Source organism: Tenacibaculum sp. L6 (assembly GCF_028823685.1).
GTDB lineage: Bacteria > Bacteroidota > Bacteroidia > Flavobacteriales > Flavobacteriaceae > Polaribacter.
The window spans coordinates 1-57671 of record NZ_JAPEHZ010000008.1; the positions used below are offsets into that span (position 1 = coordinate 1).

The following is a 57671-nucleotide window of genomic DNA, read 5'->3' on the forward strand; positions in this document are numbered from 1 at the left end:
GTTTAATTAATATTTTATAAAAACTGTCAACCTATTTTAGGACGACTCATAATTTGGTTCTTTTTTCTAATTCTAGTGCTTTTTTATACAGTATATTGTGTTCTAAATGTATATGATGGTATAAATCTTGTTCAAATTCTCCAAGTTTAATGTAAAGATCTTTATACGTATTCGAGACACTTTCTGAAATAGAGTAGTTATCTGTTAGTTTCGCTATTTCTCTGAAAAGATTATTAATTTCTTCATGTTCATGCTCTAACATTTTTATAGGAGTATGTATCGTGATGAATGAAGGAATGCTTATTTTTTTGTGTTCTTTGTCAGCTGCTATTAGCTGTTTTATATAAGGGAAAAGTATTTGTTCTTCTTTTTGAAGGTGAGATATAACTTCAGAAGAGGCTTTTCTAAATAGTTTATTAATTTTTAATAGTTCAGGATGTGTATCACCATAGGTTTTTATAACTTCATTTATATATTGAGAAATTATAGGTAAACTTTCTTTTACATAAGAATGATGTACACTTTCAATATAAAGGATTAAAAAGTTTAAACTCCAAGTGTTATAATCTTGAAGTACATCACTAATACTTTCAACATTTTCCAATTCGCTTTTTAATGCACTTAAGTTTATTTTATTCTTTTGGCAAACTTTGTTTATTGTTATATTTCCTTTGCAGCAAAAATCAATTCCATATTTCTTAAAAATAGGAGCTGTTTTTATATTCTCTATTACATAATCAGCGACTGTTCTATTTTCTAAGACATTCATTGTTTTTTTTTTTTTTTTTTATTTTAATAAATACTGATATAAGTTTGTAATTTGTAATTTTTTTAACTAAAATTATGTTATAAGCACGGGGAATAATGGTTTTTATTACAAATTAATAGGTAAAAGATCATTTAAAACATGATATAAATCATCCTTGAAAAAATAATTAAGGTTTCTGTTAAATTTATTCGAAAGCTTTAGTGAGTATCATAGATTTGTAAGTAGTAATAAAAAGAAGCTACTAATAAGATAATAATAGAATTTTTAGGAATGAGCGATAAAATATTAACTTGGAAAGATATTATTTACTTTGCTGTAAACGGAAATCCAACACCTGATAGCAGAGTAGAAAAAACTCCTGAAGAATGGGCAGCAATACTAACTCCAGAACAGTTTAGAATAACTAGAGAAAAAGGAACAGAGCGACCAAATTCCGGAGCTTTATGTAGTGTGTACGATGCAGGTAAGTATAAATGTGTATGTTGTGGTACTCCTTTGTTCGATTCAACGATTAAATTTAGTTCAGGTACTGGTTGGCCTAGTTTTACACAACCCATTAAAGAAAATGCCATTCAATATGAAAAAGACACTACTTTTGGTATGGTGCGAGTAGAAGTGATGTGCAATACTTGCGATGCTCATTTAGGGCATGTTTTTCCTGATGGACCAGAACCAAGTGGCTTACGTTATTGTATCAACTCTGCATCAATGATCTTAGATACCGAATAAATATGGAAGTATTAACTGTTGGAGGTGGTTGTTTTTGGTGTGTTGAAGCAATTTTTAACCAAATAAAAGGTGTAGAGAAAGTAGTTTCTGGTTATATGGGAGGAACTGTTCCAGGAACTCCAACCTATAGAGAAGTATGTTCTGGATTAACAGGACATGCAGAAGTAATTCAAGTAACGTATAATCCTGATATTATAAGTTTTGAAGAGTTATTGGTGATTTTTATGACGAGTCACGATCCTACAACTTTAAATAGACAAGGAGCCGATGTAGGAATTCAATATCGTTCGGTTATTTTTTATCATTCTGATGAACAACGAGCAATAGCAGAACAAGTAATTGAAGAGTTAAAACCTTATTTTGAAAGTACTATTGTTACAGAAGTTAGTCCAGCTACCACATTTCATGCTGCGGAAGAATATCACCAAAATTATTACGAAAACAACAAAGAACAGATGTACTGTGCAGCAGTGATTTCGCCTAAATTGGCTAAACTGAGAAAACTGCATGCAAGTAAATTAAAAGAACAATAAAACGTGTTGAAATTCAATATACAAAATACCTTTACAAACGAATTACCTGCGGATCCAATTAAAGAAAATACCCGAAGACAGGTAACAGAAGCTTGTTTTTCGTATGTAACACCTAAAAAAACTTCCAACCCTAAAGTTATACATGTTTCTGATGAAATGGCAAAAGAATTAGGGCTTTCAGCAGAAGAAATAACTTCCGAAGAGTTTAAAAATGTATTTACAGGTAATAAAGTGTATCCGAATACAGAACCATATGCGATGTGTTATGGAGGACACCAGTTTGGGCATTGGGCAGGTCAGTTAGGAGATGGAAGGGCTATTAATTTGTTTGAAACAGTTCATAATAATAAAAATTGGGCGTTACAGCTGAAAGGAGCAGGGGAAACACCATACTCACGTACGGCAGATGGATTGGCGGTATTGCGATCTTCTATTCGTGAGTATTTGTGTAGCGAAGCCATGCATCATTTAGGTGTGCCTACAACAAGAGCATTGTCGTTGGCGTTGTCGGGAGATCAGGTGTTGAGAGATGTAATGTACAACGGAAATGCAGCCTATGAAAAAGGAGCTATTGTTTGTAGAACAGCCGAATCTTTTTTGCGCTTTGGAAATTATCAGATTTTAGCCGCAAGAGGAGATGTAAAAACCTTGAAAACACTGGTAGATTATACGATTACCCATCATTTTCCTCATTTAGGAAAACCTTCCAAAGAAACGTATATTTCCTTTTTTAAAGAAGTTGCGGATCGCAGTTTAGATATGGTAATTCACTGGCAGCGTGTTGGATTTGTACATGGAGTAATGAATACGGATAATATGTCTATTCTTGGGTTAACCATTGATTATGGTCCTTACGGATGGTTAGAAGGCTACGACCATGGATGGACGCCAAATACCACCGATAATACGCACAAACGTTATCGATACGGTTCGCAACCAGAAATCGTTTTATGGAATTTATACCAGCTAGCAAATGCCTTGTATCTTTTAATTGAAGAAGCAGAACCTTTAGAAGCTGTTTTGGAATATTATCAAGAGAAATTTCCTGAAAAGTATATGCAAATGATGCGAGATAAATTAGGACTTTTTTCTTCAAAAGAATCAGATGGAAAATTAGTTTCAGACCTTGAAGAAGTACTTCAAAAAACAGAAACGGATATGACTATTTTTTTCCGATTATTAGCAACTATTTCAAAAGAAGATACAGTTGAAAATGCCATCAAAAAAATAGAAAAAGCATTTTATATTCCTTCAGAAATTGTTGATGAAATTAAATTATTTTGGGAAACTTGGTTTCAAAATTATTTGGATAGATTGCAAAATGAATCTGTTTCAGATGAAGATAAAAAGACAAAAATGAATGCTGTAAATCCGAAATATGTACTTCGAAATTATATGGCTCAACTAGCAATTGATCATGCCGATAAAGGAAATTATTTGCTGTTAAATGAGTTATATTTGCTCCTTAAAAATCCCTACGATGAGCAAGCAGAAAACGAAAAATGGTTTGCAAAACGACCAGAATGGGCTCGAAATAAAGTAGGATGCTCTATGTTGTCTTGTAGTTCTTAAGATAAAATAGATGTTAAATTGATTGTTTAAGTTGTTTGTTTTAAATATTTGATTTTCAGATTGTTTGTTTTTTATTTTGAAAATAATTCAAAAAGATTTTTTCAATAAAATTCAAAATAAATTTGGAAAATCTATTTTTATAATTGAATATTTGTGCTCGTAAAAGTTCAAACACTTATTGACGATGTTATCAAGAAAGGTGGAGGGATTAGACCCTATGAAGCCTTAGCAACCCTTTGTGCAAACAAAGAAGGTGCTAAATTCTACCAGAGTGCAAAACTCAAGGATAGATAACCCAAAGAAGTTTCTTTAATAACTACAAGAAACTCCTTATAATTTCTTAATAACATTTTTCTAGTAAGCAACATCTAACAAAGATGTGTTTTGGCTTTTGGTTTAATTTTTTATTAACTCAAAAACAAGAAAAATGAGTACACAAAAATTCGCAACAAATGCGTTGCATGCAGGTCACAATGTAACACAAACAAGTGGAACCAGAGCAGTTCCAATTTATCAAACTACATCGTATGTTTTTAACGATGCAGAGCATGCAGCAAATTTATTTTCGTTAAAGGAACTCGGGTTTATTTACACCCGATTAAACAACCCAACCAATCAAATTTTACAAGATCGTTTAGCTGCTATTGAAGGAGGTATTGGCGCTGTAGTTTTTGCTTCGGGTACCGCAGCAATTTCAACAGGATTATTAACCTTGTTAAAAGCAGGAGATCATATCGTAGCTTCAAGCAGTTTGTATGGTGGAACCTACAATTTATTAAATGTTACTCTCCCAAGATTAGGAATTACCACAACCTTTGTAGATGCTTCAAACCCTGATAATTTTGAAGCAGCAGTGCAAGAAAACACCAGAGCCTTTTTTGTTGAATCTTTAGGTAATCCGAAGTTAGATGTTTTGGATTTAAAAGCGATTTCTGCTCACGCTAAAAAAGCAAAAGTTCCTTTTATTGTAGATAATACCGTAGCAACTCCAGCTTTGTTAAACCCGATTGAACACGGAGCGAATATTGTAATTCACTCGTTAACAAAATACATTGGCGGACAAGGAAATTCGTTAGGTGGAGCCATTATTGATGCAGGAACTTTTAACTGGGCAAATGGAAAGTTTCCTGAGTTTACAGAGCCTTCAGCAGGATATCACGGATTGGTATATCACGAAGCTTTAGGAGCAGCATCGTACACATTTAAACTGATTTTAGAAGGTTTACGTGATTTTGGAGGAGCGTTAAGTCCTACAAATGCTTTTAATATTATCCAAGGATTGGAAACCTTAGACGTGAGAATTAAAAAGCATAGTGAAAGTGCTTTGGAATTAGCGAAGTGGTTACAAGAGCAAGAAGAAGTTGCTTGGGTAAACTATCCAGGACTGGAAGGAAACCAATACAAAGCTTTAGTAGATGAATACTTACCAAAAGGTCAAAGTGGATTGGTAACTTTTGGTGTAAAAGGAGGTTACGAAGCCGCTAAAACGATTGCCGATAACACAAAATTGTTCTCATTACTAGCAAATATTGGAGATACTAAATCTTTAATTATTCATCCAGCGAGTACTACACACCAACAATTAAGTGATGAAGCACAAGGAAATGCAGGAGTAACAAAAGACTTAATCCGTTTGTCGGTTGGTTTGGAAAATATTGAAGATTTAAAAACCGATTTACAAAAAGCATTTGCTAAAATTTCTAAAGAAGTATTGGCTTAAAACACCCCGCGTTAGGGATTGAAGTGGAAATCCTTTTTGTGTTGTCATTCTGAGCTTGTCGAAGAAAGCAACATAAAAAGATTGAAACGGAAAGCCCGACCCTTTAGGGTAACGCCCAAAAAATATCGGTAATGAAAAGCGATTTACAACACATACATATTCTTAGTTATACCACCACAAGCGGTACACAATTCGATACAATTCCGTTGAGCTATCAAGTTTTCGGAAAAGCATTGGGTACCGCTCCTTTGGTGCTTATTAACCATGCGCTTACAGGAAATAGCAATGTTGCTGGAGCCGAAGGTTGGTGGCAAGATTTAATAGGAGAAAACAAGGTTATAGACACTAATGAGTATACCATTTTGTGCTTTAACATACCTGGAAATGGGTATGACGATTTTTTAATTGATGATTATAAAAGTTTTGAAGCACGTGATATTGCAAATATCTTTTTACAAGGACTACAACAGTTGCAAATTGAAAAGCTATTTGCATTGATAGGAGGTTCTTTAGGAGGAGGGATTGCGTGGGAAATGGCCGTGTTGAATCCGAAAATTACTGAACATTTTATTCCAGTAGCGACTGATTGGAAATCGACCGATTGGTTGATAGCGAATTGTCAAATTCAAGAACAATTTTTAACCAATTCTAGCAATCCGGTACATGATGCACGTATGCATGCAATGTTGTGTTACAGAACACCAGAGTCGTTTAAAAAACGTTTTCAGCGTTCAAAAAATGAAGAATCCACGCTTTTTAATGTAGAAAGTTGGTTGTTACACCATGGAAAAAAGTTACAAGAACGCTACCAATTAGCTTCTTACAAATTGATGAATCAGTTATTAAAAACCATCGATGTAACCAAAGGAAGAGAAGGATTGGATGTATTAGAAACCATTGAAGCAGACATCCATATTGTTGGCGTAGATTCTGATTTGTTTTTTACAGCGGAAGAAAACAGAGAAACACACAAACAACTGGCATCATCTCATGCGAATGTAACCTATAATGAAATTAATTCAGATAATGGGCATGATGCTTTTTTAATAGAATACAAGCAATTAGAAAAAATTATTGAACCGATATTCAATCAAAAATCAACAAATAAGAGAATGAAAATTTTAAAGTTTGGCGGAAAATCTTTGTCCAATGAAGGAATACAAAATGTAGTATCTATCATAGAACAGAAAATTAATGAAGGAGAAAAAATAGCTGTAGTAGTATCTGCAAGAGGAAATGCTACGGATGAGTTGGAAGAACTGTTAGAAAGAGCTGCTAACAATGAAGCTTTTAAAGAACAATTAGAAGCGTTTCGATATGAACAAACGAAATTAACGCCGTTGGTAGATTTTTCTACGGAATTTAATCGCTTAGAAAAGTTGTTTGAGGGAGTGAGTTTGTTAGGAGATTATAGCCAAAAAATAAAGGATGAAGTACTAGCACAAGGTGAGTTGTTATCAATAAAAACGGTAACAGATTTATTACAACAAAAAGGGATCAATGCCCTAGCTACAGATTCAAGAGAGCTGTTAAAAACAGATGAGATAGTTGGAAAAGGGCAATCGATTGTTGAAATTTCTAAAGAAAATGTGTTAAATCACTTTAAGCAACACAACGGAACAACAGTGAATGTAGTTGCTGGATTTATCGCATCGAATTTAAAAAATGAAACTACTACTTTAGGTAGAAACGGAAGTAATTACACAGCCTCGTTGTTAGCAAACTATTTGGATGCTGAAGAGTTGCAAAACTACACACATGTAGATGGAATCTTCACGGCAAATCCTGATTTGGTAGCTGATGCTAAGAAGATTGAAGTATTGTCATTTTCTGAAGCGAATGAATTGGCAAACTTCGGAGCGAACATTTTACATGCTAAAACCATTATTCCGTTATTGGAGAAGAACATTAACCTACGAATTTTAAATACCTTCAACCCTAATGATAATGGAACGTTGATTACAGCAAAATCAACTTTAAAAGGCATTAAATCCTTATCGGTTTTAGACAAGGTTGCTTTAATCAATTTTGAAGGAAGAGGTTTGTTAGGTAAAGTAGGAGTAGATGCACGTATTTTTAAAGCATTGAGCAATCACGGAATTAGCGTGAGTATCATTTCACAAGGTTCATCAGAAAGAGGTATTGGTTTGGTGGTAGATAAATCAAATGCAACTGCTGCTGTAAAAGCTTTAGAGCAAGAGTTTGAGAATGACATACAAACGAAAGATGTAAATCAGATTTCGATACAGGAAGAAGTATCGGTAATTTCAATAATTGGTCAAGATTTAAGCGAGTTCCACCACCCATACAACGCTTTAATTAAGAACCAAATAGTACCGTTATTGTTTAACAATACCATTACAGGTAAAAATGTAAGCTTGGTGGTAAAAAAAGAACAGTTACACAAGGCGTTGAACGTGATTCACGGTCAAGTATTTGGGGTTGCTAAAAAGATTAACATTGCTGTTTTTGGTAAAGGATTAGTTGGAGGAACTTTGATTGAACAAATTCTAGAGAACTCAAAATCAATTTTAGAAAGACGTAAAATACACCTGAATATTTTTGCCATTGCCAACTCTAAAAAAGTGTTGTTGACTAAAAACGGAGCTGATATAAATTGGTCAAACGAGCTTGATAAAGCAGTAGAAGATAAGTACATAGTTGATAGTGTAATTGACTATGCGAAAGAGCATCATTTAGAAAATTTAATCGCAATAGATAATACAGTGAGTTTAGATTTTATTGAGAATTACATTCCGTTAGTCAATGCTGGATTCGATTTAGTCTCTTCTAACAAAATAGCCAATACCGTTTCGTACGATTTTTATAAAGAATTGCGTAAAACCTTAGATAAAAATAAGAAGAGTTACCTGTATGAAACCAATGTTGGAGCAGGTTTACCATTGATAGATACAATTAAACTATTACACGATTCAGGAGAGAACATTACAAGAATTCGAGGAGTATTCTCAGGGTCTTTAAGTTATTTGTTTAATAAGTTTTCTGCGGAAGACCTACCGTTTTCAAGGGTGTTACAAGAAGCCATTGATAAAGGATTTACAGAACCAGATCCTCGTGAAGATTTATGTGGAAATGACGTCGCTAGAAAACTATTGATTTTAGCTCGAGAATTGGATTTAGAAAATGAATTTGAAGATATTCAGATAGAAAATTTGATTCCAGAGGAGTATAGAGAAATATCTTCTGATGAGTTTTTAGGAAACTTAGAAAAACTAGACACTACGTTTCAACAACAAAAAGAAACACAAGAAGAGAAGCATGTACTGAGATACATTGGTGATTTACACGGAGATCTACAACAATCGAAAGGAGAATTGGATGTAAAATTAGTATCGGTACCAGAGAGTTCGCCTTTAGGAAGTTTAAAAGGGTCTGATGCAATTTTTGAAATTTATACAGAGTCATACGGAGCACAACCTATTGTCATTCAAGGAGCAGGAGCAGGATCAAAAGTTACTGCAAGAGGCGTATTTGGAGATATTTTACGATTAGCAAAGAATAATAACTAGATAGACTAGAGAATAAAGAAGTGAGAATAGAGAGAAAAAATAAGAGAGTCTCACTTCTTTGTTCTAACAGCGAAGCGGTCTAACATCTAAAAAAACAACATGAGTCAACATTTCGAAACCCAAGCCATTTTTCAGAACATTCAACACCCTTATACTTAACCTCAAGTTTTGTGTTTGATGATGCTGAAGATATGCGAGCATCGTTTGCCGAAGAAAAGGAGAAGAATTTATACAGTCGATTTTCAAATCCGAATACCACAGAATTCGTTAATAAAATGGTAGCAATGGAAGGAGCAGAGGCAGGATATGCTTTTGCAACAGGTATGGCTGCGGTGTTTTCAACGTTTGGGGCTTTGTTAAATGCAGGGGATCATATAGTTTCATGTCGTTCTGTTTTTGGGTCAACCCATAGTTTGTTTACCAAATATTTACCAAAGTGGAATATTGAATCGAGTTACTTTAAAATTAATGAAGTAGATAAAATTGAAAGCCTAATTCAGTCGAATACCAAAATATTATATGCAGAAACGCCAACCAATCCAGCAGTAGATATTTTAGATTTAGAGTTGTTGGGAGGTATTGCAAAGAAGCACAATTTATTGTTGGTAATTGATAATTGCTTTGCAACGCCTTATTTACAGAATCCAATCAAGTTTGGAGCAGATTTGGTCATTCATTCAGCAACGAAGTTAATAGACGGTCAAGGGCGTGTTTTAGGAGGAGTAACAGTTGGAAAAGAGGAATTAATCAGAGAGATTTATTTGTTTTCAAGAAACACTGGACCAGCAATGTCACCATTCAATGCTTGGGTATTATCTAAGAGTTTAGAAACCTTATCGATACGAGTAGAAAAGCACTGCGAGAATGCGTTGAAGGTAGCACAGTTTTTAGAAGAACACCCAAAAGTGAATTTGGTTAAGTATCCATTTCTAAAATCACATCCACAGTATGAAATCGCAAAAAAACAAATGCGACTGGGAGGAAATATTGTCGCTTTTGAAGTAAAAGGAGGTATTGATGCTGGACGTAATTTTTTGAATAGCATAAAACTATGCTCATTATCAGCAAATTTAGGAGATACACGAACGATTGTAACACATCCAGCATCAACAACGCATAGTAAGTTAAGTGAAGCAGACCGATTAGAAGTAGGAATTACTGATGGTTTAGTACGATGTTCGGTAGGATTAGAAAATGTAGAAGATGTAATTAACGATTTAAATCAAGCATTAAATAATTAGGAAGTAAAGTATATATTTGTAATATGCTTTCTAAGAAAACAAAATACGGAATTAAGGCGCTTAGCGCTTACTTTTATTGCTAGGCAAGAAAAGGGCACTATGGTACAAATTGCGACCATTTCAGAAAATGAAAATATTTCGCACAAGTTTTTAGAAAGCATATTACTTACCTTACGAAAATCAGGAATTTTAGGAGCAAAAAAAGGGAAGGGTGGAGGCTATTATTTGCTTAAGCCATCCAACGAAATTAAAATGACTGAGGTTATTAGAACACTTGAAGGACCTATTGCTATGGTACCATGTGTTAGTTTGAATTATTATGAAAAGTGTGATGACTGCCCAGATGAAGAAGCATGCTCAGTACATAAACTAATGATTCAAGTAAGAGATAATACACTACAAGTACTTCGTAATAACACACTTGCAGATTTAGTGTAGTATTAACAAATTGTAAAATTCAAATTTTTTTTTGATTTCCCCCTGGAGAATTAAAAAGCATCTGTATATTTGTCGACTTAAAACCTAGTATTCCGATAGGGTAATAGTATTTTAAAAATGATTGTAGAACAAGTAGTAGAAAATAAAGCTAATTATAAAGAAGATAAGCTTTCTGAAAAACCACTAAGAAGCATTATAAAGTCAATAAGTTGGAGAGTTGTTGGTACCATAGATACCATATTAATCTCATGGATAATTACCGGACAAGTAAAAACAGCCTTTTCAATTGGAGCGATAGAATTAGTAACAAAAATGCTATTGTATTTTTTTCACGAAAGAGTTTGGAACAGTATTAAATGGGGTAAAAAATGAGCATAGAAACAATGAATTTAGAAGCAGTAAACGACGCGTTAAAAAACAAATCTCCAAAGGAGATTATTGTTTGGGCGTTACAACAGGCTAACAAGGCGGTAGTAACCACAAACTTTCGTCCCTATGAAGGAGCAATTTTACATGCAGTAGCATCAGTAAAAAACACTATAGATGTTATTTGGTGCGATACAGGGTATAATACTCCACAAACCTATAAACACGCTGAAGAGTTAATTGAAAAATTGCAGTTAAACGTTCAGTTGTATGTTCCTAAACAAACGGTAGCACATAGAAATATCACATTAGGTTTACCAACAATTGACGATCCAAAACATGCAGTTTTTACTGAGCAAGTGAAGTTGGAGCCTTTCAAAAGAGCAATGAATGAGCACAAACCAGATGTGTGGTTTACCAACTTAAGAAAAGGACAAACAGCTTTTAGAGATAGTATTGATATTGTTTCAAAAAGTAAAGATGGAGTATTAAAAGTAAGTCCATTTTACCATTGGTCAGATGAAGAGTTAGATGCTTATTTAGAAGAACACCAATTACCAAACGAGTTTAAATACTTCGATCCCACAAAAGTAGAAAGTAATAGAGAATGTGGTTTACATATTTAAAAATAGGATTATGAACACAGAAACGATACAAGTAGGAGCTTTAGAAAGTGAAGCCATATATATATTAAGAGAAGTAGTCGCGCAATTTGAAAAACCAGTACTGTTATTCTCTGGAGGAAAGGACAGTATTACGCTAGTTCGACTAGCTCAAAAAGCATTTTATCCAGCAAAAATTCCATTCCCTTTATTACATGTTGATACAGGGCATAATTTTCCTGAAACCATTGAATTTAGAGATCGATTGGTAGAAGAGTTAGGAGTAGAATTAATTGTAAGAGAAGTACAAGACAACATTGATGCTGGTAAAGTAAAAGAAGAAACAGGAAAGTACGCGAGCCGAAACATGCTACAAACCGAAACGTTATTAGATGCCATTGAAGAATTTGGTTTTGATGCGTGTATCGGTGGAGCGCGTAGAGATGAAGAAAAGGCGAGAGCTAAAGAACGTATTTTTTCAGTACGAGATGATTTTGGACAATGGGATGAAAAAAATCAACGTCCAGAGTTGTTCGATATGTTGAACGGAAGAATCGATTTAGGTCAAAACGTACGTGTTTTTCCAATTTCTAACTGGACAGAGTTAGATGTTTGGTCGTATATACAACAAGAACAAATTGAAATTCCATCCATCTATTTCGCTCATAAAAGAGCCACATTTATTAGAGACGGGTTAATCTGGTCTGCAAACGATGATGTTGTGTTTAGAGAAGAGGAAGAAGAAGTACAAGAGCGTATGGTGCGATTTAGAACGGTAGGAGATATGAGTTGTACGGCAGCAGTCTTGTCAGATGCGATAGATATTGATACCGTGGTAGATGAAATTAGAGAATCTTCCATATCAGAAAGAGGAGCAAGGATTGATGATAAACGATCTGAAGCAGCAATGGAAAAACGCAAACAACAAGGATATTTTTAAAAAGATAACCTAGTATTTAGTATAGAGTAAAGAGAGAAAAATACTCAAAGCTTAATACTAATCACTCAATACTAAAAGAACATGAACGTAGTAAAAATAGCAACAGCAGGAAGTGTAGATGACGGAAAGAGCACACTAATAGGGCGAATTTTATACGATACAAAATCATTAACCCAAGATAAATTAGAAGCGATAGAAGAAAAAAGTAAGCAACGCGGATTTGATTACTTAGATTTTTCTTTAGCAACAGATGGTTTGGTAGCAGAACGCGAACAAGGAATTACTATTGATGTAGCTCATATTTATTTTTCAACACCAAAAACGAGTTTTATCATAGCCGATACTCCTGGACATATAGAATATACCAGAAACATGGTTACGGGAGCATCCAATTCTCAAGCCTCTATCATTTTGGTAGATGCGAGAAATGGAGTAGTAGAACAAACCTACCGTCATTTCTTTATCAATAATTTACTAAGAGTAAAAGATGTAATAGTCGCTGTAAACAAAATGGATTTGGTAGATTTTTCAGAAGAAAAGTTCAATGAAATAAAAGGCGAAATAGAGTATTTATCAAAAAAGAGTGCCTATAAAAATCAAAATATCACATTTATACCACTTTCAGCTTTAAAAGGAGACAATGTTGTGAAGTCTTCAGAAAACACCCCTTGGTATAAAGGAGAAACATTATTGAATCACCTTGAAAACTTGGGGTCTGAAGATACGCAAGAAGTATCAAAAGCACGTTTCCCAGTGCAAACGGTTATTCGACCAAAAACAGACGAATATCACGATTTCAGAGGATATGCAGGAAAATTGTATGGAGGTGATTTAGCAGTAGGCGATGCAGTAACCGTATTACCATCAGCAACAAAATCTACGATAAAGAGCATTCAGTTTTTTGATAAAGAATATGCAAGAGCAAAACGAGGAAGTTCGATAAGCATCACTTTAGAAGATGATGTAAATGTGAGCAGAGGAGATATGTTGGTAAAAGAAGGAGAAGAACCATCCGTAGTGAAACAATTAGAAGCTACCATTTGTTGGATGGACAAAACTCCACTGCAAGCTTCAGAAAAGTATTACATTAAACATGGAGTAAACGATGTACAAGCGAAAATAACAGAGTTAAAAACAACCATTCGTACTGATTTTTCTGGAGTAGAAGAAGCGCCTGCTAAGTTAGCATTAAACGAAATAGGCGAAGTGAGTTTAAAAGTTAGCAAGCCTATATATAATCATCAATCCAAAAACCAATACCACGTCAGGAGTTGGTTTTATCAAGTAAACATGATGAGCCAAAATGTGCGGCAGTATGTCCAGTAGATTGTTGCGTACCAGATGAAGCACATGTAGAGTTCTTACATAACGAATAACAACGCTTTTATAAGCAAACAACTATTAAAAAACCACATGCAAAGTTTTAGATCAGAAATAGAAAACCCTTTAGTAGAAAAGGATATCCTAGAGTTAGAACGTAAAATACGTTTGTTTAACGAAGGAAAAATAGATGAAGAACGTTTTAGAAGCTTACGTTTAGCCAGAGGAATTTACGGTCAACGCCAATTTGGGGTACAAATGATTCGTATCAAATTACCGTATGGTAAAGTTACAAGCGAACAATTACACAGAATTGCAGATGTTTCTGATGAATATTCAAGAGGGCGTTTACATATTACCACACGTCAAGATATTCAAATTCACCACGTAAGTTTAGACAGAACCCCCGAGTTATGGGCACAGTTAGAAAAAGACGATATTACGTTGCGTGAAGCATGTGGTAATGCAGTACGTAATGTAACGGCCTCAGCAACTGCGGGAATCGATCCGAAAGAACCGTTTGATGTAACACCGTATGCACACGCAACCTTTCAATTTTTCTTGCGTAATCCAATCTGTCAAGAAATGGGAAGAAAATTCAAAATGTCTTTCTCTGCAACAGAAGAAGATACCGCGTTGAGTTTTATTCACGATTTAGGATTCATTGCAACAACGAAAACAGTTGACGGTAAAGAAGTAAAAGGATTCAAGGTATTATTGGCAGGAGGATTAGGGTCACAACCACGTCATGCCGATGTAATTTATGAGTTTTTAGAAGCAGATTTATTGATACCAACTATTGAAGGAGTGTTACGTGTGTTCGACCGTTACGGAGAACGTGCTAAAAGAGCCAAAGCTCGTTTAAAATTCTTGGTAAAAGATTTAGGTGTTGATACTTTCTTAGAATTAGTTGCAGCTGAAAGAAATGCATTAGCGTATAAAACGTATCCGATAAATACTACCAACTTTGAACAAGACATTGTTTTTGAAACCAATGAGGTTCCTTCAGTAGTGATAGAAGACGAAGAGGCATATCAAAACTGGAAAGAAACCAATGTAATTCAGCAAAAGCAAGAAGGATTGTATGCGATAGGGATTAAAGTTTTGTTAGGCGATTTTTATACTGATAAAGCACGTTTGTTAGCTGATTTAATTAAGAAATATGGAGCGAATGAGTTACGTTTTACCTTACGTCAAAACATCTTGATTCGTCACGTGAGAGAGGAGTTTTTACCATTTTTTTATACAGAATTAAAAAAGTTAGGTTTTGCAGACGCAGGATATAATAGTTTGAATGATATCACTGCATGTCCGGGAACTGATACGTGTAATTTAGGTATTGCTAGCAGTACAGGAATTGCAGCGGAGTTAGAGCGTGTGTTAAAAGCAGAATATCCGCAGTATGTAAATAACAAAGACATCACTATTAAAATTAGTGGCTGTATGAATGCTTGTGGACAACACAACATGGCACACATTGGTTTCCAAGGAATGTCTATAAAAGTAGGAAATCTATTAGCTCCAGCCTTACAAGTATTAGTTGGAGGAGGAGTTTTAGGACAAGGAAATGGTCGTTTTGCTGATAAATTGGTAAAAATACCAAGTAAAAGAGGACCAGAATCTTTACGAATCTTATTAAACGATTTCGAAAGTAACAAACAAGCAACCGAAGATTTCTTAAGCTATTACGATAGACAAGGAAAGAATTATTTCTATGAGTTATTGAAAGAATTATCAGACACCACCAATTTATCAGAATACGATTTTATTGATTGGGGACACGATAAAAATTATGTAAAAGCCATAGGAGTGGGTGAATGTGCTGGAGTTGTAATTGATTTAGTAGCCACTTTATTATTTGAAAGTGAAGAAAAATTAGAGAATGCAACACAAGCTTATAACAACCAACAATGGTCAGACAGTATTTATCACTCGTATGCCGCAATGATTAATACAGCCAAAGCCTTGTTAACAGCTGAAGGAGCAAAAACCAATACACAAGCAGAGATCATCACCAATTTTGATGAAACCTTTGTAGTAACAAATAAAATAGAATTATCAACTTCTTTCTCAGAATTGATTTATCAAATTAATAAGAATGAACCTACGGAAGCTTTTACAAAAGCATATTTAGAAACTGCAACAGCATTTTATAAAACAGTAGATGTTTATAGAAAAGTAGCCGTAGAAAGTTAAAAATAGGAGAGTCCAATGAAAAATCAACCGAAATTAACCGTAGTAGGTGCAGGACCAGGAGATGCTGATTTAATCACCTTAAAAGCCATTAAAGCATTAGAACAAGCCGATGTGGTATTGTACGATGCATTGGTGAATAACGAACTGTTAGGATATGTGAATCCGAATGCAGAATTAATTTTTGTAGGAAAACGAAGAGGATGCTATCGATATCAACAAGAACAAATCAATGAGTTGATTGTTGCTAGAGGATTTTCTCACGGACATGTAGTACGTTTAAAAGGAGGTGATCCTTTTATTTTTGGAAGAGGGGCAGAAGAAATGGAATATGCTGCAAAACACGGATTAGAGGTTGCTGTAGTTCCAGGAATTTCTTCATCGTTAGCGGTACCGGCTTATCAGAATATTCCGTTGACAAAAAGAGGAAGTTCAGAAAGCTTTTGGGTTATTACAGGAACGACTAAACAGCACCAATTATCAAACGATGTTGCCTTAGCCGCAAAATCGAGTGCAACGGTTGTTATTTTAATGGGAATGGGCAAACTTTCAGAAATTATTCAGCTTTTTAAAGCAGAAGGAAAGAATGAATTACCAGTAGCTATTATTCAAAATGGAACTACTCCTGAAGAAAAAATAGGAATTGGTACTGTGGATACTATAGAAGAAGTAGTGGCAAAAAACAATTTGAGCAACCCTGCTATTATTCTGTTAGGAGATGTAGTAAATCACAGACAACAATTGTTACAAGTGCAACAAGAAGTAGCTTTAAAAGAGGTGGTGTAATGGAAGAAAGAAATAATTTATACCCAATTTTTTTAAAGACTAAAGAACTGGAAGTGCTAATTGTTGGAGGAGGATTTGTAGCAGAGGAAAAACTACGATTTTTATTAAAATCGAGTCCAGATGCTAAAGTAACGATGGTCGCTCCTTTTTTTAGAGATGAAACTATTGAAGTAGCTCAAAAAGGAGAGGTGAGCACGATAGTAGATAGCTATAATGATACTTATTTAAAGGAAAAACATTTGGTGATTGCAACTACCAATATTCCTGAAGTTAATATGCAGGTGTATAAAGATTGTAGAAGTCAACATAAATTGGTAAATGTAGCTGATAATCCACCATATTGTGATTTTTATATGGGTGGAATTGTCACCAAAGGGAACGTAAAAGTAGCTATTTCAACCAATGGAAAATCACCCACAACCGCTAAGAGATTGCGTCAGTTTTTTGAAGAAGTAATTCCAGAAGACATCAATCAATTAGTGAAAAATTTGAATAGTTACAGAAAAACCATCAAAGGAAACTTTGAACAAAAAGTAGAAACATTAAATAAGCTAACCGAGAGTTTAGTGAAATAAGTAGAACATGATACAAACAGATATATTAATTATTGGAGCGGGTCCAACAGGACTATTTACAGTTTTTGAAGCAGGATTATTAAAACTACGTTGTCATTTAATTGATGCCTTACCGCAACCAGGTGGGCAGTGTTCAGAAATTTATCCGAAGAAACCTATTTACGATATTCCGGCATATCCAGAGATTTTAGCAGGAGATTTAATCAAGAACCTGATGGAGCAAATCAAACAATTTGAACCAGGATTTACCTTAGGAGAACGTGCAGATACTATTGAAAAGCAAGATGACGGAACGTTTATCGTAACGACAAATAAGGGAACAAAACATCAAGCACCTGTGGTAGCGATTGCAGGTGGGTTAGGAAGTTTTGAGCCACGTAAACCTATCATCCCAAATATTATCGATTTTGAAGATAAAGGAGTGGAGTACATGATTAAAGAACCAGAATTGTATCGTGATAAAGATGTGGTAATCGCTGGAGGAGGAGACTCTGCTTTAGATTGGTCTATTTTCTTAACAGATGTGGCTAAATCGGTAACCTTAATTCACAGAAGAAACGAATTTAGAGGAGCGTTAGACTCAGTAGAAAAAGTTCAAGAGTTAAAGAATTTAGGAAAAATCAATTTGATAACGCCTGCTGAGGTAAAAGCAGTGTTAGGGAAAGAGCACGTAACAGGAGTTGTAGTAGAAGAAACAGGTAAAGAACCATTTATCATTGATACAGATCATTTCATTCCATTATTTGGATTGGCACCAAAGTTAGGACCGATTGCCAATTGGGGATTAGAAATTGAGAAGAATGCCATTAAAGTAAACAATGCGTTAGATTATCAAACGAATGTTGAAGGTATTTATGCGATTGGTGATGTGAATACTTATCCAGGAAAATTAAAATTGATTTTATGTGGATTCCACGAAGCAACGTTAATGTGCCAAAGTGCTTATCAGCGTATCCATCCAGATAAAAAATATGTGATGAAATATACCACAGTAGGAGGGGTAGACGGTTTTGATGGAACTCGAAAAGAAGCACCAAAAGCAGTAGTAAAAGCGATTCAGTAATGGAGCAGGATGTTACAATAAAAATTACCGATCGAGATGGCGTATTGCACGAGGTAGTTGCTCCGACAGACATGGCAATGAACTTAATGGAGGTGGTTAGATCGTACGAATTAGCTACTGAAGGAACTATTGGTATTTGTGGTGGAATGGCAATATGTGCCTCTTGTCAGTGTTATGTAAAGTCGAATCATGAATTACCAGAAATGAATGATGATGAAGATGCAATGCTAGCAGAAGCGTTTCATGTGCAAGAAAATAGCCGATTAGGGTGTCAAATTCATATAACTCCTGAATTAGAAGGATTAGAAGTTGAGTTAGCTCCCGAAAGTTAATTATTTTTGTAAAAATTTATCACATGGGATTCAAGCAGTACGATTTATCATTAAAAGATGATGTAGAAGTTTTTACAAAACAATTATTTTATGCCTTGTTTAATGATGTATGCCAAGAAAAAGCAAATCATTTAAAAGAAAAGTTTGAAAAAATTTTAAAGGGTTTAGCTATTGAAAATACTTCGGAAGTATGGGCAGCATATCAACAAACGTTTTGTGAAATACGAGAAAAGTTAGATTTAGATGCCAAAGCATTTGAAAAGACAGATCCTGCCTGTAAAAGCTTAGGAGAAGTGTATTTAGCGTATCCAGGATTCCATGCGATTGCCGTATATCGATTGAGTCATGAATTGTACAAAATGGAAGTTCCGATTTTACCAAGAATGATGAGCGAATATGCACATGGATTAACAGGAACGGATATTCACCCAGGAGCAACTATTGGCGATTCGTTTTTTATAGATCACGCAACAGGAATTGTGATTGGAGAAACCACGATTATTAAAGAAAACGTAAAAATATATCAAGGAGTTACCTTAGGAGGGGTTCAAGTAAAAAAAGAATTAGCATCCACAAAAAGGCATCCAACGATTGAAAATAATGTAACCATTTACGCCAATGCAACTATCTTAGGAGGCGATGTAGTGATAGGAAGAGATAGTATAATAGGTGCAAATGTTTGCGTAACCACCTCTGTACCCGAAGGATCTATTGTAACCTATGAGTCAGAAAATAAAATAACCACTAGAAAATCCTATGTTAAATAATGTAGGTATAAAAATCAACATGAAAACTAAAACGATAATAGATAGCATAGGAAATACACCACTCATAGAAGTTTCTAACATTTTTCAAAAAGAAGGAGTGAAGTTATTGCTAAAATTAGAAGGAAACAATCCTGGTGGAAGTGTAAAAGACCGAGCAGCCTTTAATATGATTGCTGAAGCTATCAAAAGGAAAAATATCCGTCCAGGAGATTATTTAGTAGAAGCAACTAGTGGAAACACAGGAATAGCATTAGCGCTCATGGCTAAAATATTAGGCGTAAATATGGTATTGGTAATGCCTGAAAATTCTACCGAAGAACGTGTAAAGACTATGCGAGCATACGGAGCTGAGGTTATTTTAACGGATGCAGAAAAAGGTATTGAAGGTTCTAGAGATGTAGCTTTAGAACTACGTTATAAAAAAGGCTATTTTATGTTGAACCAGTTTGAAAATACCGATAACTGGAAAGCACACTATAAAACCACAGGTCCAGAAATTTGGAACGATACTCAAGGAGAAGTAACACATTTTGTATCTGCCATGGGAACTACAGGAACCATCATGGGAGTTTCTACTTATTTAAAAGAACAAAATCCTGAGGTACAAATTATTGGAGCGCAACCTAAAGACGGAGCAAGAATTCCAGGGATTCGTAAGTGGACACCAGCCTACCAACCAAAATTCTTTAACAAAAGTAAGGTGGATCAGGTGGTTGAACTAGACGAAAACGATGCTAAAAACATGACGAGAAGACTAGCACAAGAAGAAGGTGTTTTTGCAGGAATGAGTAGTGGAGGAGCGGTACATGCAGCGTTAGAAATAGCCCAAACTATTGATAAAGGAGTAATTGTAGCTGTTATTTGCGATAGAGGAGATCGTTATTTATCTTCAGACTTGTTTCAGTAGATAATCTTATTATAATACAGAAATTCCCGCTTAGGCGGGAATTTTTATTTAAAAAATAATTTTCTGATAAAGTTATGAATGAACAGTTTTTATAGTTTTTGGTTCAAATCTTGTTGCCCTACGATAGCCATTATTTCGACATTATTTTCTGTTATTTTAAAATAAATACTATCAACTCCACAAACACAACGTCTATATCCTTTTTTTATGTGGTCTACCGCTTCAAATGAGAAAGGGCTTTGTGCAATAATATCAAAATACTCAAAAAATGTTTCAAAGTATTTGTCTGCTTGAGTCATTCCAAATTTTTCTATTCCGTAATGATGAATCCGAATAAGATCAATTTTAGCTTCGTTACTTAATCGGTATTTAGCCATTTAACAAAGACTTAGATAGGGCTAAAATTTCTTCTTTACTATCATTTGTAAATCCACTTTGTTCAGCCTTTTCTAGTTTAGTTCGAATCCAGTCAACTTGTACTTGCTGTTTTCTAGCTTGTCTAATTAAGTCATTTATCAATTCGCTCTTACTCGAATATTCTTTACCGTCTATTTGGGTTTTTAACCATTCATCGTTAGGTTCGGTAAATGATATGCTTTGTCTTGCCATGATTTTATTGTTTGGTGTAAAAATACATCAAATATGCATCAATTCCAAATTTTGATAAATAGCTATTCTGCTCGTACACTATTTTTCTGAAATCTCTTTAAGTTTATTCAACGCTTTATCCCAAGTTTAGTTAAAATAATCAAGGTAGTCGTCTGCTACATCACATTCTATGGTTACTGTGGTGATACCGTTCTGTTCGTGAAATGAATAATTTTCTAGTGAACCTGCCCATTTTTCAATCTCAGGACCTTCGGTAATTTCATTTTCACCGTCTAACATCCCGTAATGGCGAATGGAAACAAACTGAAAAGGAATATTATCTGCAATTTCAGAGACCATTCCACCTTTTTTACCCTCTTTATCTGTTCCTACAAAATAGATTTTACTTCCTTTTTCCCAGCTTCCTTCATAGGTTGAGGTCGGATTAAACTCAGCTGTCCATTGCTGGTAAGTTTCAATAGTATTAATACCCAACATGGTGTTGTAAACTTTCTCAGCAGATGCATTGATGTCTTTCTTAAATTGTAGCTTTTTCATGATTCTGTGTACTTGGTTAAAGGTTTAGTTTTCGCAAGTAGGCTTGCACTAGCAATTAATTTTATACGGTGTTAGGGGCAGTTATTTCGCACTATACTTGGATTTCAATTCTTCTAAAGTACCTTCTTTTCTTAATCGTTCAACCATTTCTTTTGTTTTTATTAATTGAATATCCGCTAATAGTTTCATATCCTCAACGTTATCTGTTGTAATAGAGTCAATTGGTTTTATAAAGTCATTATTAATATAAGATAAGTAAATACTTCTGTTTTTCAGATTATTAAATTCATTCACTCTACCTTTAAGGTTGTCGTGCATTTGTGTCAATTTCTGCGTAAGTTCAGTATTATTATCAAGAACAGAGTTATAAGTGGATTCCGCAAACATTTTGAAAACAGATTCATCTAATTTTTTAATATGTTGCTCGAACCCAAGAGATTTTAAATATTTATAATTCAAATCTTTTTTTTCAATATCTTTCATTAGGTATTGAAAAAGGACTTTTACTAACATAAAAAATCGTCCACCTTCTTCAAATGAAAAATGATAAAATGTATACGACCTTTTAGTTTTTCCATTTTTATATAATATTTCCGCATCTTCATATAGTTCAGATGCATTTTCATAAGTTAGAAATATTGCGTTATAAATTTTTTCAAGCATAAAGTTTGTTTTAATTGCCCCTAACTCATTATAAAAAACTAAAACTTCTTTTATCCGTGTATTAAAATGTGATAAGTAGAGTTTTTAGCAATTTTATTTTTCTTGTTTCAAGTCTTCAATATAAAACAAAATAAAAATTCGCACAATAACAGATGATCATATTATTAAGTCTTAGATATAGTAATTAATTATTAAACAAACTAGTAGACAATGTTTTTGTATTCTAACACCACTTTCCATAGTTGTTAAAAGAATGGTAAATCATTTAAGAATAAATACAAAAGTCTTAGTTAGATGAATCATTGGCATACATGTTGAAAAGCTCTAGGAAAATTATTTTTATTATGAGAGCATTTTCAAGGCAAATCAACAAATTATTTTTAATAACATTCTTAACTATTACTTCTATGGCAGTAGGACAAACATCTTTAAAGAAAGTGGATTTATCAATATACCCTAAACCAGAGAAAGGATTTAAACAAATGGTTATAGAAGTTCCTCATTCAGCTAATGATAGTAACAAAAAAATAGAATTTGTTATTGGAAAGTGGATGGAAGTAGATACTTGTAATAAGCACGGACTTGTAGGAAGTATAGAGAAAAAGGATCTTAAAGGATGGGGATATTCGTACTATGATTTTACTACCGATGGCGGAGTTATATCTACTCGAATGGCTTGTTTTGAAAATAGTACAGTTAGAAAGTTTGTTACGAGTCAACCAAAAACAGTAAGGTATAACGGGAAATTACCAATTGTTATTTATGTACCAGAAGGTTACGAGGTTCAATTTAAGATCTTCAAGGCAGAAGATGATGTGTATCACGCTAGTGAGGTAAAACAGAAATAAATTTAAAGTGCTGTGGTTTATCACAGCTTTATATAAGAAAAGCAGCAAATACTATTTGCTGCTTTTCTTTTTTATAGAATTAATACACTACTTTTTTCTTTTATCTATTTTAATTTTGTTAACTAAAAAATAATACTATAACTTTGTTCCGTTCATTAACGTATTGATGTTATCAAGAAAGGTGGAGGGAATAGACCCTTTGAAACCTTAGCAACCCTTTGTGCAAACAAAGAAGGTGCTACATTCTACTGCATTTGCAGAGAGATAACGAAAAGAATTTTCTTTCCTCTTTTCCTGATAACAACACACTAAATATCAGGAATGTCAAACATTTATCAAGAAATACAAAAACGAATCCTTGTGCTCGATGGCGCTATGGGAACCATGCTTCAGGAATATAAATTTTCGGAAGAAGATTTTCGTGGAGAACGTTTTAAAGACTACCCAACACCATTACAAGGAAACAACGATTTGTTGTCCATCACGCAACCCGAAGCCGTAAAAGAAGTACACAGAAAGTACTTTGCGGCAGGGGCAGACATTGTAGAAACCAATACTTTTTCAGGAACTACTATTGCCATGGCAGATTACCAAATGGAAGAGTTGGTTTACGAGTTAAATTACGAATCTGCTAAGATAGCCAAAGAAGTAGCAGAGGAGTTCACTGCAAAAGAACCACACAAACCTCGTTTTGTAGCAGGTTCTATCGGACCTACAAACCGTACGGCAAGTATGTCTCCTGATGTAAACGACCCAGGGTACAGAGCGGTAACTTTCGACGAGTTACGCACTGCTTATAAACAACAAGTAGAAGCCTTAATAGATGGAGGCTCGGATATATTGTTAGTAGAAACTGTATTTGATACTCTAAACGCCAAAGCTGCTTTATTTGCCATTGAAGAGGTAAAAGCTGAGCGAAATATAGAAATTCCTATCATGGTTTCAGGTACAATTACCGATGCTTCAGGTAGAACGTTATCAGGACAAACAGCCGAGGCGTTTTTGATTTCGATTTCTCATATTCCGTTGTTATCCGTAGGATTTAATTGCGCTTTAGGAGCCAATTTATTACAACCACACTTAGAGGCGATTGCTTCTAAAACTGACTTTGCCATTTCTGCACATCCAAATGCTGGATTACCGAATGCCTTTGGAGAGTATGATGAAACACCAGAAGAAACTGCTAATCAGATAGAAGAATATTTAAAGAAAAACTTAATCAATATTATAGGAGGGTGCTGTGGTACCACACCTAAGCATATTTCGGCTATTGCAGCAGTAGCAGCGAAGTACAAACCACGAAATGCCCAACCCTCAGTCCCTTCCCAAAGGGAAGGGAAGTTAAGTTAGTGATGATTAAGAATGGTGTATTTCATAAAAAAACAGTAAAGATAGAGATGAGTGATAGAGATATAAAAAATACTACAACAAAAGCCTCTTCCCTTTTGGGAGAGGTTGGAGAGGGGCAGAGATACATGAAATTATCGGGGTTAGAACCACTGATTATTACTCCAGAAAGTAATTTTATCAATGTTGGGGAGCGCACAAACGTAGCAGGATCTCGTAAATTTCTTCGATTGATAAAAGAAGAAAAGTTTGATGAAGCCTTGGCAATTGCGCGTCATCAAGTAGATGGAGGAGCACAAATCATCGATATTAATATGGATGATGGTTTGATTGAAGGAAAAGAAGCGATGGTACGTTTCTTAAACTTAATAGCTTCTGAACCTGATATTGCCAGAGTTCCTATTATGATTGATAGTTCTAAATGGGAAATTATCGAAGCTGGTTTACAGGTAGTACAAGGTAAATCGGTAGTAAACTCTATTTCTTTAAAAGAAGGAGAAGAAAAGTTTATATGGGAAGCTACCCAGATAAAAAGATACGGAGCTGCTGTAATTATCATGGCTTTTGATGAAGTAGGACAAGCAGATACTTACGAGCGAAGAATTGAAATTGCAGAGCGTTCTTATAATATATTAACCGACATCGTCGGTTTTCCACCAGAAGATATCATTTTCGATTTAAATATCTTTCCTGTGGCAACAGGAATGGAAGAACACCGAAAAAATGCGTTAGATTTTATTGAAGCTACCCGATGGGTACGTGAAAATTTGCCACATGTAAGTGTGAGTGGTGGAGTAAGTAACGTGTCGTTTTCTTTTAGAGGAAACGATGTTGTTCGTGAAGCGATGCACTCGGTATTCTTATACTATGCCATTAAGGCAGGAATGAATATGGGAATTGTTAATCCGGCGATGTTAGAGGTGTATGATGATATTCCGAAGGATTTATTAAAACATATTGAAGATGTTGTTTTAGATAGAAGAGATGATGCTACTGAACGGTTATTAGAATTTGCCGAAACGGTAAAATGGACTAAAGCAGAAAACAAAGAGCAGGTTTTAGAATGGAGGAGTTTGCCACTTCAAGAACGTATTACACACTCTTTAGTAAAAGGAATAGACGCTTTTATTGAAGAAGATGCTGAAGAAGCTCGTTTGAGTGTTGCAAAACCTCTACATGTAATTGAAGGACATTTAATGACCGGGATGAATGTGGTAGGTGATTTGTTTGGTGAAGGAAAAATGTTTTTACCTCAGGTTGTAAAATCTGCCCGAGTAATGAAAAAAGCCGTAGCCTATTTGAATCCTTTTATTGAAGCAGAGAAAAGCGAGGAACAACAAGCTATTGGAAAGATATTGATGGCAACCGTAAAAGGAGATGTGCATGATATTGGTAAGAACATCGTATCTGTAGTATTAGGTTGTAACAATTATGAGATTGTAGATTTAGGAGTAATGGTTCCTCCAGAAAAAATCATAGAAACTGCCAAAAGAGAAAAGGTAGATGCTATTGGTTTAAGCGGATTGATAACACCTTCGTTAGATGAAATGGTGTATTTAGCCAAAGAAATGGAACGTCAAAATTTGGAGATTCCTTTATTAATAGGAGGAGCAACAACTTCTAAAGCACATACTGCTGTAAAGATTGATACACAGTATAAAAACGCAGTAGTACACGTAAACGATGCATCAAGAGCGGTAACTGTAGTAGGAGATTTACTAAATAAAGAAACCTCAAACGAATATGTTGCCAAGTTGAAGCAAGATTACGAAGAGTTTCGTGATAAGTTTTTGAAACGAGGAAAGCAGAAGCACTACATACCAATTGAGGAAGCTAGAAAGCGAAAATTCAAAATAGATTGGGATAAGACTAACATTTCCAAACCAAAAGAACTAGGAGTACAAAAATTAGAACAAGTAAGTTTAAAAGACTTAGTACCATATTTTGATTGGAGTCCGTTTTTTCGCTCGTGGGATTTACACGGAAAGTTTCCTGATATTTTAGAAGATGAAGTAGTAGGTACAGAAGCAACCAATTTGTTTGCAGATGCTCAGAAGATGTTACAACTCATCATAGAAAAACAAGCATTAAAACCTAAAGCAATCTTCGGTTTGTTTGAAGCAAACACAATTAACGACGACGATATTTCAGTTCAAAAGAAAGGAAAAGAAATCGCAGTGTTTAGAACCTTACGTCAGCAATTAAAAAAGCGTGAAGGAAAACCAAGTTTTGCTTTGGCAGATTTTATTGCTCCAAAGGAAACAGAAAGAACAGATTATATAGGAGCTTTTTGTACCGCCATTTTTGGAGCTGATGAATTAGCCTTACAGTACAAAGAAAATCACGATGATTACAATGCTATTATGGCACAAGCCATTGCCGATCGTTTTGCTGAAGCTTTTGCTGAATATTTACATCATCGAGTAAGAACGAAACACTGGGGCTATGCTTCCGAAGAAAATTTAACCAATGATGAATTGATAAAAGAAGAATATAAAGGTATTCGTCCTGCACCTGGGTATCCAGCTTGTCCTGATCATCTTGAGAAAGAGACGATATGGGAATTGTTAGGAGTTGAAGAGCATATAGGAGTAACCTTGACAGAAAGTTTAGCTATGTGGCCGGCAGCAGCTGTTTCAGGATATTATTTTGCCAATAATGAAGCTAAATATTTCGGTTTGGGTAAAATAACAGACGATCAGGTAAGAGATTTTGCAGAACGAAAAAACATTCCTTTAGAAAAAGCCAGAAAATGGTTGCATCCAAATATATCAGACAATTAATAATAAATTAAAAAACCAATAAAAAGAGCGTGTTTAATTAACAATAAGTTTTAAGTAAGCTAAGATAAAAGCTAAAAAGACATAGTAATATTGCAGTATAAAAATCAGATGTAATGAAGAAATATCAATTAGAAATCAGGTTTGCAATTCAGCTAGCAATTATGGCAGTTTTATCGTTGTTTGCAGCTTCGCTGATGTAAGTTAAATATGCCTTTATAAGCTATACTTATGAAGGTAACAGAACATTTAGAAAAAGCTAACGGAACATCATTGTTTTCGTTTGAAATTCTTCCACCGTTAAAGGGAGATAATATTGATTCTATATTCAAAAATATTGATCCGTTAATGGAATTCAATCCGCCGTTTATAGACGTAACTTATCATCGAGAAGAGTATGTGTATAAAGAGTTAGAAAGCGGATTGTTAAAAAAGCAAGTAGTAAAAAAGCGTCCAGGTACGGTAGGTATTTGTGCGGCAATTCAGAATAAATACCAAGTAGATGCCGTTCCACATATTTTGTGTGGAGGGTTTACCAAAGAAGATACCGAGAACTTCTTAATAGACCTCGATTTTTTAGGTATTGATAACGTAGTTGCGTTGCGTGGTGATGCAGTAAAAAGCGAAACTTATTTTAAGCCAGAAAAGGACGGACATGCGTATGCAAGTGAGTTAGTAACTCAAATTGAGAACTTAAATAAAGGAAGATATTTAGATGATGACTTGCAAAATTCCTCAAAAACTGATTTTTGTATTGGTGTAGCTGGTTATCCAGAAAAACACATGGAAGCACCAAGTTTAGATTCTGACATTCATTTTTTAAAGAAAAAAATAAAAAATGGGGCTAGTTATATAGTAACACAAATGTTTTTTGACAATCAAAAATACTTTGAGTTTGTAGATAAATGTAGAGAAGAAGGTATAACAGTCCCTATCATTCCAGGATTAAAACCAATTTCAACTAAAAAACAATTGAATTTAATTCCACATCGATTCAAAGTAGATTTACCAGATGCGTTGGTAAAAGAAGTAATTAAATGTAAAGACAATAGTGAAGTACGACAAGTTGGAATAGAATGGTGTATTGCACAAAGTAAAGAGCTGCAACAAAGAGGGGTGCCTATTTTACACTATTACTCAATGGGAAGATCAACCAATATTCAACAAATTGCTGAGGCAGTTTTCTAATAAAAAGTGTCATTTCGAACCGAGTGAAACGAAGTGTGAGAAATCTTAAGAATATAAGTTATTTGTTTTAATGAGGTTTCTCACTTCGGTCGAAATGATGTATTAGTAGTACATTGGCATAACAAAACAGTTGCTTAATTGAGAAGAGTGATAACTGAAATACTACTTCTGAACAGCAACAAATTTTTCCTGAATAATTTGCGCTACAGGTTTGTTTTCTATTTTGCTTTCCAGCCAAGAAAGAATGTCCAAATACAAAAAAGCTCTTTTTTCATAAGGATGATTCTCATATACTTTTAAGCGATCGTATATTTTCTTAAACTCCTTTTTTATTTGATGAGGATACACATCACCTAATGCTTTAATAGAAGAAATAAACTCCTTTTGAACCTCTTGTAAATTCTCCATTTTTAGTAAAAAGCGATAGGTATCTTTAAATTGTCGTTCTAAATCGTAATCTAACCCACATTCATAATGAGCAATTAAACACAACACTCTAGCAAAACATTGTAAGTCTTGTGCTACATCAATATGTTTAGATTTGATGATTTTATTTAGGTATAAAATACATTCTTTGTTTTTGCCCATACCAAAGTACAAACATGCTATTTTGTAGTAGAACACTACAATATGATGCGTGTCTAAACGATCTTTATACTCATCAATTTTTTTATTGATAATGTCTACTAAATATTCACCTTCTGAAAAGTTGCCTTCTAGGAAGTGTAGGTGTAATTTATTGGCATAATAGTATAAAAAGGTAAGGATTTCAGTATTACTATTCTGAGGAATTGTTTTAGCTTCAATCTCATCTTCAAATAAAGAAAGTTCTTCTTTAAATTTATCATAGTGCTTGATAAAAAATAAGCTTTCTAATAGATAATTTTTCCCTTTCAAATAAAAAACAGGGTGTAAAGAAATATTCTTAGAATCATTTTTAAATAAATCTACCCATTTGTTGGCGTACTTGTAACTCTGTAAAAAATCCTGTGTCAAAAAACTATGCCACAAGTGTGCTTTGTATAGCCATAACTTTTCTCTAAATCCTAATTTTTCATACGAATATTCGGGTAACTTAGAATTGAAGTAAGAATTTACGCGTTGCAGTTCTTCATCATTTTTTACGTACCCGTTTTTTAATAAGGTTCCATACAATTGCAGTGATAAGTTAGATAGTTTACTAGCTATTACATTTTGCTGACTGAGCTCTTTCGCTTGAATAGCTAGCTCATCTGAACGCGTGTCGATACTTCGGGTTATATATTGACTTTCAATCACTTTTTCCAACTCAACAATTTCATAGGCAATATTTTTTTCTTCATTTTCAATTGCCATATTTTTTGCTTTTTCAAGCAATTTTAAACTTTGTTTGTACAATCCTTTTTGATATAAAACAGTAGCAAAGTCCAATTGCTCACGTATTTGAATTCTGATGTTTTTATGGGCAGGATTCATACGAAGACTAATCAGTATTTGCTTATATAAATGCGCTTTTAAATTGGAAAGTTGCTGTTTGCTAACAACACCACTATCAATAATTGCTTTTTCGTTGTAACATTTTTGTTTTTCTAACAATTTAAAAAGGGAAAAGAACTTCGCATCTACATTACCACCTAAACGACCTACATATAAATTAAATTGACGTTTTTCTGATTTTGATAAAGACTTTATCAAAACAAATAATGCGTCATTTTGTTGGTTGGCGAATGTAATTGGTTTACGCATAACTTTTTGTTTTTCAGTACTTTGTTTTTGTTTTTTGTTGTTTTGATATCGTAACTAACCCATTTAAAAAGAGTTTGTTAGAAAAGCCAATATATACATTTGGATTTTATTCTGATAATCATAGTTAGATTTATGCACAACGATAAAATTCAAATTTTTGATACCACTTTACGAGACGGGGAGCAGGTTCCAGGATGTAAATTAGATACCCAACAAAAATTAATTATTGCCGAAAGACTTGATTTTTTAGGAGTTGATGTAATAGAAGCAGGTTTCCCTGTGTCGAGCCCAGGTGATTTTACGTCGGTACAAGAAATTGCTAAACTGGTTAAAAACGCTTCAGTTTGCGGATTAACCAGAGCTGTAAAAAAAGATATAGAAGTTGCTGCTAATGCTTTAAAGTTTGCTAATAAACCTAGAATTCATACAGGTATTGGTACTAGCGATTCTCATATTCAATACAAGTTTAATGCTTCAAAAGACGAAGTGATTAGACGAGCTAAAGAAGCAGTTTCGTATGCAAAGAACTTTGTAGATGATGTAGAGTTTTATGCTGAAGATGCTGGTAGAACTGATAATGCTTTCCTAGCAAAAGTTTGCGAAGAGGTTATCAAATCAGGAGCAACAGTGTTGAATATTCCAGATACTACAGGGTATTGTTTGCCAGAAGAATACGGAGCAAAAATCAAGTACTTAAAAGAACACGTAAAAGGTATTGAGAATGTAATTATCTCTTGCCATTGTCATAATGATTTAGGATTAGCTACTGCTAATTCTATCGCTGGAGCTATTAATGGAGCACGTCAAATAGAATGTACAATTAACGGAATTGGTGAGCGTGCAGGAAATACTGCATTAGAAGAAGTAGTTATGATTTTAAAACAACATCCATATTTGAATCTTCAAACAGATATTAATACCAAATTGTTATATGATACGAGTATCATGGTTCGCGAAAAAATGGGAATGCCTGTTCAGCCTAATAAAGCCATAGTAGGAGCAAATGCTTTTGCACATAGTTCAGGAATTCACCAAGACGGAGTGATTAAAAATCGTGAAACGTATGAAATTATCAATCCAGCAGATGTGGGGGTTAATGAAAGTGCTATTGTGTTAACAGCACGAAGCGGAAGAGCAGCCTTGGCATACCGTGCCAAAAAGATTGGATACGAATTAACCAAAATTCAATTAGATACTGCTTATAAAACCTTCTTACAGTTTGCTGACAGACAAAAAGAAGTGATTGATGAAGACATTCATCAAATTATGAAACAAGTTAACAATATTTCAAAAATAGCTATAGCTTAATGGGAAAGACATTATTTGATAAAGTTTGGGATGCGCATGTGGTTGATAGCATTAAAGACGGACCACAAATTCTATATATTGATAAACATTTAATTCACGAGGTAACAAGTCCACAAGCATTTAATGAATTAAAAGAACGTAATATTCCGATTGCAAGACCTGATAAGATTGTAGCAACGGCTGATCATAACACACCAACTGTAAATCAACATTTACCAATAAAAGACGAGTTGTCTCGTAATCAATTAGAACAGTTGACCAAAAACTGTGAAGAAAATAACATCACCTTATACGGATTAGGTCACCGCTATAATGGAATTGTCCATGTAATGGCTCCTGAATTAGGAATCACACAACCGGGAATGACGATGGTTTGTGGTGATAGTCATACCTCAACGCATGGTGCTTTCGGTACCATCGCTTTTGGTATCGGTACAAGTCAGGTTGCACAGGTATTTGCAAGCCAATGTTTGTTGTTAGAAAAACCTAAGAGTTTACGTGTAAATGTGAATGGAAAGTTGAAAAATGGAGTATTACCAAAAGATGTAATCTTATATATCATCGCCAAACTAGGTACGAATTCAGGTACGGGATATTTTTGTGAATATGCTGGAAATGTGTTCGAAGAAATGTCTATGGAAGGACGTATGACCGTTTGCAATATGAGTATTGAAATGGGAGCAAGAGGAGGTATGATTGCTCCAGATGAGACTACTTTTGACTACGTAAAAGGACGTGAGTTTGCTCCAAAAGGAGAGGAGTTTGATAAAAAAGTAGCGTATTGGAAAACGTTGAAAACGGATAAAAATGCAGTATTTGATAAAGAATATTCGTTTGATGCAGAAGATATTGAACCAATGGTAACTTATGGAACCAACCCAGGAATGGGGATAAAAATTTCTGAAAATATTCCTCTGTTACATGATGCTTCCTTTGAAAAATCGTTGCAATACATGGATTTTCAAAAAGGAGAAAGTCTTGTAGATAAGACAATTAATTATGTGTTTATTGGAAGTTGTACAAACTCTCGAATTGAAGATTTTAGAGTCGCTGCCAATTATGTAAAAGGAAAGCAAAAAGCATCTAATGTGCATGCATGGTTAGTGCCTGGGTCACAACAAGTGGCGAAACAAATTAAGTTAGAAGGATTACAAACCATTTTTGAAGAAGCAGGTTTTCAATTACGACAACCAGGATGCTCCGCATGTTTGGCAATGAACGATGATAAAATTCCAGCGAAAGAATATTGTGTTTCTACATCTAATAGAAACTTTGAAGGACGTCAAGGGCAGGGAGCACGTACTATTTTAGCAAGTCCTCTTGTAGCAGCAGCTACAGCTATTGAGGGTAAAATAATTGACATTACTAAACACCTAAATTAAGATGGAAAAGTTTGTAAAATTGATTGATACAGCCATACCGTTACCAACAGAAAATATTGATACTGATCAAATAATACCTGCACGCTTTTTAAAATCGACCGATAAAAATGGTTTTGGTGATAATGTGTTTAGAGATTGGCGTTATAAAAAGGATGGGAGTTTGAATGAAGATTTTGTATTAAATAATGATAATTATAGCGGAAGTATTTTAATCGCAGGAGATAATTTTGGTTGTGGTTCTAGTAGAGAACATGCAGCTTGGGCATTAGCTGGTTATGGATTTAAGGTAGTCATCAGTAGTTTTTTTGCTGATATTTTTAAAGGAAATGCGTTGAATAATGGCATTTTACCTATACAAGTTCCGAAGGAATACTTAGTAAAGCTATTACAAAAAGTAACTAATGTACCCGATACTACTATTATTGTCGACTTAGAAAATCAAGTAATAAAGACTCCTATTGGAAATGTAGATTTTGAAATTAATTCGTATAAAAAACTATGCTTGTTAAATGGGTATGATGATATTGATTTTTTAATCAGTAAAAAAGATAAAATAACAGCTTTTGAAGCAAAAAAGGTATAAAAAGAAATATATGAAGTACAATATAACCGTAATTCCAGGAGATGGAATAGGACCAGAAGTAACTGAGCAGGCTAAAAAAGTGCTAAGAGCCATAGGTAATGTGTTCGACCATACTTTCTTATTTGAAGAAACATTAATGGGGGCTTGTGCTATTGACCAAACGGGAAATCCTTTACCCGAAAAAACCATTGAGTTATGTAAAAAAAGTGATGCCATCTTATTTGGAGCGATTGGAGATCCAAAATATGATAACGATCCTACAGCTAAGGTGCGTCCAGAGCAAGGGTTGTTACGTTTACGAAAAGAGTTAGGCTTGTTTTGTAACGTACGTCCTGTAAAAGCATATGATACATTAATTCATAATTCACCTTTAAAGAAAGAAAGAATTGAAGGAACAGATATTGCTATTTATAGAGAGTTAACAGGTGGAATTTACTTTGGTATTAAAGAACTAAGTGATGATGGAAAACATGCTTTTGATGGTTGTTCTTATACGGTTGAAGAAATAGAACGAATAGCACATTTAGCTTTTCAATCAGCGCAAAAAAGACGTAAAAAGCTAACTTTGGTAGACAAAGCTAATGTATTAGAAACTTCAAGATTGTGGCGTAAAACAGTTACGGCCATGGCAAGTGAGTATCCTGATGTTGAAGTAGACTTTTTATTTGTAGACAATGCAGCGATGCAGTTGATATTAAATCCGAAACAGTTTGATGTAATTTTAACAGAAAATCTTTTTGGAGATATTCTTTCGGATGAAGCTAGTGTAATAGGAGGTTCTATAGGTTTGTTAGCATCGGCATCTATAGGAAAAGAAAATGCATTGTTTGAGCCAATACATGGTTCTTTTCCACAAGCAAAAGGGAAAGATATTGCGAACCCATTAGCTTCAATCTTATCAGCTGCGATGTTATTAAAACACTTAGGTTTATTACAAGAAGCTCAAGTAGTAGAAGAAGCAGTTGAAAAATCATTAGAATTAGGAATTACAACTCAAGATATTAATCCGGAAAACCCATTTTCAACAAGTAAAGTTGGCGATTTTATTGCTGATTACATCTATAATCAAGAAGATAGCAATATCAACTTTCAAAATGTGCATATGGGACAAAGTACCATTATTTAAACAATTAGCTATTTTTTTTCAGAGAAAGGCTACCTATTTTATAGGCAGCCTTTTTTCTTTTAAAGAAGAACTTCACGCGTTTATCAGAAAATTTCCTGAGTTCATAAAATAGCTGTTTTTAAAACGATATGGCTGAAATACTTTTGACATATAAATCATAAAAAACTATAAAAAAATGAATACAAAAAGAGAACTTATATTTTTAAGAACATTCGCAGTAAGTATTACAGCTATAATAGGAGTATTAACAACAGTTGCTTTTAAAAGTAAAGGAAACACACAGTTTGATACCATTGATGTAAAAAGAATTAATATCATCGAAAATGACGGGACAGTAAAAATGTTGATTACCAATGCAGCAAACTTTCCAACTAAAGGAGATGAAATTAATGGAAGAGTATATCATGAGAGAAAGAAAAGAGCGGGTATGCTTTTCTTTAATGAAGAAGGAATAGAGTGTGGAGGGTTCATTTATGATGGTAAAAAAACTGAAAAAGGACATAGTTCAGGTTTATCATTAACATTTGATCAATACGATGGAGATCAAGTAATGCAATTGATAACTACAGATGCAAAGAAAGACGGAAAAAGATACAAAGCAGGAAGATTAGTGTTTAATGATAGAGGAGACAATGAAACCCAAGAAATGTCTCAAAAAATAGGAGAGGAATTAAAAGCAATTCAAGACCCAGAGAAAAGAAGAGCTAAGTTTCAAGAATATCAACAAAAAGGAATGATAGGAGGAGTTCCTAGAGTAGCTTTGGGACAAACACCGGGAAAACAAAATGGATTGTTTTTATATGATTCTAACGGAAAAACAAGAGCGAAGTTTATTATAGATGAGGATAATAAAATAAAACTAGAGGCTTATGATGACAAAGGTAATGTAATAAGTACTTGGCCAGAAGACAAATAGTAGATTATAATTTGCGATGAGATTATTCTAAAAATCTCATCGCAAATTTGATATATTTGTGATTAACGATATGAAAACAAATACCTCCTTTTTTAGAGAAAATATTGCATTTTTAATCTTTCTCTTCCTTTTTTCTTGGATAGTTATTTTAAAGAATCAATTTGGAGTTTCAAGTTCTTGGGAAGATTTTATTTTTTATCCAGATGCTCCTTTTTGGTTTTTCTTAAAGGCTGTTTTTATTTTCTGGTGGGTTAGCTTTATTAAAAAGAAGATTAATAAAAGTTCTAAAAAGCAAACTCCATCGTTAAAAAAGTACCTGTTGTTTTTTGGGATAGGGTTATTATCTTATTTAGTCATCGGAAATGTTTTTGGATTAATAATCTCTTTTATTTTTGATACCTATTCTAGAAATTTTGGTACGTTATATCACTTGGTTTATAAAAATATGGGGTCGACAATGGACTTTATTATTTTTGGAGGATTTTCGTTAGCTTATTTGTACTATAAAGAAAATGTAGTTTATCAAAAACAAGTAACTGCTTATAAGATAAGTAAGGCAAAAAGTGAAATTACTCAATTAAAAACTCAATTAAACCCTCATTTTTTATTTAATAACTTAAATGTTTTAGATCAACTTATAGAAGAGGATACAGAGAGAGCTTCTTTATTTTTAAATCGTTTTGCAGAACTATATAGGTATAGTTTACATAGTGCAGATAAACAATTGGTTCCATTAAAAGAAGAACTGTTTTTTGCAGAAGGATATTTCAAGTTAATGGAAGAGAAATATCAAGGATATTATCAATTAGAAATTCAGGAAACTCTTTATCAAGAAAATACTTTAGTTCCTCCATTTTGTTTACAAGTTCTTATAGAAAATGCAATTACCCACAATAAAGGAACTCTCGAAATTCCCGTACATATTGCAATAACAGGAGGTAATGGAATAAAAGTAACAAATAATAAAGCATTATATTCTAAAAGAGTAAAAGGTAACGGAGTAGCGTTGGCTAACTTATCAAAACAATTTGAGTTGCTTACCAGTACAAGTATTCGCATAGATGAAAAGGAAGATAAATTTGAAGTGGTGTTACCATTAATAAAAACAAACAGGCATAACTTAAAATGATAAAAGCAATCATAGTTGAAGATGAATTACCAGCAAGGAAGAAGCTGAAAAAATACATTGAAAGTTATAAAGACTCTATCACTATTGTAGAAGAGTTTGAAACAGTAGAAGAGGTTTTAGATTTTTTTGAAACGCCAACAGATATCAATTTGATTTTTTCAGATATAGAGCTAAGAGACGATAATGCTTTTGAAGCCTATAAAAAGATAAATATTAAAACACCTATTATTTTTATTACAGCCTATAATCAGTTTTGGATGGAGGCTTTTGAAACAAGTGGGATTGAATATTTATTAAAACCTTATTCATTTGAACGTTTTGAAAAAGCTGTAGATAAATATCTAAGTCTAAAAAACTCTATGACTATCGATAGTAATGATAGCGTATTGCAAAAATTAAATGCTTATTTAACAAATCAAACAGTACAAACACCAAAAACGTATCAAGAGTTTATTGCTGTTAAATCTTCTCAATACACCTATTTTTTAAAGATAGAAGAAGTAGTGTACTTTCAAGCAGATTACGGAATTGTAGTAGCATATGATGTACACAACAAAAAACATATTTTGAATCAATCTTCTCTAAAAATGTTAGAAGAATTGATAAATCCTGCTGTATTTTTTAAAATCAATAGAAGTGAACTACTCAATAGAAATTATATAGAAAAAATAAGCAGGTATACTAAAAATATAATAGCTATTAACTTAAAAAATAACGAGACAGTTTTAAAAACAAGTCAAAATAAAACGGCTGAGTTTACTAAGTGGCTTGGGATATAAAAACAATAAAAGCAAGATGATTTCTATCTTGCTTTTATAAAAATGTTAGACTAAATTAAGTTTCTCACGGATTTTATTCAAACACAAATTATCAATACCTCCTACATGCGTATGCTTTTTAGAAGTATCAGGGGTATATGTATCGTTGGTTACTTCGCCACCAATTTTTTGGTACGCTTCTCTAAAACTCATTCCGTTTTCAACAAGCGTATTGATATTGTCTACAGTGAAAAGATATTTGTACTTTTCATCTTGTAAATCAATATCTTTTACAATAATTTGTTGAATAGCGTAATCAAAAATATCTAGTACATCTTTTAACTCTTCAAAAGCATTGATGATATTTTCTTTTAATAACTGATAATCTCTATGATAACCACTTGGTAAGTTATTAGTGATTAACAGGGTTTCTGTATATAAAGCTTGAATTTTATTACACTTTCCTCTAATCAATTCAAACACATCAGGATTCTTTTTATGCGGCATAATGCTACTACCTGTAGTCAATTCATCTGGGAAAGAGATAAAATCAAAATTCTGACTCATATATAAGCAAATATCCATCGCAAAACGAGCTAAAGTGTTACTCACACTTCCTAATGCCATGGTTAGTGTACGTTCGCTTTTACCTCTGCTCATTTGTGCAGCTACTACATTGTATTTCAAAGTAGAAAAATCTAACTCTTTTGTGGTGAATTCTCTGTCGATAGGAAATGAACTTCCATATCCGGCAGCAGAACCTAATGGATTTTGATCTACTGTTTTTAAGGCTGCATGTACCAAATGTAAATCGTCAATTAATAATTCAGCATAGGCAGAAAACCATAATCCGAAAGAAGATGGCATAGCAACTTGCAAATGGGTATAACCTGGCAATAATTTGGTTTTATGTTGTTCTGCTAATTGCAATAAGGTGTTAAATAGCGTTTTTGTTTTACCTGAAATCAACTGTAAATTGTCTTTGTAATACAATTGTAACGCCACTAAAACTTGATCGTTTCTTGAACGTGCGGTATGAATTTTCTTGCCAACTTCACCATACAGATTAGTCAACTCGAACTCAATTTTAGAATGTACATCTTCAAATTGAGCATCAATTACAAAAGTATCGTCTTCAACTTGCTGTTGTAACTTAGCAATTCCAGTAGTTACTTGTGCTAACTCTTCCGAAGTAATAATACCGATGGAAGCTAGCATTTTGGCATGTGCTAGTGATGCTTGTAAATCATACGGTGCAATATGTATGTCTATCTCTCTGTCATTTCCAATAGTGAAATACTCTATTTTTTTATCTATGGATAATCCTTTGTCCCAAAGTTTCATGTTTTTATGTTTTTTAATTAGTACTGAGTATTGAGAAGTTAGTATTGAGTGTTAAACACTATAACAAACAAAATTCTCAATACTCACATCTCACAACTTTATTCAATAATTTTATATACAACTCAATCCCTTCTTCAATTTCTTGAAGATAAATAAACTCATCAGCGGTGTGTGAACGTGTGCTGTCTCCAGGTCCTAATTTTAACGACGGACAACTTAATACTGCTTGGTCAGATAGGGTAGGAGAACCATAGGTTTTTCTTCCTAAAGCAATACCTGCTTGTACTAATGGATGTTCTTTTGGTATTGAAGATGAATTCAAATTCAAGCTGCGTGGTTGTATGTTGCAAGGTGCGTGTTCTTGTAAAATGTCACTGATTTCTTGATTGGTATATTGATCGTTTACACGAACATCTATTACCAATTTTACTTCGGAAGGAACGGCGTTGTGTTGTTTTCCCGCGTTGATTTGTGTTACCGTAAGTTTTACGTCTCCTAAGGTTTTCGAGGTTTTTTCAAATTCAACATCTTTAAACCACTGTAATACTTCAATAGCGTTATAAATAGCATTGTCGTGATTCGGATGTGCGGCATGACTTGGAGTTCCTTTTACCTCAGCATCAAAAACTACTAAGCCTTTTTCAGCTATGGCTAAATTCATTAAAGTAGGTTCTCCTACAATCGCTACATCAATCTTTGGTAAAGTTTTTAGTAATCCATTTAAACCGTTAGGACCACTGCTTTCTTCCTCGGCAGTTCCTGCAAAAACAAGGTTATAAGTCAAGTTTTCTTTCTGGTAGAAATGGGTGTAGGTTGCCAATAACGAAACCAAGCATCCACCAGCATCGTTACTTCCTAATCCGTAGAGTTTGCCATCTTCTACAATAGCTTTAAACGGATCTTTAGTATAGCCATTGTTTGGTTTTACCGTATCGTGGTGCGAGTTGAGTAACAACGTAGGTTTGTTAGTATCAAAATGTTTGTTTACCGACCATACATTGTTCTGGGTTCTGGTATATGGAATGTTGTATTCCTGAAACCAGTTTTCTAACAGTTGCGCGGTTAGGTCTTCTTCCGAAGAAAAAGAAAAAGGCGTTTCTATCAGATTTTTTAATAGGCCAATGGCTTTTATAGTAAGTTCTTGTATCGTCATAATGTTAAAAAGGTGTGTTTAATAGTTGGGTTGAATACCATATCAGTACTACCTATATACACTTTATGTACTTTGTGTTGTAAGGCATGGAAACAATTGTCTAATTTAGGAAGCATTCCTTCAAAAATAACTCCGTTAGTTTTTAATTGAGTATAGGTTTCAGTATTGATGTGTTCAATAACTGAGTCATTGTTGTCAACATCGGTTAATACCCCTGGTTTTTCAAGACAGTAATATAATTCTGTATTAAAATGTGCAGATAAACCTATAGCAATTTCTGAGGCTATGGTATCTGCATTCGTGTTCAGTAACTGTCCGTTTGCATCGTGTGTAATCGCACAAAACACAGGCGTTACTTCATTATTAATTAGTATTGTTGGTATTTGTGGATTTACGGTAACAACGTCGCCCGCAAATCCGTAATCTATATGTTCAGCAGGACGTTTGGTTGATATAATAGTATTTCCGTCGGCTCCTGTAAACCCCACTGCATTGGCGTTATGTGCTTGTAACGTTGCTACAATTTGTTTGTTGATTTTTCCGGCATATACCATAGTAATCAAATCTAAAGTTTGCGTATCGGTTACACGTCTGCCTTCAATCATTGTTACCGGAATGTTGAGCTGACTAGCTAGTTCAGAAGCCAATTTTCCTCCACCATGAACTAATACTTTCGGACCTTTTAACTGAGCAAATTTAGCTAAGAAATCGTCCAAAGCTTTTTCATTGTTAATAATGTTTCCGCCAATTTTAACAATCTTTATGGTTTTCATAATTCTCCTAAAATTTGTTGTAAAACTACTTGAGCTGCAAAGGTTCTGTTGTTGGCTTGTTCAATCACAAGGGAATTCTCACCATCTAAAACAGCATCTTCCGCTACCATATTTCTTCTAATAGGTAAACAGTGCATAAATTTAGCGGTACCTATTTTTTCCTGAGTAATCATCCAGTTGGGGGCTTCGTTCAGTATTTTACCATATTCATTAAAAGAACTCCAGTTTTTAGCATAGATAAAGTCGGCATTTTCAAAAGCTTTCTCTTGGTCGTACTCGATAGGGAACTGTTGTGTGATTTCTGGATCTAGCTCATATCCTTTCGGATGAGTAATTACAAATTCTACATCCATATTATGCATCAAATGCACAAAAGCATTGGCAACCGAATGTGGTAATGCTTTTGGGTGTGGAGCCCAAGACAACACAACTTTAGGTTTGTCAACTTTTTTAGTTTCCGTAATAGTAATCGCGTCTGCCAACGATTGTAACGGATGGTCAGTAGCACTTTCCATATTCACAATAGGCACTGTGGCGTATTTAACAAAACTGTTGAGTACTGTTTCGGCTCTGTCTTTTTTCTTGTTTTCTAAAGTAGGAAAAGCCCTAACCGCAATAATGTCGGCATATTGAGAAATCACCTTAGCAGCTTCTTTAATATGTTCAGAAGTGTTTAAATTCATTGCAGTTCCATCCTCAAACTCCATATTCCATGCATTGTTAACGTTTAACACACTTACTTGCATTCCCAAGTTTTTAGCTGCTTTTTCAGTACTTAACCTAGTACGTAAACTGGCATTGAAAAAAAGCATGACTAAGGTTTTGTGTTGCCCCAAATAAGTAAACTGATAAGGGTTCTTTTTTAATTGAATTGCTTTTTGAATGGTATCTGAAAGATTCTCAATATCGTTTATAGTGGTATATTTTTTCATGACAGTTCCTTTTTTAAAGCCTCGAAAAACACATCGATATGTTGCTTTTGAATGGTTAAGGGGGGAAGAATTCTTAACAAGTTTGGATTCTTAGCGCTCCCTGTGAAAATATGATGTTTGAATATTAGGTTCTTTCTTAGCTCAGCAATAGGAAAATTAAATTCTAAGCCTAACATTAAGCCTCTACCTTTTACAGCTTTTAGTTGTGGAATGGTTGAAATTTGTTCGATAAAGTAAGCGGAAACCTCTTGTACGTTTTTCATCAACTGTTCTTTTTCTATAGTGTCAAGTACCGCTAAAGAGGCTGCACAAGCTAAGTGATTACCACCAAAGGTAGTTCCTAACAAACCATAAGAAGCTTGAATACTTGGATGAATTAAAATCCCACCTATAGGAAATCCGTTCCCCATTCCTTTTGCCATAGAAATAATATGTGGCGTAATTCCATGTTTTTGAAAAGCAAAGAAACCACCTGTTCTACCAAATCCGCACTGAATTTCATCAGCAATAAGTACGGTGTTGTATTGTTGGCACAAGTTTTCCAATCCTTTATAAAAAGCTGTTGAAGCTTCGTCTAACCCTCCAATACCTTGAATAGTTTCAATAATAATAGCACAAACATCATTGTTCTGTAAAGCCTTTTCAACACCTGCTAAATCTTCAAACTCTAAAAAGATAACCTCTTGTTGTGCATTGATAGGTGCTATAATTTTAGGATTGTCGGTAGCTGCTACTGCCGCAGAAGTACGCCCGTGAAACGAGTTTTTAAAGGCAATTACTTTTTGTTTACCTGTGTGAAAAGAAGCTAGCTTTAGAGCATTTTCATTGGCTTCTGCACCCGAATTACATAAGAATAACTGATAGTCTTTACAACCCGATAGTTTTTCTAATTGGTTAGCTAATTTAACCTGTAGCGGATTTTGAATAGCGTTGCTGTAAAAACCTAACTTACTTACTTGTTCGCTAATATTTTTAACATAAGCAGGGTGTGAGTGCCCGATAGATATTACAGCGTGTCCGCCATATAAATCTAAATATTTAGTGCCTTTATCGTCATATACATATACGTCTTTGGCAGTTACTGGGGTAATATCATATAGAGGATATACGTCAAATAAACTCATTAGTTTTCTTTTTTTATGGTGTTAATTTTGTTGAATGAGGCAACCATTCCCTGTATTAAAGCAGCACTTAAACCTTTGTGTTCCATTTCATTTAGACCTTCAATAGTACAGCCTTTTGGGGTGGTTACTTTGTCTATTTCTTCTTCAGGATGATTTCCTGTTGCGATTAATAAGCTGGCAGCGCCTTCGCTGGTGTGCATAGCGAGCTCTTGTGCTTCTTTGGCGTCAAAACCTAACTGAATAGCGGCTTGTGTAGTTGCCCGTATTAAGCGCATCCAAAAAGCAATTCCACTAGCACATATTACAGTGGCTGCTTGCATTTGATCTTCAGGAATAATCATAGAAGTTCCCAGTTGATTAAAAATAGTTGTAGCTATTTCTAAATCTTCCTTCTTTTGAGTATTACCACTAAGACAAGTCATCGATTTTCCAACGGCAATAGCAGTATTAAGCATGGCTCTGATAATAGTAGTATCTGAACCAATAAGCGCTTCCATTTTTTCAATAGAAAAACCAGCAACTGTAGAAATCACTAAATGATTGTCTGATAACAGAGGAGCAGTTTCTTTTAAAAGAGCTTCTAAATGTGTTGGTTGTACAGCAAAAATTAATACATCAGATGCTGTGATTGCTTCCTTGTTATTAGAACTAATGAAAACGTTGGGTAGCTCTTTAAATTCATTGAGTTCTTCAATATTTCTCTTGGTTAAGAAAAGTTGAGAAAACGAATTGTTTAGTGTCAATCCTTTAGCGATCGATTTTCCTAAGTTACCTGTTCCTATAATTGCTATTTTCATGTCTTTTATTTTAAAAATAAGTTGCTTTTAGTTGTAATCCTGTGTCTTCCTGAAAACCAAACATCAAGTTCATGTTCTGAATTGCCTGTCCAGAAGCTCCTTTTAATAAATTGTCAATGATGCTGGTAATTAGTAATTTATCTCCGTGTTTGTGTACATGAATTAAACACTTATTGGTGTTGACGACTTGTTTTAAATGTAGCTCTTGGTCTGCCATATGCGTAAAAACAGCATCTTTATAATACTCTGTATATAATTGTTTCGCTTCGTCTAAGCTTCCCTCAAAATGAGTGTACTGAGTAGCGTAAATACCTCTAGAAAAGTCTCCTCTGTTAGGAAGAAATAAAACCTCCGATTCAAAATTTGATTGAAGCTTATGTAAGGTTTGATTGATTTCTCCTAAATGTTGATGCGTGAAAGGTTTATAGTAGGAAAAATTATTATCTCTCCATGTAAAATGAGTGGTTGCTGATAGTGAAGTTCCTGCTCCAGTAGCACCAGTAACCGCATTGATATGCACATCATTTTGTAACAAACCTGCATTGGCTAAAGGTAGTAACCCAAGTTGAATAGCAGTAGCAAAACAACCTGGATTGGCAATATAAGAAGCGTTTTGTATGGCTTCTTTTTGAAATTCCGGTAAACCATATATAAATTGTTTTCCTTGAAAAGTGCTGTCTGCTTCCAATCTGAAATCATTCCCTAAATCAATAATCTTAGTGTGATTTGAAAAAGTATGTGTTTCTAAAAACTGTTTAGAATTTCCATGTCCTAAACATAAAAACAGTACATCTACAGCTGTATTAATTTCATTTGTAAAGGTTAATTCAGTACTTCCTTCCAAATCCTGATGTACATTCGCTATTTTATTACCAGCATTAGAAGTGCTATACACAAAATTAATAATCGCTTTTGGATGTTGTAACAAAAGCCTAATTAACTCTCCTGCTGTATAACCTGCACCTCCAATGATTCCTGCTTGTATCATAATTTAGCTATTTACTTGTTGATATATTTTATTCTGATTTCCTAATAATTTGATGAAGCCTTTAGCATCATCAGCTGTCCATCCTTTGTTTAGTTCACCGTAACTACCAAATTTAGCATTCATTAAATCGTGAGGAGAATCAATTCCATCTAAGGTAAAGTGATACGGTTTTAGCGTTACAAAAACATCGCCAGTTACTTTTGTTTGACTATTTGTAAAGAAGGCTTCCATATCTCTCATTACAGGATCTAAATACTGACCTTCATGCAAATGCATTCCGTAAAAACTAGCCAAATACTCTTTGTGTTGCAATTGCCATTTTGTTAAGGTGTGTTTCTCTAATAAATGATGTGCTTTAATGGTAATTAATGCAGCAGCAGCTTCAAAACCAACTCTTCCTTTAATTCCAACAATGGTATCGCCTACGTGAATATCTCTACCAATTCCGAATTTAGAAGCTAGGGCATTCAATTGCTCAATGTTTTGTTCAGGAGCTTTTTCGTCATCATTAATCGCCATTAATTCACCTTTTACAAAAGAAAGCTTTACTTGTTCAGGTACTGTTTTTGTTACTTGAGAAGGGTAGGCGTGCTCTGGTAACGGATGTTCTGAGGTTAAAGTCTCTTCACCTCCCACACTGGTTCCCCACAAACCTTTGTTTACAGAATATTTAGCTTTTTCCCATGACAAATCAATACCATTACTTTTTAAGTACTCAATTTCTTCTTGTCTTGAAAGTTGCAAATCTCTGATAGGGGTTATGATTTCAATTTCAGGAGCAATCGTTTGAAAAATCATATCAAACCTTACCTGATCGTTCCCAGCACCTGTACTACCATGCGCAATATAGCTAGCACCAATACTTTTAGCGTAGTTTACTATCTCAATGGCCTGTATAATTCTTTCAGCACTTACCGAAAGTGGATACGTATTGTTTTTTAACACGTTACCAAAAATTAAGTACTTAATTACTTTGTTATAATAATCAGTTACCGCATTAATATTTTTATAGGTAGCCACACCCATGGTGTAAGCGTTGTGTTCAATTTTTTTAATTTCTTCGGAAGAAAATCCGCCAGTATTCACGCTAACAGCATGAACTTCATATCCTTGTTTTGATAAGCTTACCGCACAGTACGAAGTATCTAATCCGCCACTATAAGCAATTACTAATTTTTTCATTTTTTGTCTTTTTTTAGGAAGATGGTTTCCTTAATTCTTTTGAGTCTTTGAAAGACTTTGGCTTTTACTTTTATGTTTTGAGGTTTTTTGTTAGGATCGAATAACATACCGGTACACAAACACATTTTTTGCTGTGTACGTTGCAAGACATCGTAATTTTTACAAGTCTGACAACCATTCCAAAAAGACTGATCTTCTGTAAGTTCAGAAAAAGTAACAGGTTTATAGCCTAACTCACTATTAAGTTTCATAACCGCTAAACCAGTAGTAATACTAAATATTTTGGCATTAGGAAACTTGGTTCTAGAATGCTTAAAAACTACTTTTTTAATTTTTTTGGCTAAACCGATACCTCTGTAATCTGGATGTACAATTAACCCTGAATTAGCTACAAATTTACCATGGCTCCAAGCCTCGATATAACAAAAGCCAGCGAACTTATCTCCGTCTAGTGCTATAACAGCATTACCATTTTCTAGTTTTGTAATAATATATTCTGGTTTTCTTTTGGCAATTCCTGTACCTCTAACCAGCGCTGCTTCGTCAATAGTTTGACAAATAATTTCTGCATACTTACTATGCGATTGATCAGCAATAACAACTCTCATTGAAATTGATTTTAAATATATTTTCTGTTAATAATCCTTGGTTTGAAAGAAGAACCGGACGCACCTAAGTTCCCAAAAAGAAGTAATACCCTTACGGGCGACGTCGGATAAAAGTAGTGCGTACAGCAGTTGCGTTATTGAAAGTAATAACACTAATTTGTAACAATAAAAAAATGTAAATGATTGAAATCACAACAATAAAAATAAAATTATACAATACTCAGTTTAGGACAAAAGGAAGACTAGCGTCGGTTGTAAGACCGCACTAAAAAACTGGGTGTATTATTGTATATTTTACTTGTTTGCATGATGCCACAAATCTATAAAATAAATTTTGACAAATACTAAATAAAAAATAAAAACTTTTATAAGTGTAAGTAATACAGTGGGTTATGAGGTGTTTTTTTATGTGTGGAAATAAAAAAAACAAAAAAATATTAGGATTACTAAAAAATATTTTCAAATATTTGTGACATCAAATGAAGAAACAAGTATTAAATATCATTTCTATTATTATTGTCATTGTGATTATTTCGCAAGGATAAGGGAGTGGTATTTTATTATTAAATTATATAAATTTTAAAAAGGCTTCCTAAATTTTAGGAAGCCTTTTTTAGTTACAAAAAACATGAATCAATTTTTTAACATCGTGGTAATTATTATTGTCATTATTAGCTCTCCACCGAGTTGATACAGATAGTTTTTGCCTATAAGGAAGCCTGTATCTAACTTTAGATACAGGCTTTTTTTATTCCGTGAATATCATAAAGTAAAAATTTTAATCAATTGATTTATATGTGATTATATTTTTAAAAGATAGGTTAGAAATCATTAAAGTATTGAAAAATAGAAACTAAAATAAAAAACGAAAAATAATTTTGAACAGTAAAAACAACTAAAAATGTACTATAACGAGGAAACAGTAATTTTTTACAACGGACAGTTTATCAAAGCAAAAGATGCTAGCGCTAATTTGTATAGCCAGAGTTTACACTACGGAAACGGAGTTTTTGAAGGTATCAGAGCTTATAATACAACCGAAGGAACTAAAGTCTTTAAGTCGTTTGAGCATTACAAGAGGCTAAAATACGGAGCAGAAGTCATGAATATTCAATTGGATTATTCTGAAGAACAACTTACGCAAATTACTTACGAATTGTTAGAGCGTAATGGTTTAAAAGACGCATACATCCGTCCGTTAGTCACTACTGGAGCCGATATGAGTTTATTTACTTCTAAAGAAACCAACTTAGTTATTCAATGCTGGGAATGGGGAAAATATATGGGAGATAAATCACTACGTGTAAAAACATCGTCGTTTCAACGTCCGAATCCGAAGTCATGTTTTGTAGAAGCAAAAGTAACAGGGCACTATACGAATTCAATATTATCAACTAACGAAGCAAAAAATAATGGTTATGATGAAGCTTTGTTATTAGATATGAACGGTAATGTAGCAGAATGCTCAGGAGCCAATGTTTTTATGCAAAAAGATGGGAAGTTATACACTCCACCAAGAGGTCATATTATGGCAGGAATTACGCGTGCTACGGTTATCGATTTATGTAAAGAAGAAGGAATCTTTGTTGAAGAAAAACACTTCACTTTAGAAGAATTAAAAAATGCAGACGCTTGCTTTTTTACAGGAACAGCAGCCGAAGTGGTTGGTTTACAATCGTGGCACTGCTTTTTTACAGGAACAGCAGCCGAAGTGGTTGGTTTACAATCGTTAGACGATTATCAATTTCCACTAGCGTGGGAAAAATCACACGGATACAAACTAATGAAATTATATAAAGACGAAGTATTAGGCTTACGTCAAACAAGCAAAGCAAGCTAAGATGGAACTAAACAAATTTAGTAAACAAGTAACACAAGACGATACACAACCAGCAGCACAAGCTATGTTGCATGCCATAGGATTGTCAAAATCTGACTTAGAAAAACCATTAATCGGAATTGCAAGTACAGGGTACGAAGGAAATCCGTGTAATATGCACCTAAACGATTTAGCGAAATTGGTAAAAGAAGGAACCGAAAATGCCGATTTAGTTGGATTGATATTTAATACCATTGGTGTTTCTGATGGAATCTCTATGGGAACCCCAGGAATGCGCTATTCACTTCCTTCTCGTGATGTCATTGCCGACTCTATGGAAACGGTAGTGCAAGCGATGTCATATGACGGATTGGTAACCGTAGTAGGATGTGATAAGAATATGCCGGGAGCACTAATGGCGATGTTGCGTTTAAACCGCCCTTCAGTTTTAGTATACGGAGGAACCATTGCTTCAGGGTGTCATGAAGGAAAAAAGTTAGATGTAGTATCTGCTTTTGAAGCTTGGGGAGAGAAAGTTGCAGGAACCATTACTCAAAAAGAATATCAAAATGTGATAGAAAAAGCATGTCCAGGAGCAGGAGCTTGTGGAGGTATGTATACTGCAAATACCATGGCATCAGCAATTGAAGCTTTGGGTATGAGTTTGCCTTATAATTCATCGAACCCTGCGATAAGTAATGACAAAGAGCAAGAATGTGTCAAAGCAGGAGAAGCGCTACGTGTATTGCTAGAGAAAGATATTAAACCATCAGATATCGTTACTAAAAAATCGTTGGAAAACGCTGTGCGATTGGTAACGGTTATGGGGGGGTCTACTAATGCTGTATTACATTTTTTAGCGATAGCAAAAGCAGCAGATGTACAATTTACTTTGGAAGATTTTCAACGTATTTCTGATGAAACTCCATTCTTAGCCGATTTAAAACCTAGTGGAAAATACTTGATGGAGGATGTACATAAAGTAGGCGGTACACCAGCAGTTTTAAAGTATTTGTTAGAAAAAGGTTTGTTACATGGAGATTGTTTAACTGTAACAGGAAAAACGTTAGCTGAAAATTTAGCATCGGTTCCAGGCTTAACAGAAGGGCAAGATGTAATAAAACCTTTAGAAACACCTATCAAAGCTACAGGTCATTTACGAATGCTGTATGGGAACTTAGCTAAAGAAGGTTCCGTAGCCAAAATAACAGGAAAGGAAGGATTGTATTTTTCAGGAAAAGCAAAAGTTTTTGAAGGTGAATACGAAGCAAATGATGGGATACGAGACGGAAAAGTAGCAAAAGGGGACGTAGTGGTAATTCGCTATGAAGGTCCTAAAGGAGGACCTGGAATGCCAGAAATGCTAAAACCAACAGCTGCTATTATGGGAGCAGGATTAGGTAAGGATGTTGCTCTAATTACAGATGGTCGTTTCTCAGGAGGAACCCACGGATTTGTAGTAGGTCACATTACACCAGAAGCGCAAGAAGGAGGTGCAATCGCTTTAGTAAAAGATGGAGATACCATAACTATTAATGCAGAAACCAACACGATTCATGTAGATGTTTCGGAAGAAGAATTAACCAAAAGAAAACAAGAATGGACTGCTCCGCCTTTAAAAGTTAAAAGAGGAGTACTATATAAATATGCAAGAACAGTAGCATCAGCATCTAACGGATGTGTAACCGACGAATTTTAATCGCAGGGCGATAGCCAGAGGATTAGTTTCTTAAGGCTTGCTTAGAGGTGGTTGATTTTAGAAAAAGAAAAGAGAAACATGATTCAAAGTTATTTGAATCGTGTAAAACGATACTAATTGAAATAAACGTATAGCCAAAGGCTAAAGACATAAAGCTAAGTTTATGGAAACAAAAATGAAACAACAAACAGAATCAGAAACAACACAGAGTGTAACCATTACAGGTGCAGAAGCTGTAGTAAAATGTTTACTAGCAGAAGGAGTCGATTTGTTATATGGGTATCCAGGAGGAGCTATTATGCCTGTATATGATGAGTTGTATAAATATAAAGATAAACTACATCATGTATTAACACGTCACGAGCAAGGAGCAACGCATGCGGCACAAGGATATGCCCGAGCTACAGGTAAAGTAGGAGTAGCGATAGCAACTTCAGGTCCAGGAGCGACCAATTTAATCACAGGAATTGCTGATGCGCAGATAGATTCTACTCCAATGGTATGTATCACAGGGCAAGTAGGAGCACATTTATTAGGTTCTGATGCGTTTCAAGAAACGGATATCGTTGGAATTTCAACTCCCGTGACTAAGTGGAATTATCAGATAACGAAAGCGAGTGAGATCCCCGAAGTAATGGCAAAAGCATTTTATATCGCTCGTTCAGGAAGACCAGGACCTGTTTTGGTTGATATTACTAAAAATGCGCAGTTTGAAGAGTTTGATTTTGAATATAAAAAATGTACTTCAGTGCGAAGTTATCAACCTGTTCCGAATATGAATATGCAAAGCGTTGAAGCAGCTGTTGAGTTGATTAACAATGCTGAAAGACCGTTTGTTGTCTGGGGGCAAGGAGTAATACTTGGAGAGGCAGAAGAAGAATTCAAAGCCTTTATTGAGAAAGCAGGAATACCATCGGCAAGTACATTATTAGGCTTATCAGCTTTACCAACCAAACACCCTTTGTATGTAGGTATGGTAGGAATGCATGGTAACTACAGTCCGAATAAACTCACCAACGAGTGTGATGTATTAATAGCTATCGGAATGCGTTTTGACGATCGTGTTACAGGGGATTTGAACCGTTATGCGAAACAAGCTAAAGTGGTGCATTTTGAAATAGATCCTGCGGAAGTTGATAAAAACGTAAAAACAGATGTAGCTGTTTTAGGAAACGTAAAAGAAACCTTAGCGGCAGCACTTCCTCTTTTAGAAGAAAAATCACACAAAGAGTGGTTACAAGAATTTAGAAATCTCGATGCAGTCGAGTTTGATAATGTGATAAAAAATGATTTGTTTCCAACCAAAGAAGGTTTAACAATGGGAGAAGTTATCAAGCAAATAAATGAAGCTTCTGAAGGAAAAGCTATTGTAGTTACCGATGTGGGGCAACATCAAATGGTAGCAAGTCGTTATGCGGAATTCAACCAAACGAAAAGCAATATTACTTCAGGTGGATTAGGAACTATGGGCTTTGCTTTACCTGCTGCGATTGGTGCTAAAATGGGAGTTCCTGAGCGAGAAGTAGTAGCTGTTATTGGTGATGGCGGTTATCAAATGACCATACAAGAACTCGGAACTATTTTGCAAACTAAAGCAGCTGTTAAAATTGTAGTACTGAATAATGAATTTTTGGGGATGGTACGCCAGTGGCAACAGTTGTTTTTTGATAAACGATATGCTTCTACAGTAATGACAAATCCTGATTTTGTAACAATTGCTAAAGGGTATCATATGGCAGCGAAAAAAGTAACCAAAAGAGAAGATTTGGCAACAGCTGTTCAAGAAATGATTGAATCTAAAGAAGCCTATTTCTTAGAAGTTTGTGTAGAAAAGGAAGACAACGTATTTCCAATGATTCCAACAGGAGCATCGGTATCTGATGTTCGATTAAAATAAAAAAATATGAGTACAAAAAACACCTATACAGTTTCAATTTATACAGAAAATAATGTTGGATTGTTAAACAGAATATCAGCAATATTTCAACGAAGACATATCAATATTGAAAGTATTAATAGCTCGTCATCAGAAATTAAAAGTGTATCAAGAATTACACTTTTAGTGAAGGTAACTGAAGAGCAAATCAAAAAAATCATTGGTCAAATAGAAAAGCAAGTAGAGGTAATCAAAGCTTTTTATCATACGGATGAAGAGACGATTTACCAAGAATCGTGCTTATTCAAGCTAAGTACGGATTTGCTAACAGATAATGATGAAATTCAAACAATTATCAATCAAAGTAAATCAAGAGTTATCAATGTAAATAAAAACTTTTTTGTTCTTGAAAAATCAGGAACCAAAGAAGAAGTCGAAGAACTATATCACATTTTAGATAAGCATGGTATCATGCAATTTGTTCGATCTGGTAGAATAGCTATTACAAAAGATGAAATGCCAGTATCAAAATTATTACAATTAATAAAAGCATAAACAAACAACACAAATACAATAGAAATGAAAAATTATTTCAACCAATTATCATTAAGAGAGCAGTTAGAACAATTAGGAAAATGTAGATTTATGAATGCTGAAGAGTTTTCAGAAGGAATAGCTGCATTAGAAGGAAAAAAAGTGGTAATTGTAGGATGTGGAGCACAAGGATTGAATCAAGGGTTAAACATGCGTGATTCAGGGTTAGATATTTCATACGCATTACGAGAAGTAGCTATTAAAGAACAACGTCAATCCTATAAAAATGCAACAGAACACGGTTTTGAAGTAGGTACCTATAAAGAACTAATTCCTACTGCTGATTTGGTGTGTAATTTAACACCCGATAAACAACATACACAGGTAGTAAATGCAGTGATGCCATTAATGAAATCAGGGGCAACCTTATCGTATTCTCACGGATTTAATATTGTTGAAGAAGGAATGCAAGTCCGTAAGGATTTAACCGTAATTATGGTAGCCCCTAAGTGTCCTGGAACAGAAGTAAGAGAAGAATACAAACGCGGATTTGGAGTACCAACGTTAATCGCTGTACATCCTGAAAATAATCCTGAAAATAAAGGTTTAGCACAAGCTAAAGCCTATGCGTATGCAACAGGAGGTCATAAAGCAGGAGTGTTAGAATCGTCGTTTGTTGCTGAGGTAAAATCAGACTTAATGGGTGAACAAACGATCTTATGTGGAGTGTTACAAACAGGGTCAATTTTGTCTTTCAATAAAATGGTAGAAGAAGGAGTAGAATCAGCATACGCTTCTAAACTTATTCAATACGGGTGGGAAACAATTACCGAAGCGTTAAAGCATGGAGGAATAACTAATATGATGGATCGTTTGTCTAACCCAGCAAAATTGAAAGCCTACCAACTTTCTGAAGAATTAAAAGAAGTATTGGCTCCGTTATTCAACAAGCATATGGATGATATTATGTCAGGACATTTTTCAAAAACTATGATGGAAGATTGGGCAAATGATGATGTGAATCTATTAACATGGAGAGCAGCTACTGGAGAAACGCAATTTGAGAAAACAGCTGCTACTTCTGAAGAAATTTCAGAACAAACCTATTTTGATAAAGGAACTTTATTAGTTGCTTTTGTAAAAGCAGGAGTTGAGTTGGCTTTTGAAACCATGGTGAAATCAGGAATTATCTCAGCATCGGCATACTACGAATCGTTACATGAGTTACCGTTAATAGCCAATACGGTAGCACGTAAGAAGTTGTTTGAAATGAATCGTATTATTTCTGATACTGCTGAATACGGATGTTATTTATTCGACCATGCAGCAAAACCAATATTAGCTGATTTTATGAAATCAGTAAGTACAGATGTTATTGGAAAAGAATACAGTACTACGAATGAGGTAGATAATCTTGAATTAATAAAAGTGAATAAAGCAATTTGCAATCATCCTATTGAAAAAGTAGGTGCAGAATTGCGAGAAGCAATGACTGCTATGAAGGTAATCAAAACCAATGTCAGTCAAGAAGAACCCGTTTTAGCATAAATAGTATGGAAGTTCAAAAAGAAACGTATTTTCCTAAATTAGAAGCAATAGAGCAAGCTGCTACAACTTTACAAGAAGTTGTGGCGGTTACTCCGTTGCAAGAAAATTTCAACTTATCTAGACAATTCGGTGCAAATATATTTTTAAAAAGAGAAGATTTGCAGCAAGTTCGTTCGTATAAAATTAGAGGAGCTTACAATAAAATTAGTTCTTTAACAGAAGAGGAACTGGCAAATGGAATTGTGTGTGCTAGTGCAGGAAATCATGCACAAGGAGTTGCCTTAGCATGTAGAAAAAAAGAAATCTACGGAACTATTTATATGCCTGCACCAACACCAAAACAAAAGGTAGAACAGGTGAAAATGTTTGGTGGTGATTTTGTAGATATTCGATTGATAGGTGATACGTTTGATGACGCTTATAAAGCAGCAAAACTCTTATCGGATAGTTTACAAAAAACGTTTGTACATCCGTTTGATGATGAAAAAATTATTGAAGGACAAGCCACAGTAGGCTTAGAGGTTTTAGAACAAGCACAACAACCTATAGATTATGTTTTTGTACCTGTTGGTGGTGGTGGATTGGCTTCTGGTTTATCAAGTGTTTTTAAGTTAGTATCTCCAAAAACAAAAATTATAGGAGTAGAGCCAGCAGGAGCACCTTCTATGAAAAAATCCTTCGAAGCAAACAAAAATGTTGTATTAGAAAACATAGATAAGTTTGTTGATGGAGCAGCAGTACAGCAAGTAGGGGAGTTAACCTACAAAATTTGTAAAGAAAATTTATCGGATATGATTACCGTTCCCGAAGGAAAAGTGTGTCAAACTATCTTAGAAATGTATAACAAAGAAGCAATAGTAGTTGAGCCTGCTGGAGCTTTGACGATAAGTGCACTTGATTTTTACAAAGAAGAATTGAAAGGTAAAAATGTAGTGTGTGTTATTAGTGGGAGCAATAATGATATTACTCGTACCGCTGAAATAAAAGAACGTGCATTGTTATACAGTAAATTGAAGCACTATTTCATTGTTCGTTTTCCACAACGTGCAGGTGCGTTAAAAGAGTTTGTAGCTGAGGTATTGGGTGAAAATGATGATATTACTTTTTTTGAATACTCTAAAAAGACCAATAGAGAAAATGGTCCTGCTGTTGTTGGTATAGAACTAGAGAGGAAAGAAGATTTACAACCATTAATTCATCGAATGAAACAGCGAAACTTTTATGGTGAATACCTAAACGATAAACCTAATTTATTTGAGTTCTTGGTGTAATATAAATACGACTGTATAAAATGTCATTCCGAACGAGGCACGAGGAGGAATCTCATACAAATGAGTAACAAATATTCAAAAGATTTCTCCCTTTGGTAGAAATGATGTTTTTGACAGTCTTATTTTTGACCAAGATACACCCAATGGTCTTTTTCTTTACAAAAAACAGAGTTTTCATGAATCACATCAACATTGCCATTTTCCATAAAAAAAGCTTTAAACTCAACAGTAGTTTCTGTTGCATGTAGCACTTCTAACTTTATCCAATTAACAGCTTTTGTTCAAGCTAAAATTTCTCTCTTTTCACGCTTAGAAGGTCTGGTGCTGCTATGGTGACTTTTTTGTAAGTAATCAATATTTGCTAACACAAAAGCGCTATATCTTGAACGCATTAAAGCCTCAGCAGAGGTAACAGAATGAATGTTTTGATGTGCTTTTTGACAGCAATCGTGATATTGTTTGTTTGGATTACATGGACACTGCATAATTAATTGATTAATTCAGGTTGTTCTTGTACTCTAAAGCAACGTTCTTCACCAAGAAATAAAGGATTTCCATGTTTTTCAGACCAAAATCCGTCTAAAATATCTTTAGAAAGACAAGAATATACTACTACACCTTTGTAAATAGTGTTATCATTACCAGTGTAGTTAAAATTGATAGCTAAAATATTGTTTTTAAAGAAGCCGGTTCCAAATTGTTCCTGTTCGTTGTTGATTAACCATTTGGCAACTATTCTGTTGTTTTCGTCAAGAGTCAAAGAAAGTGTTCCTTTGTAAGTGTTGGTACTTTCGTCTTGGTTGCTACCAATAATATTGTAGGTTCCTATTAAATCTTCTATCGTCATGAGTCTTCTTAAAAATGCAAAAATAAGAATAAAATAAGTGGAGGTTATAATTAGTTTAGCACGATAATATTTCGTATATTTTCGAGTGTTTTATACTAGTTATCAATACTATGGAGTTTATAGATTATTACAAAGTTTTAGGAATAGATAAAACAGCGACTGCTGCTGATATCAAAAAGGCCTACCGTAAACTAGCCAGAAAATACCATCCTGATACGAATCCGAATGATGAAGAAGCAAAAAAGAAGTTTCAGCAAATTAATGAAGCAAATGAAGTGTTAAGTAATCCTGAAAATCGAAAAAAGTACGATGAGTATGGTGAACATTGGCAACATGCCGATGCTTATGAAGAAGCTAAAAAACAACAAGGGTATCAAAGCGGATTTGGTGGTGGAGGTTCTTATCAACAATACTCATCCTCAGATTTTGACGGAACTGATTTTTCTGATTTCTTTAATTCTGCCTTTGGAGGTGGAGGAAGAAGAGGTTCTAGCAGACGTTCATCTCAATTTAGAGGTCAAGATTTTAACGCTACGTTGCAATTGAACTTAAGAGATGTATATACATCACAAAAACAAGTATTGACGGTAAATGACAAGAAAATACGAATTACGATTCCCGCTGGAGTAGAAAATGGACAAACCATTAAGATAAAAGGACATGGAGGTGAGGGATTGAACGGAGGACCTAAAGGAGATTTATACATTACTTTTGAAATAGTTCCGGATATAAACTTTAAACGTGATGGTACTGATTTGTACACAGAGCAAACTATTGATTTATACTCAGCAGTGTTAGGAGGAGACGTGGTTATAAATACTTTTACAGATAAAGTAAAGCTGAAGGTAAAAGAAGGAACTCAAAATGGAACGAAGGTTAGATTGAAAGGAAATGGGTTTCCAAGAAGGTCAGTTTGGTGATTTATATGTTACTTATAAGGTGGATATTCCAACGAATTTGACAGATGAGCAACGAGATTTATTTACAAAACTTTCTAAATTAAAATAAGATGGGCAACAAAGAACTAATAAGTATACAGAAAGTGATTGTTCATCATAATCTAGATGAACAATTTATAGAGAGTATTGAGTCTTTTCAATTAATAGAATTTGTGGTAAAAGACACAGATAAGTATGTGTATGTAGAACAACTACCAACTTTAGAAAAAATTATTCGATTGTATTACGATTTAGAGGTGAATATGCAAGGGATTGATGTGATTAATAATATGTTGGATAGAATGGATATGATGCGTAAAACCATTCAACAATTAGAAAACAAACTTAAATTATATGAGTAAATAGGGTGAAAACCTATTGATTAAAAACTCCAAACGATATCAATGATAAAACATATTCAGATAAAGTTTGGAAGTTTTTATTAGGCTTACTTGTCTTCTACAATTTGATCACCACGATACGTATGGTTTTTATCTTTGTATAATAAAGAGTGTTTTTTGTTTGAGGGACCAAAAGTAGCTACATCTGCTCCTTTTAATAATTTTCCAGAAGCAAATACATGGTTTTTGTCTTTTGAATAATAAGAAACTTCAAAAATACTGAATGTTTCAGGATCAGCTTCTTCAATAATTTCCCCAAAATAAAACACATGATTTTTGTCTTTAGCGTAAGGAAATTGAATGACTTTAAAAGAAGAAATATCCGCATTTTCAATTTTAGCTCCATCATAAATAATGTTGGAATCAAACAATAAATATTTGTCTTCTAAGATTGTTAAATCCTCAATGTTTTGGTAAGGAATTGACGTTAGAGAGTCTACCTTTTTACCGTTTTTATATTCTTGAAAGTCGTGAACTCCATTTTTATCAACAATATATCGATCATTGATTTTTTTGCTTGTTGTAGGGTCAATTGTTGTGGCAACTAATAATTCG

51 protein-coding genes, 4 pseudogenes and 2 riboswitches (1 of these 57 running past the window's edge) are annotated in these 57671 nt (G+C 34.2%); of the genes and pseudogenes, 37 read left to right on the forward strand and 18 right to left on the reverse strand.

Features of this window, described 5'->3' with window-relative positions; genetic code table 11:
- Positions 1 to 46: 46 nt before the first annotated feature.
- Positions 47 to 769, reverse strand: a complete 723-nt coding sequence (locus OU788_RS02845) for a DUF542 domain-containing protein (protein WP_274633753.1) — start codon at positions 767 to 769, stop codon at positions 47 to 49.
- A 282-nt stretch (positions 770 to 1051) separates the two neighbouring features.
- On the opposite strand from OU788_RS02845, the gene msrB reads away from it, so the two are divergent.
- The 18 genes and pseudogenes from msrB to cysM all read left to right on the forward strand — a co-directional run bounded on the left by msrB (position 1052) and on the right by cysM (position 20383).
- On the forward strand, positions 1052 to 1498 hold the full coding sequence (gene msrB, locus OU788_RS02850) for a peptide-methionine (R)-S-oxide reductase MsrB (RefSeq protein WP_274633801.1): 447 nt from the start codon (positions 1052 to 1054) through the stop codon (positions 1496 to 1498).
- Between the two features lie 2 nt (positions 1499 to 1500).
- Complete coding sequence (gene msrA / locus OU788_RS02855) at positions 1501 to 2031, forward strand: peptide-methionine (S)-S-oxide reductase MsrA (RefSeq protein WP_274633754.1); 531 nt, start codon at positions 1501 to 1503, stop codon at positions 2029 to 2031.
- Positions 2032 to 2037: 6 nt separating this feature from the next.
- Positions 2038 to 3603 (forward strand): protein adenylyltransferase SelO, encoded by a 1566-nt coding sequence (locus tag OU788_RS02860; protein WP_274633755.1) that lies wholly within the window; start codon positions 2038 to 2040, stop codon positions 3601 to 3603.
- A gap of 184 nt (positions 3604 to 3787) precedes the next feature.
- Positions 3788 to 3900, forward strand: a riboswitch (SAM riboswitch).
- A gap of 130 nt (positions 3901 to 4030) precedes the next feature.
- Positions 4031 to 5323 carry an O-acetylhomoserine aminocarboxypropyltransferase/cysteine synthase family protein gene (locus OU788_RS02865; RefSeq protein WP_274633756.1) on the forward strand — a complete coding sequence of 431 codons (1293 nt, stop codon included), beginning with the start codon at positions 4031 to 4033 and terminating at the stop codon, positions 5321 to 5323.
- Between the two features lie 131 nt (positions 5324 to 5454).
- The gene (thrA, locus tag OU788_RS02870; protein WP_274633757.1) at positions 5455 to 8853 is read left to right on the forward strand and encodes a bifunctional aspartate kinase/homoserine dehydrogenase I; all 3399 of its coding nucleotides are present in this window, start codon (positions 5455 to 5457) and stop codon (positions 8851 to 8853) included.
- Between the two features lie 170 nt (positions 8854 to 9023).
- On the forward strand, positions 9024 to 10094 hold the full coding sequence (locus OU788_RS02875; RefSeq protein WP_446751472.1) for a trans-sulfuration enzyme family protein: 1071 nt from the start codon (positions 9024 to 9026) through the stop codon (positions 10092 to 10094).
- Between the two features lie 23 nt (positions 10095 to 10117).
- Positions 10118 to 10532: pseudogene (locus tag OU788_RS02880) on the forward strand (RrF2 family transcriptional regulator).
- Positions 10533 to 10649: 117 nt separating this feature from the next.
- Positions 10650 to 10904 carry a DUF2061 domain-containing protein gene (locus OU788_RS02885; RefSeq protein WP_274633758.1) on the forward strand — a complete coding sequence of 85 codons (255 nt, stop codon included), beginning with the start codon at positions 10650 to 10652 and terminating at the stop codon, positions 10902 to 10904.
- An 11-nt stretch (positions 10905 to 10915) separates the two neighbouring features.
- Entirely contained in the window at positions 10916 to 11524 is a 609-nt protein-coding gene (locus tag OU788_RS02890) for a phosphoadenosine phosphosulfate reductase domain-containing protein (RefSeq protein WP_274633802.1), read from the forward strand.
- 10 nt (positions 11525 to 11534) lie between these two features.
- Positions 11535 to 12440 (forward strand): sulfate adenylyltransferase subunit CysD, encoded by a 906-nt coding sequence (gene cysD, locus OU788_RS02895; protein WP_274633759.1) that lies wholly within the window; start codon positions 11535 to 11537, stop codon positions 12438 to 12440.
- A gap of 81 nt (positions 12441 to 12521) precedes the next feature.
- A pseudogene (locus OU788_RS02900) lies at positions 12522 to 13728 on the forward strand (sulfate adenylyltransferase subunit 1).
- Between the two features lie 125 nt (positions 13729 to 13853).
- Positions 13854 to 15956, forward strand: a complete 2103-nt coding sequence (locus tag OU788_RS02905) for a nitrite reductase (protein ID WP_274633760.1) — start codon at positions 13854 to 13856, stop codon at positions 15954 to 15956.
- A gap of 15 nt (positions 15957 to 15971) precedes the next feature.
- Positions 15972 to 16739: a uroporphyrinogen-III C-methyltransferase gene (gene cobA, locus OU788_RS02910; RefSeq protein WP_274633761.1), complete on the forward strand. Its 768-nt coding sequence runs from the start codon at positions 15972 to 15974 to the stop codon at positions 16737 to 16739.
- Entirely contained in the window at positions 16739 to 17314 is a 576-nt protein-coding gene (locus tag OU788_RS02915) for a precorrin-2 dehydrogenase/sirohydrochlorin ferrochelatase family protein (protein WP_274633762.1), read from the forward strand. Before cobA ends, OU788_RS02915 begins: the two co-directional genes overlap by 1 nt.
- 7 nt (positions 17315 to 17321) lie before the next feature.
- A complete protein-coding gene (locus OU788_RS02920; RefSeq protein WP_274633763.1) occupies positions 17322 to 18377 on the forward strand; it encodes an NAD(P)/FAD-dependent oxidoreductase in 1056 nt (351 codons plus the stop codon).
- Positions 18377 to 18709, forward strand: coding sequence for a 2Fe-2S iron-sulfur cluster-binding protein (locus OU788_RS02925; protein WP_274633764.1), 333 nt, complete (start codon positions 18377 to 18379; stop codon positions 18707 to 18709). The genes OU788_RS02920 and OU788_RS02925 overlap by 1 nt, the downstream gene beginning before the upstream one ends.
- A gap of 23 nt (positions 18710 to 18732) precedes the next feature.
- A complete protein-coding gene (epsC, locus tag OU788_RS02930) occupies positions 18733 to 19476 on the forward strand; it encodes a serine O-acetyltransferase EpsC (RefSeq protein WP_274633765.1) in 744 nt (247 codons plus the stop codon).
- 19 nt (positions 19477 to 19495) lie between these two features.
- Positions 19496 to 20383, forward strand: coding sequence for a cysteine synthase CysM (gene cysM, locus OU788_RS02935; RefSeq protein ID WP_274633766.1), 888 nt, complete (start codon positions 19496 to 19498; stop codon positions 20381 to 20383).
- A gap of 89 nt (positions 20384 to 20472) precedes the next feature.
- On the opposite strand, the gene OU788_RS02940 is transcribed toward cysM, so the two are convergent.
- From OU788_RS02940 to OU788_RS02955, 4 genes are all read right to left on the reverse strand, one after another.
- Positions 20473 to 20760 carry a type II toxin-antitoxin system RelE/ParE family toxin gene (locus OU788_RS02940; protein ID WP_274633767.1) on the reverse strand — a complete coding sequence of 96 codons (288 nt, stop codon included), beginning with the start codon at positions 20758 to 20760 and terminating at the stop codon, positions 20473 to 20475.
- Positions 20753 to 20992 carry a ribbon-helix-helix domain-containing protein gene (locus tag OU788_RS02945; protein ID WP_274633768.1) on the reverse strand — a complete coding sequence of 80 codons (240 nt, stop codon included), beginning with the start codon at positions 20990 to 20992 and terminating at the stop codon, positions 20753 to 20755. The genes OU788_RS02940 and OU788_RS02945 overlap by 8 nt, the downstream gene beginning before the upstream one ends.
- A gap of 126 nt (positions 20993 to 21118) precedes the next feature.
- Entirely contained in the window at positions 21119 to 21529 is a 411-nt protein-coding gene (locus OU788_RS02950; protein WP_274633769.1) for an SRPBCC domain-containing protein, read from the reverse strand.
- A gap of 81 nt (positions 21530 to 21610) precedes the next feature.
- Positions 21611 to 22192 (reverse strand): AbiV family abortive infection protein, encoded by a 582-nt coding sequence (locus tag OU788_RS02955; protein ID WP_274633770.1) that lies wholly within the window; start codon positions 22190 to 22192, stop codon positions 21611 to 21613.
- A 344-nt stretch (positions 22193 to 22536) separates the two neighbouring features.
- Here OU788_RS02955 and OU788_RS02960 point away from each other — a divergent pair, with 344 nt between their 5' ends.
- From OU788_RS02960 to metF, 4 genes are all read left to right on the forward strand, one after another.
- Positions 22537 to 23040, forward strand: coding sequence for an ecotin (locus tag OU788_RS02960; RefSeq protein ID WP_274633771.1), 504 nt, complete (start codon positions 22537 to 22539; stop codon positions 23038 to 23040).
- Positions 23041 to 23206: 166 nt separating this feature from the next.
- Positions 23207 to 23311: riboswitch (SAM riboswitch) on the forward strand.
- 50 nt (positions 23312 to 23361) lie between these two features.
- Positions 23362 to 24390 (forward strand): homocysteine S-methyltransferase family protein, encoded by a 1029-nt coding sequence (locus OU788_RS02965; protein ID WP_274633772.1) that lies wholly within the window; start codon positions 23362 to 23364, stop codon positions 24388 to 24390.
- A 125-nt stretch (positions 24391 to 24515) separates the two neighbouring features.
- Positions 24516 to 27170: a methionine synthase gene (gene metH / locus OU788_RS02970; protein ID WP_274633803.1), complete on the forward strand. Its 2655-nt coding sequence runs from the start codon at positions 24516 to 24518 to the stop codon at positions 27168 to 27170.
- A gap of 228 nt (positions 27171 to 27398) precedes the next feature.
- Entirely contained in the window at positions 27399 to 28355 is a 957-nt protein-coding gene (gene metF / locus OU788_RS02975) for a methylenetetrahydrofolate reductase [NAD(P)H] (RefSeq protein WP_274633773.1), read from the forward strand.
- 162 nt (positions 28356 to 28517) lie between these two features.
- On the opposite strand, the gene OU788_RS02980 is transcribed toward metF, so the two are convergent.
- Positions 28518 to 30080: a hypothetical protein gene (locus OU788_RS02980; RefSeq protein WP_274633774.1), complete on the reverse strand. Its 1563-nt coding sequence runs from the start codon at positions 30078 to 30080 to the stop codon at positions 28518 to 28520.
- Between the two features lie 132 nt (positions 30081 to 30212).
- On the opposite strand from OU788_RS02980, the gene OU788_RS02985 reads away from it, so the two are divergent.
- The 7 genes from OU788_RS02985 (at position 30213) to OU788_RS03015 (ending at position 37303) form a co-directional block, all read left to right on the forward strand.
- Positions 30213 to 31388 carry a 2-isopropylmalate synthase gene (locus OU788_RS02985; RefSeq protein ID WP_274633775.1) on the forward strand — a complete coding sequence of 392 codons (1176 nt, stop codon included), beginning with the start codon at positions 30213 to 30215 and terminating at the stop codon, positions 31386 to 31388.
- Complete coding sequence (gene leuC / locus OU788_RS02990) at positions 31388 to 32770, forward strand: 3-isopropylmalate dehydratase large subunit (RefSeq protein ID WP_274633776.1); 1383 nt, start codon at positions 31388 to 31390, stop codon at positions 32768 to 32770. The genes OU788_RS02985 and leuC overlap by 1 nt, the downstream gene beginning before the upstream one ends.
- A 1-nt stretch (position 32771) precedes the next feature.
- Positions 32772 to 33353, forward strand: a complete 582-nt coding sequence (gene leuD, locus OU788_RS02995) for a 3-isopropylmalate dehydratase small subunit (RefSeq protein ID WP_274633777.1) — start codon at positions 32772 to 32774, stop codon at positions 33351 to 33353.
- A gap of 10 nt (positions 33354 to 33363) precedes the next feature.
- Positions 33364 to 34479: a 3-isopropylmalate dehydrogenase gene (gene leuB, locus OU788_RS03000; RefSeq protein WP_274633778.1), complete on the forward strand. Its 1116-nt coding sequence runs from the start codon at positions 33364 to 33366 to the stop codon at positions 34477 to 34479.
- Between the two features lie 175 nt (positions 34480 to 34654).
- Positions 34655 to 35395 (forward strand): hypothetical protein, encoded by a 741-nt coding sequence (locus tag OU788_RS03005; protein WP_274633779.1) that lies wholly within the window; start codon positions 34655 to 34657, stop codon positions 35393 to 35395.
- Between the two features lie 70 nt (positions 35396 to 35465).
- Complete coding sequence (locus OU788_RS03010; protein ID WP_274633780.1) at positions 35466 to 36524, forward strand: sensor histidine kinase; 1059 nt, start codon at positions 35466 to 35468, stop codon at positions 36522 to 36524.
- Positions 36521 to 37303 (forward strand): LytR/AlgR family response regulator transcription factor, encoded by a 783-nt coding sequence (locus tag OU788_RS03015; RefSeq protein WP_274633781.1) that lies wholly within the window; start codon positions 36521 to 36523, stop codon positions 37301 to 37303. The genes OU788_RS03010 and OU788_RS03015 overlap by 4 nt, the downstream gene beginning before the upstream one ends.
- Positions 37304 to 37348: 45 nt before the next feature.
- On the opposite strand, the gene argH is transcribed toward OU788_RS03015, so the two are convergent.
- From argH to OU788_RS03060, 9 genes are all read right to left on the reverse strand, one after another.
- On the reverse strand, positions 37349 to 38626 hold the full coding sequence (argH, locus tag OU788_RS03020) for an argininosuccinate lyase (protein WP_274633782.1): 1278 nt from the start codon (positions 38624 to 38626) through the stop codon (positions 37349 to 37351).
- A gap of 76 nt (positions 38627 to 38702) precedes the next feature.
- On the reverse strand, positions 38703 to 39779 hold the full coding sequence (locus OU788_RS03025) for a M20 family metallo-hydrolase (protein ID WP_274633783.1): 1077 nt from the start codon (positions 39777 to 39779) through the stop codon (positions 38703 to 38705).
- Complete coding sequence (gene argB / locus OU788_RS03030; protein WP_274633784.1) at positions 39776 to 40552, reverse strand: acetylglutamate kinase; 777 nt, start codon at positions 40550 to 40552, stop codon at positions 39776 to 39778. Before argB ends, OU788_RS03025 begins: the two co-directional genes overlap by 4 nt.
- Positions 40549 to 41484 (reverse strand): acetylornithine carbamoyltransferase, encoded by a 936-nt coding sequence (locus OU788_RS03035; RefSeq protein ID WP_274633785.1) that lies wholly within the window; start codon positions 41482 to 41484, stop codon positions 40549 to 40551. The genes argB and OU788_RS03035 overlap by 4 nt, the downstream gene beginning before the upstream one ends.
- Positions 41481 to 42608 (reverse strand): aspartate aminotransferase family protein, encoded by a 1128-nt coding sequence (locus OU788_RS03040; protein ID WP_274633786.1) that lies wholly within the window; start codon positions 42606 to 42608, stop codon positions 41481 to 41483. Before OU788_RS03040 ends, OU788_RS03035 begins: the two co-directional genes overlap by 4 nt.
- Positions 42608 to 43405, reverse strand: a complete 798-nt coding sequence (gene proC / locus OU788_RS03045; RefSeq protein ID WP_274633787.1) for a pyrroline-5-carboxylate reductase — start codon at positions 43403 to 43405, stop codon at positions 42608 to 42610. The genes OU788_RS03040 and proC overlap by 1 nt, the downstream gene beginning before the upstream one ends.
- A gap of 10 nt (positions 43406 to 43415) precedes the next feature.
- On the reverse strand, positions 43416 to 44393 hold the full coding sequence (argC, locus tag OU788_RS03050) for an N-acetyl-gamma-glutamyl-phosphate reductase (protein ID WP_274633788.1): 978 nt from the start codon (positions 44391 to 44393) through the stop codon (positions 43416 to 43418).
- Positions 44394 to 44396: 3 nt separating this feature from the next.
- Complete coding sequence (locus tag OU788_RS03055; protein ID WP_274633789.1) at positions 44397 to 45575, reverse strand: argininosuccinate synthase; 1179 nt, start codon at positions 45573 to 45575, stop codon at positions 44397 to 44399.
- On the reverse strand, positions 45572 to 46183 hold the full coding sequence (locus tag OU788_RS03060) for a GNAT family N-acetyltransferase (RefSeq protein WP_274633790.1): 612 nt from the start codon (positions 46181 to 46183) through the stop codon (positions 45572 to 45574). The genes OU788_RS03055 and OU788_RS03060 overlap by 4 nt, the downstream gene beginning before the upstream one ends.
- 901 nt (positions 46184 to 47084) lie before the next feature.
- On the opposite strand from OU788_RS03060, the gene OU788_RS03065 reads away from it, so the two are divergent.
- From OU788_RS03065 to ilvA, 6 genes are all read left to right on the forward strand, one after another.
- On the forward strand, positions 47085 to 48023 hold the full coding sequence (locus tag OU788_RS03065) for a branched-chain amino acid transaminase (RefSeq protein ID WP_274633791.1): 939 nt from the start codon (positions 47085 to 47087) through the stop codon (positions 48021 to 48023).
- A gap of 1 nt (position 48024) precedes the next feature.
- Positions 48025 to 49701 (forward strand): dihydroxy-acid dehydratase, encoded by a 1677-nt coding sequence (ilvD, locus tag OU788_RS03070; RefSeq protein ID WP_274633792.1) that lies wholly within the window; start codon positions 48025 to 48027, stop codon positions 49699 to 49701.
- Between the two features lie 163 nt (positions 49702 to 49864).
- Positions 49865 to 51598: a biosynthetic-type acetolactate synthase large subunit gene (gene ilvB, locus OU788_RS03075; protein ID WP_274633793.1), complete on the forward strand. Its 1734-nt coding sequence runs from the start codon at positions 49865 to 49867 to the stop codon at positions 51596 to 51598.
- Between the two features lie 6 nt (positions 51599 to 51604).
- Positions 51605 to 52132, forward strand: a complete 528-nt coding sequence (ilvN, locus tag OU788_RS03080) for an acetolactate synthase small subunit (protein ID WP_274633794.1) — start codon at positions 51605 to 51607, stop codon at positions 52130 to 52132.
- A 24-nt stretch (positions 52133 to 52156) separates the two neighbouring features.
- A complete protein-coding gene (gene ilvC, locus OU788_RS03085) occupies positions 52157 to 53659 on the forward strand; it encodes a ketol-acid reductoisomerase (RefSeq protein WP_274633795.1) in 1503 nt (500 codons plus the stop codon).
- 5 nt (positions 53660 to 53664) lie between these two features.
- Positions 53665 to 54930: a threonine ammonia-lyase IlvA gene (gene ilvA, locus OU788_RS03090; protein WP_274633796.1), complete on the forward strand. Its 1266-nt coding sequence runs from the start codon at positions 53665 to 53667 to the stop codon at positions 54928 to 54930.
- Positions 54931 to 55049: 119 nt separating this feature from the next.
- On the opposite strand, the pseudogene OU788_RS03095 reads toward ilvA, so the two are convergent.
- Positions 55050 to 55415: pseudogene (locus OU788_RS03095) on the reverse strand (YchJ family protein).
- A 2-nt stretch (positions 55416 to 55417) separates the two neighbouring features.
- The gene (locus OU788_RS03100; protein ID WP_274633797.1) at positions 55418 to 55777 is read right to left on the reverse strand and encodes a hypothetical protein; all 360 of its coding nucleotides are present in this window, start codon (positions 55775 to 55777) and stop codon (positions 55418 to 55420) included.
- Positions 55778 to 55887: 110 nt separating this feature from the next.
- On the opposite strand from OU788_RS03100, the pseudogene OU788_RS03105 reads away from it, so the two are divergent.
- Positions 55888 to 56785: pseudogene (locus OU788_RS03105) on the forward strand (DnaJ C-terminal domain-containing protein).
- 1 nt (position 56786) lies between these two features.
- Positions 56787 to 57077: a chaperone modulator CbpM gene (locus OU788_RS03110; RefSeq protein ID WP_274633798.1), complete on the forward strand. Its 291-nt coding sequence runs from the start codon at positions 56787 to 56789 to the stop codon at positions 57075 to 57077.
- Positions 57078 to 57163: 86 nt separating this feature from the next.
- On the opposite strand, the gene OU788_RS03115 is transcribed toward OU788_RS03110, so the two are convergent.
- A protein-coding gene (locus OU788_RS03115; RefSeq protein WP_446751473.1) for a DKNYY domain-containing protein crosses the window boundary here: on the reverse strand, positions 57164 to 57671 show its 3' end. The gene runs 662 nt beyond the window's last position; only the last 508 of its 1170 coding nucleotides appear in the window; its start codon lies off the right edge, out of view — the gene reads right to left on this strand; it ends in the stop codon at positions 57164 to 57166.

Coding starts and splice junctions, on each gene's coding strand:
- OU788_RS03010 (WP_274633780.1), top strand. CDS start 35,466: ATGAAAACAAATACCTCCTTTTTTAGAGAAAATATTGCATTTTTAATC.
- cysM (WP_274633766.1), top strand. CDS start 19,496: ATGAAAACTAAAACGATAATAGATAGCATAGGAAATACACCACTCATA.
- OU788_RS03015 (WP_274633781.1), top strand. CDS start 36,521: ATGATAAAAGCAATCATAGTTGAAGATGAATTACCAGCAAGGAAGAAG.
- proC (WP_274633787.1), bottom strand. CDS start 43,405: ATGAAAATAGCAATTATAGGAACAGGTAACTTAGGAAAATCGATCGCT.
- OU788_RS02865 (WP_274633756.1), top strand. CDS start 4,031: ATGAGTACACAAAAATTCGCAACAAATGCGTTGCATGCAGGTCACAAT.
- ilvB (WP_274633793.1), top strand. CDS start 49,865: ATGGAAACAAAAATGAAACAACAAACAGAATCAGAAACAACACAGAGT.
- OU788_RS03005 (WP_274633779.1), top strand. CDS start 34,655: ATGAATACAAAAAGAGAACTTATATTTTTAAGAACATTCGCAGTAAGT.
- argB (WP_274633784.1), bottom strand. CDS start 40,552: ATGAAAACCATAAAGATTGTTAAAATTGGCGGAAACATTATTAACAAT.
- OU788_RS03060 (WP_274633790.1), bottom strand. CDS start 46,183: ATGAGAGTTGTTATTGCTGATCAATCGCATAGTAAGTATGCAGAAATT.
- OU788_RS02980 (WP_274633774.1), bottom strand. CDS start 30,080: ATGCGTAAACCAATTACATTCGCCAACCAACAAAATGACGCATTATTT.
- OU788_RS02890 (WP_274633802.1), top strand. CDS start 10,916: ATGAATTTAGAAGCAGTAAACGACGCGTTAAAAAACAAATCTCCAAAG.
- OU788_RS02885 (WP_274633758.1), top strand. CDS start 10,650: ATGATTGTAGAACAAGTAGTAGAAAATAAAGCTAATTATAAAGAAGAT.
- argC (WP_274633788.1), bottom strand. CDS start 44,393: ATGATACAAGCAGGAATCATTGGAGGTGCAGGTTATACAGCAGGAGAG.
- OU788_RS03110 (WP_274633798.1), top strand. CDS start 56,787: ATGGGCAACAAAGAACTAATAAGTATACAGAAAGTGATTGTTCATCAT.
- OU788_RS02945 (WP_274633768.1), bottom strand. CDS start 20,992: ATGGCAAGACAAAGCATATCATTTACCGAACCTAACGATGAATGGTTA.
- epsC (WP_274633765.1), top strand. CDS start 18,733: ATGGGATTCAAGCAGTACGATTTATCATTAAAAGATGATGTAGAAGTT.
- leuD (WP_274633777.1), top strand. CDS start 32,772: ATGGAAAAGTTTGTAAAATTGATTGATACAGCCATACCGTTACCAACA.
- OU788_RS03100 (WP_274633797.1), bottom strand. CDS start 55,777: ATGACGATAGAAGATTTAATAGGAACCTACAATATTATTGGTAGCAAC.
- cysD (WP_274633759.1), top strand. CDS start 11,535: ATGAACACAGAAACGATACAAGTAGGAGCTTTAGAAAGTGAAGCCATA.
- OU788_RS02950 (WP_274633769.1), bottom strand. CDS start 21,529: ATGAAAAAGCTACAATTTAAGAAAGACATCAATGCATCTGCTGAGAAA.
- ilvD (WP_274633792.1), top strand. CDS start 48,025: ATGGAACTAAACAAATTTAGTAAACAAGTAACACAAGACGATACACAA.
- OU788_RS03040 (WP_274633786.1), bottom strand. CDS start 42,608: ATGAGTTTATTTGACGTATATCCTCTATATGATATTACCCCAGTAACT.
- OU788_RS02965 (WP_274633772.1), top strand. CDS start 23,362: ATGTCAAACATTTATCAAGAAATACAAAAACGAATCCTTGTGCTCGAT.
- msrA (WP_274633754.1), top strand. CDS start 1,501: ATGGAAGTATTAACTGTTGGAGGTGGTTGTTTTTGGTGTGTTGAAGCA.
- OU788_RS02915 (WP_274633762.1), top strand. CDS start 16,739: ATGGAAGAAAGAAATAATTTATACCCAATTTTTTTAAAGACTAAAGAA.
- OU788_RS02905 (WP_274633760.1), top strand. CDS start 13,854: ATGCAAAGTTTTAGATCAGAAATAGAAAACCCTTTAGTAGAAAAGGAT.
- metH (WP_274633803.1), top strand. CDS start 24,516: ATGAAATTATCGGGGTTAGAACCACTGATTATTACTCCAGAAAGTAAT.
- OU788_RS03035 (WP_274633785.1), bottom strand. CDS start 41,484: ATGAAAAAATATACCACTATAAACGATATTGAGAATCTTTCAGATACC.
- metF (WP_274633773.1), top strand. CDS start 27,399: ATGAAGGTAACAGAACATTTAGAAAAAGCTAACGGAACATCATTGTTT.
- OU788_RS03025 (WP_274633783.1), bottom strand. CDS start 39,779: ATGACGATACAAGAACTTACTATAAAAGCCATTGGCCTATTAAAAAAT.
- OU788_RS03065 (WP_274633791.1), top strand. CDS start 47,085: ATGTACTATAACGAGGAAACAGTAATTTTTTACAACGGACAGTTTATC.
- ilvN (WP_274633794.1), top strand. CDS start 51,605: ATGAGTACAAAAAACACCTATACAGTTTCAATTTATACAGAAAATAAT.
- cobA (WP_274633761.1), top strand. CDS start 15,972: ATGAAAAATCAACCGAAATTAACCGTAGTAGGTGCAGGACCAGGAGAT.
- ilvC (WP_274633795.1), top strand. CDS start 52,157: ATGAAAAATTATTTCAACCAATTATCATTAAGAGAGCAGTTAGAACAA.
- ilvA (WP_274633796.1), top strand. CDS start 53,665: ATGGAAGTTCAAAAAGAAACGTATTTTCCTAAATTAGAAGCAATAGAG.
- OU788_RS02925 (WP_274633764.1), top strand. CDS start 18,377: ATGGAGCAGGATGTTACAATAAAAATTACCGATCGAGATGGCGTATTG.
- thrA (WP_274633757.1), top strand. CDS start 5,455: ATGAAAAGCGATTTACAACACATACATATTCTTAGTTATACCACCACA.
- OU788_RS02960 (WP_274633771.1), top strand. CDS start 22,537: ATGAGAGCATTTTCAAGGCAAATCAACAAATTATTTTTAATAACATTC.
- OU788_RS02955 (WP_274633770.1), bottom strand. CDS start 22,192: ATGCTTGAAAAAATTTATAACGCAATATTTCTAACTTATGAAAATGCA.
- OU788_RS02940 (WP_274633767.1), bottom strand. CDS start 20,760: ATGGCTAAATACCGATTAAGTAACGAAGCTAAAATTGATCTTATTCGG.
- leuC (WP_274633776.1), top strand. CDS start 31,388: ATGGGAAAGACATTATTTGATAAAGTTTGGGATGCGCATGTGGTTGAT.
- OU788_RS02920 (WP_274633763.1), top strand. CDS start 17,322: ATGATACAAACAGATATATTAATTATTGGAGCGGGTCCAACAGGACTA.
- argH (WP_274633782.1), bottom strand. CDS start 38,626: ATGAAACTTTGGGACAAAGGATTATCCATAGATAAAAAAATAGAGTAT.
- OU788_RS02845 (WP_274633753.1), bottom strand. CDS start 769: ATGAATGTCTTAGAAAATAGAACAGTCGCTGATTATGTAATAGAGAAT.
- leuB (WP_274633778.1), top strand. CDS start 33,364: ATGAAGTACAATATAACCGTAATTCCAGGAGATGGAATAGGACCAGAA.
- OU788_RS03055 (WP_274633789.1), bottom strand. CDS start 45,575: ATGAAAAAATTAGTAATTGCTTATAGTGGCGGATTAGATACTTCGTAC.
- OU788_RS02985 (WP_274633775.1), top strand. CDS start 30,213: ATGCACAACGATAAAATTCAAATTTTTGATACCACTTTACGAGACGGG.